This window comes from Haladaptatus sp. HS23 (assembly GCF_056892285.1).
Genome location: NZ_JBXGLH010000010.1, coordinates 1 through 55,788, shown reverse-complemented (window position 1 = coordinate 55,788; position 55,788 = coordinate 1). Strand labels below are relative to the sequence as shown.

Genomic DNA, 55,788 nt, shown 5'->3' with positions numbered 1-55,788 from the left:
GATTCCGTCAGACGACCCTGTCGCTGGTGTTGAATGACGATACTGCGAAGCAGGAATCGAACGAGGTCGCTCGTGCTCGAAAAACTCGTTCCATCGATAGTCTCGTCGACGCGGTCGGCGAGGTCCTTCGGAATCGAAACCGTCGTGTATTCGGTCATATCCCCCGGTTGGTCGCCCCATCGGTTATCGTTTGTGTCCCGTCTCCGTGAACCGTCCCGATGTTCCGAACGACGGACCGTGGATGGTTCTCCGACAGCGACCGTCACTCCATTCGTCACCGCGGTCGAGCAGTGCGCGATACGGTTTCCCCTGAATATCGACTCAGTCGATGAGGTCCTCGAACTCGGGCAGCACGTCGTCCGAGTCGTCCCCCGTTTCGTCGTCCGAATCTTCGGTGTCATCGCTGGCCTCGGCGTCGGTCTCCCCCTCGTCTTCCTCCTCGAGTATCTCGACATCGAGGACGGTAAGCGGGATGTTCTCCAACCGTTGGCCGATTTCCTTGCGAGCGATTCGGGACGCGTGTTCCTCTCGCTCGACGTTGAACACCGTCATCTCCAACTCCAAGGCGACGAGCGCCTCGTCGGCGGCGATGAACGCTGGTGGGAGGTCTTCCCCGGACGGCGACGTACGTGACCCCATGTTTATTTCGACGTAGTTCAGGTCGGGATTGAGCATCTCGCCAGTCTTCGAAATGGCGATACGCACCGCCTCATCCGGCGTTTTCACGTCGTATACCGGTATCGCGGCTTCGACGACAACTCTACAGTTCATACTCCCACGGGTAATTACAGGGCCAGCAGTATGAATTTTCGCCCTTTATAGCACGTTTGACACGTCACACCGCCACTTATGTCCGTTTCGGACACAGCAGTAGCAATGACGACTCCGCCAGTGGTGGACGGCCACAACGATACCCTTCTCCGGTTGTACGGAACCGACGACCCCGTGGCGACGTTCACCGGTGCAGTCGAGGAACCGACGACCCACCTCGACCTCCCACGCGCTCGGGAGGCGGGACTCGGCGTCGGCTTTTTCGCCACCTTCGTATTGGGAGACGACGACCACGAACTCCGGTGGACGGACGACGGCTACGAGTTTCACATTCCGGACGCGCTGACCCACGAGGAAGCCCGGGGAACCACCTATCGCATGCTCGAACTCCTCCACCGTCTCGCCGCCACCGTCGATGGCTTCCGTATCGTCCGCTCGGTGGACGACTTCGACGCCTGTCTCGACTCCGATAGTCTCGGTGCCGTCGCACACATCGAGGGCGCGGCCGGTGTCGCCCCCGACTGTTCGAACCTCGATTTTCTCTACGCCGCGGGCGTCCGTTCCATCGGTCCGGTGTGGAGCCGCCCGAACGCCTTCGGCGAGGGCGTCCCAACGAAGTATCCGAGCGGTCCCGACGTCGGCGACGGGCTGACCGATGCGGGTCGAGGCCTCGTCCGTGCTTGTAACGAGCGCGGAATCGTCGTCGACTGTGCACACCTGACCGAAACGGGGTTCTGGGACGTCGCCGAGACGAGTAGCGACCCCCTCGTCGCCTCCCACACGGGCGTCCACGGCCTCGCATCACATTCGCGGTGTCTGACCGACGAACAGATAGACGCCGTGGCCGATTCGGACGGCGTCGTCGGTATCGGTTTCCTCGAAGCGGTCCTCTCGAACGAACCCGACCCCGAGGCCGCCGCGAGTATGGCCGACCTCGCGGATCACATCGAGTACGTCGCCGACCGCGTCGGTGTTTCTCACGTCGTACTCGGTTCTGATTTCGACGGTGCGCGCGTGCCGGACGACGTGGGCGACGTGACCGGCCTCCCAGACGTCTTGGCCGCGCTTCGAGAGCGTGGGTTCACCGACGATGACCTCGCCAAAGTGGCTCACGAGAACTGGCGGCGCGTACTTTCTGCGACGTGGTGAATCGAAAGAGTTGCTTTCCCCCGATACCCATCCCCGAGCGATGGAAACCGGTTCGATACCCGTCGAAGACCTGCCGGGTGGGTTCGACCTGCAATCGACCGTCGAGAGCGGCCAAAGCTACCTCTGGCGACGCGAGGACGGACGGATGTACGAGACGACGCACGCCCACGGCGGGTCGGCGTGGTACTACACCGTCGTGGAGGGCGAAGTCGTTCGCGCCCGCCAGCGGGACGGCCTGTTGGAGTGGGAGGCGACGACGGACGCCGAATCGCTCCTCGTTTCCCTCCTCCGTCTCGACGACGACTTGGACGCGATAATCGACGCGACCCCCGCGGATTCGCTGGTCGAATCGGCCTACGACGAGTATCGTGGCATGCGAATCGTCCGCGACCCGTTCTTCCCGTGTCTCGTCTCGTTCATCTGCTCGGCCCAGATGCGCGTCAGTCGAATCTACGGCATGCAGACCGCCCTGGCCCGCCAGTTCGGAGACGCCGTCGAGTTCGACGGAAAGACCTACCACTCCTTCCCGACGCCGACGCAGTTGGCCGCGGCGGACGAGTCGGACCTCCGAGCGCTGAAACTCGGCTATCGAGCGCCGTATGTCAAGAAGTCCGCCGAACTACTCGCATCCGGCGAGGCGACGCCCGCGGACGTGTCGGGGTTGTCCTACGAGGACGCCCGCGACGCCATGCAGGCCTTCGTCGGCGTCGGCGACAAGGTGGCCGACTGCGTACTCCTCTTCGCGCTCGGCTATCTGGAAGCGGTACCGCTCGATACGTGGATTCAGAGCGCCATCGAGGACCATTATCCCCACTGCGAACAGGGGTCGTACCGGGACACCTCGCGGGCGATTCGGGAACAGTTCGGCGACGAGTACGCCGGGTACGCCCAGACCTACGTGTTTCACTACCTGCGGAGCTGAGTCGGGTATATCGCACTCCGGTCCTTCGTGTATCAAGTACTCGACCTCACGAAAGAAGGGATACGAACGGCGGTCAAACACCTCGCCTACGAGCGATTGCCGTCCGAGGAGTGACTGGCTTTGGATACGTCGTCCCAAACCGGAGCGGCCCCGACCGTTTTGTGCCTCGGATTCGAAATTCGGATATGGCAGACCGAACTCGCGCGCACGTGTTCGTCTCCGGGAAGGTACAGGGCGTCTACTACCGAGCGAACACCCGCGATACGGCCGAGAAGAGGGACATCGATGGCTGGGTGCGGAACCTCTCGGACGGACGCGTCGAAGCCGTCTTCGAGGGTCCCGAATCGGTGGTCGAGGAGATGGTCCAGTGGTGTCACACGGGCAGTCCGGCGGCAGACGTGGACGACGTGTCGGTCGAATACACCTCCCCCGAGGGCGAGGACGGATTCCGGATTCGGCGGTAGGACTGCGGCGAACGAGAACGAATGCTTTTAGGCCCGCTATTGGAAACAGTTCGATATGGCAATCAAACCCGACTACGTGAAGAAAACAGGGAACATCCTGTTGGAACGATACCCGACCGCGTTCACGAAGGACTTCGACCAGAACAAGGATAGCGTCGAACAGCTGACCAACATCGGTTCGAAGGGCGTCCGCAACCGTATCGCGGGATACGTCACGCGCAAAAAAGAGTAATTTTCGGTCGTTTCGGCGTCACTTTTCATTGACGACGGAGAGCACGGCGAGCTGTGTCAATCGTCCCCAACCAAGTCCCCCGAAACTCGTAAAAATTCGGTACAGCCACACTGCTCGCACTCGCCCGTGTCAGTCGGGAGAACGTACGTACCGTCGTCACGAACGCGGACGGAGTACGGGTGGCCACATCCCTCACAGGTGACAACCTCCCTATCCATACGACTTCAGAGGCTTCGTCCAGTATATGAGCATAGCGCTCGGTCGAATTCCGTGGCATGCAGCGACGTCGTTCGGAACGCCCGTCCGCGATTTGAAGAATGTCGTCCCCCACTCGCCTCACGGCAAACACCGACACCGTCGAAAGCTACTTGCACACTCCTGCTATCGAATCCCACATGAGTGTTAACGTTGGAATCCTCGGTGGGACCGGAGCGGTCGGACAGCGATTCATTCAACTGCTCGACGGGCACCCCGAGTTCGAACTGACGACGATAACCGCAAGCGACGACAGCGCCGGAAAGGCCTACCACGAAGCGGCGAAGTGGCGAATCGACTCCCCGATTCCGGACTACGTCGGCGACATCGAAGTACGCGCCACGGACCCGAGCGAGGTACCTGATGATGTGGACCTCCTCTTCTCCTCGCTTCCCTCCGGAGTCGCCGCGGACGTCGAACCGGAGTTCACCGAGGCGGGTTACGTCGTCTCCTCGAACTCTTCGAACAGCCGGATGGCCGAGGACGTTCCTCTCGTCATCCCGGAAGTCAACGCGGACCACCTGAACCTCATCGAGGTCCAGCGCGACGAACGCGGATGGGACGGCGCGCTCGTGAAGAACCCGAACTGCTCGACCATCACCATGGTCCCGACGCTCGCAGCCCTCGACACCTTCGGCTTGGAACGCGTTCACGTCTCCACCCTGCAAGCCGTCTCGGGTGCGGGCTACGACGGCGTGACGTCGATGGAGATAATCGACAACGTGATTCCCCATATCGGCGGCGAGGAGGAAAAGATGGTGAGCGAACCGAAGAAACTCCTCGGGTCGTTCGACGGGAGCGAAATCGTCCAGCACGACGTGGACGTGGCGGCCTCCTGTAACCGCGTCCCGACGCTCGACGGCCACCTCGAAAACGTGTGGGCGGAGACGGCCGAGGAAATCACGAAGGAGAGCGCCGAAGAGGCGTTCGGGGAGGCGACCACCCTCGACCTGCCGAGCGCACCCGACCCGCTCATCGAAGTGTTCGAGGACCCGGACCGTCCACAACCACGTCTCGACCGCACAATCGGCAACGGCATGCAGGTGGCCGTCGGGGGCGTGCAGGAAACGCCCGCCGGAATCCAGTACAACTGCCTCGCGCACAACACGATTCGAGGGGCCGCGGGTGCCAGCGTGCTGAACGGCGAACTCCTCGTCGAAGAAGGCTGGGTGTAGGGAAAAGCACGGTTCGTTTTTCGGAGTCAGGAAACCAGATAGCGGAGCAGAACCCCGTCGTCCACGCGCTCGACCGAATCGAGTTCGAGGTCCGGGAACGATTTTCGCTTGACGAAGCCGTCGCCATCCGCGAGCGTCGGCGCGTCGCGGCCGCCGATGACCAGCGACCCGACGTAGAGGCGGAGTTCGTCCACCAGTTCGCCGTCGAACAGCGAGAAGATGAGTTCGCCGCCGCCCTCGACCATCACCTGTCCAGTTCCCCTCGATTCGAGTTCGGAGAAGGCCTCCCTGAGCGTGACACGGCCGTTTCCGGCCACGACGACGTCAGCCCCGGCCTCCCGCAGCGCCCGGACGTTCCGGTTCGGCGCGCTCTCGGCGACGAAGACGAGCGTGTCCGCCCTGTCGTCCAGCACCTGCGCGTCGAGCGGCGTTCGCGCCCGCGAGTCCGCGACGACGCGCGTCGGGTTCGTCCCCTCGTCTGCGGTCAAGGACGGATCGTCCGCGAGGACGGTCCCGACGCCGATGACGATGGCGTCGCTTTCGACCCGCAGGTCGTCCACCCTGCCGAAGTCGTCCGCGCCGCTGATGGCGACTTGCTCGCGCTGGCGTGAGGAGAGCTTTCCGTCCGCGCTCATCGCGGCGTTGACGACCACGTGCATGAATCACCGTACGCTTCCCCGGTGAAAACCGCTTTCGGTGTTTCGGAAGCAGGGATGGTCGCTACGCGTCGTGTTTGGTAGCTCTGTGATTGCTACTGAGAGACAGGCCCCGAAAGCCCACGCCCACTCACTAAGAGAGAACGCCAGTTTTTCCGTGAGTACGACTACCGAGCCACAAACACCGCAACCGCCCGAACCACCTCGTTGGCGTGCGTCGCCCCGAGAGACGGGATTCACGATAACTGACCAGCCACGGTGGCGCGCGCGGCAGCAGGCCCGAGGTCATTTCGACCGAGGGTCTGACTGGCTTTCGTGCGAGGGATGACGAGCGGTAGTGAGGAATCGGTTGGGGAGGGGTGTGGGCTGTTGCGCTGGCGGTGCGGTTTCATTGCCGCTCGGTCGTTGCAATCGTGGTAACAACCGCAATCCATAGCGAGCGGAACTGTTCGAGGTGGTTGTCGGTCAGTAGCGTGCACGAAAACGTCGCACGTTGCTATCCGGTCCTCCGACCTCCCTCCCCGCTCACACTTCTAGCGACGACGAACACTTTTAATCCATCCCGTCCCAACTTCGGGTGATGAACGTCGACGACCATGCCGAGGCGCTCGCCTCCGACCTCGGTGTTGACAAAGAGGAGGTCAAAGCAGACCTGCAGAACCTCATCGAGTACAGCGTCCCGATAAACGAAGCCAAACAGAGCCTTCGCCGGAAGTACGGCGACGGGGGCGGCGGCAGTTCCGCGCCGTCCACCGCCGACATCGCGGACGTGACGACCGACATGGGCAACGTCACGATTACCGCGAAGGTGCTCACCGTGGGCAAGCGGTCGATTCGCTATCAGGGCAACGAACAGACCATCTTCGAGGGCGAACTCGCCGACGAGACGGGGAAGATTTCCTACACGGCGTGGAACGACTTCAGCCTCGACGCGGGGCAGGTCATCACCGCGGGCAACGCTGGCGTCCGCGAATGGGAAGGGAAACCCGAACTCAACCTCGGGGACAGTACCAACGTCGCGCGCGAGGGGACCGACCTCGACGTGCCATACGATGTCGGCGGCGACGCGACGCTGGCCGAGGTGACGCCCGGCGACCGCGGCGTTTCGCTGGAAGTGACCCTTCTCGAAGTCGAGAGCAAGGTCATCGACGGACGGGACGGCGAGACGGAGATAAAGAGCGGCGTCGTCGCCGACGAGTCCGCACGCCTCCCGTTCACCGACTGGGAAGCGCGCGAAGAGGTGACGGAAGGTGCGACGGTTCGCGTGGACAACGTCTACGTCCGCGAGTTCCGCGGCGTGCCGTCCATCAACTTCTCGGAGTTCACGGCCGTCGAACCGCTCGCGCGTGACGTGGACGTGAACGACAGCGCGACGCGCATGTCCGTCCGCGAGGCGGTCGAAACCGGCGGTGCGTTCGACGTGGAAGTCCTCGGCAACATCGTCGCGGTCCGCGACGGGTCGGGACTCATCCAGCGCTGTCCCGAGTGCGGCCGCGTCGTGCAGAAAGGACAGTGCCGAAGCCACGGCCAAGTGGACGGTCAAGACGACTTGCGCGTGAAGGCCATCGTGGACGATGGAACGGGCACCGTCACCGCGATTTTGGACGACGAACTCACTGCCGAGGTGTACGGTGGCGGCCTCGAGGAGGCCCGTCAGCAGGCGCGTGACGCGATGGACCAAGAGGTCGTCGCGGACAGCATCCGCGAGAAAATCGTCGGCCGCGAGTACCGCGTTCGGGGCAACCTCTCGGTGGACGACTACGGCGCGAACCTCGAAGCGAGCGAGTTCGCCGAGACGGACGACGACCCGGTCGACCGTGCCAAGGCCTTCCTCACGGAGGTGGACGCATGAGTTCGCAGGGCGGCGTCGGCCGTCGGGAAGTCGCGTGGCGAATCTTCGCCGCCGAGTACGATGATTCCTCGCTCGAACACTCGGACAGCGACGAGGAGCGCGCGCCGAACTACGTCGTCACGCCGACGGGCGCACGAATCAATCGGCTGTTCGTCGTCGGCGTGCTGACCGAGATAGAGCAGGTCGGCGACGACGTGCTTCGCGCCCGAATCGTCGACCCGACGGGTGGCTTCGTCGTCTACGCGGGCCAGTATCAACCGGACGCGCTCGCGTTCCTCGAACGCGCCGACCCGCCGATGTTCGTCGCCGTGACGGGGAAGGCGCGGACGTTCCAACCCGAGGATTCGGACCTCGTGTACACCTCGATTCGCCCCGAGAGCATGAACGCGGTGGACGCCGAAACGCGTGACCGCTGGGTCGTCCAGACGGCCGAACAGACCCTCTCGCGCGTCCGAACGTTCGCGGGCGCGCTCGATTCCGGCCAGTACGGCGAGGAACTTCAGCACGCTCTCGAAGCCACCGACGTGGACACGGGACTCGCGGCCGGAGTTCCGCTGGCGCTCGACCACTACCGAACGAACACGCCGTATCTCGCGGAACTGCAGGACGTCGCGCTCGACGCCACACGGGTCGTGGCGGGCGAACAGGACGAGGTCGGCTCCCTCGACGTGTCGCCGGACGAACCCGGAGACGCGACGCTCGACGTGGACGTCTCGCTCGAAACGCCCGCGGTCAAAACCGAAGCGGACGAAACTCCGACCGCCGAAACGGAATCGGAACCCGAGTTCGGCACCGAATTCGGGACCGACTCGGAGAGCGAGGCGGACTCGACCGAATTCGAATCGAACGAATCCGAGCAGAGCGACGCCGACCTGACCGACGCCGAACCGACGGAACCGGAATCGGCGGAAGCCGAATCGACGTTCGAGACGGAGTCCGAACCGGCGGAGGAGTCTGCCACGGAAACGACCGTCCCCGATTCGGAACCGGAACCGGACACGCCACCGGCCCAAGCCCGCGAACCGACGGAGACGGACGAACCGGTCGAACCGGAACCCGTCGGTGAAACCGGCGTCGAGGAGTTCGACACGGAACCGTCGGACGAGAGTCCCGGCGGTGCCGACGAATCCACGGACGACCTCGGCGATTTCGACACCGAAGCGTCGGACGACGACGACCTCGGTGACTTCGACGACCAACCGATGGGTGAGGACGTCAGCGGCGAGATGTACGAGTTCGACGATGGCGAGCGCGAAGAGATAGAGGAGGAGTTCGGCACCGAGTTCACCAGCGGCGCGGAAGTCGCCGACCCCGGCGAGGCCGACATCGAGACCCCGGAACCGGCTCAGGAGATGGCGACAGAGTCGGCGGCGGAACCGGACGACACCACCGCCGCCGAACCGGCCGAGGCGACCGGTCCGGACGCCGACGCGGCACAACCGGAACAGACCGAAGCCACCGAACCGGAACCGACGCCGAGCGAGGACAACGAACCCGAGGCGGCGGAACCGGAAGCCGAATCGGCGAGCGAGGGCGGCGAGAAGCCGGTTCCCGAGAACCTCGAAAACACGGTGATGGAGGTCATGCGTGGGATGAACGACGGTGACGGCGTGGAGCGTGACCGCCTGCTCGCCGGTGTCGTCGATTCCTACGATGTGACGCCCGCCGACGTCGAAGACGCACTACAAGACGCGCTGATGGCCGGGCGCTGTTACGAATCCGGCGAGGAGACCCTGAAACCCATCTGATGGCGCTGGTCGAACCAGTTCCCGGCAAACCCGCCGCAACCGCGACGCTCGGCGACGAACGGGCGCTCGTCGTGGCGGACTATCACGCCGGAATCGAGGCGGGGCTTCGATACGAACAGGGCATCTCCCTCGACAGCCGCGCCGGGGAGCGCCGCGACCGGATGGAATCGTTGGTCGAACGTACCGAATCGGACAGGGTCGTCGTCCTCGGGGACCTCATGCACTCCATCGCCGGGCCGGGCGGTGCGGAGCGCGGCGAAATCGAGGTGCTCCTCGAATCCATCGACCGGCCGGTCACGCTGGTCAAAGGGAACCACGACGGCGACATCGAATCGTGGGTGGATTGCACGGTGACGCCGGGCAACGGAATCCGTCTGGGCGACGTGGGGTTCGTCCACGGGCACACGTGGCCGAGCGAGGACGTGCTCTCCGCGGACGTGGTGTGCGTCGGCCACGAACATCCGTGCGTCCGGTTGGAGGATTCGGTCGGCGGCAGTCGAATCGAGCGCGTCTGGTTGCGGGGAAAGTTGAATCCGGACGCGTTCGAGGGGCAGTACGGTGAGGAGGGTACGACCGAGGTGGCGAACGACGGCAAACTGGTCGTCTTTCCCGCGTTCAACGACCTGACGGGCGGGACGTGGGTGAACGTCGCTGGACAGGACTTCCTCGCGCCGTTCCTGCCGGATGGGCTCGCCGACGGGGAGGCGTATCTGCTGGACGGTACGCGGTTGGGTCGGTACGACGCGATTTGAACGGCCGTGCGTGTTTTCATTCTGCACGGTGTTGGACGGTTTATGGACGCGAGTTTCGACTTCAGCGACAGTGTCGTCCTCGTCACGGGTGCGAGCGGGGCACTCGGAAGCGCGGTCTGTGCCGCCTTCGACGAGGCGGGGGCGACCGTCTGTGCGACGGACGTGGTCGAACCGGACGACGAAGACGCGCTTCTCGACGGCGAACGCGTCGATTTTTATCGGGCGGACTTCACGGACGAGTCAGAGGTGGAATCGGTCGTGTCGGACGTCGTTTCCGACCACGGCGGCATCGACGCGCTCGCCAACATCGCCGGGACGTGGAAAGGCGGGTCAAACATCGAAGAGACGGACGTGGGAACGTTCGACCTGCTGTTCGACGTGAACCTGAAGACGATGTTTCTCGCGTCGAAACACGCGCTCCCGCACTTACAGGAACGGGAGGGTACAATCGTGAGCGTCAGCGCGCGCTCCTCGCTGGAAGGCGGCGAAGGCGACGGGCCGTACCGCGCCTCGAAAGCGGGCGTCCGCCTCCTCACGGAGACGATAGCCGAGGAGAACACTGGCGTCGTCCGGGCGAACGCCGTGATGCCGAGCGTCATCGACACGCCCGCGAACCGAGAGATGATGCCCGACTCGGACCACGACAAGTGGGTCGACCCGGCGGACATCGCCGACGTGATGTGCTTCCTCTGTAGCGACGCCGCGGGCGCGACCAGCGGGGCCGCAGTTCCGGTGTACGGCGAGGCGTAGGTCGCTGGCGGAAAGACTGCTATTCTCTCCGACGTATATTCATTATTTCATCTTCAATGTAGGAAATATACATCGGGTCGTTTATAACTCTTAATTGGAAATGGCAAGCACACACATGGCACAACGAGAGACGTGGACGTCACGAATAGGATTCATCTTCGCCGCGGTCGGTAGCGCGGTCGGACTGGGGAACATCTGGTCGTTCCCATTCCAGACCGCGACGAACGGTGGTGCGGCGTTCCTCGTGGTCTATCTTCTGGCAGTGGCACTCATCGGCTTCCCGACGATGCTCATCGAGTTCGTCATCGGCCGTCGGGGGGAAAAGAACCCGGTCGAAGCGTTCCGACAAATCGGCCACGGGCAGTGGTCGTTCGTCGGGGGACTCGGTCTGTTCTCCTCGCTCTTGACGCTCGCGTTCTACAGCGTCGTCGGGGGCTGGGTCCTCAGTTACATCGTCGGTAGCGCCACGGGAAGCTACTTCGGCGACCCCGGAACCTATTTCGGTGCGGTGTCCGCCGGGCCGACCGCCGTCGCCGCCCACGCCGTTTTCATGGCGATCACCATCGGTATCGTCGCGCTCGGTGTCACGGGCGGAATCGAGCGAGCCACGACGTTCATGATCCCCGCCATTCTCGTCCTCCTCGTCGGACTGGGCGCTTGGGCGACGACGCTCGACGGTGCCACCGCGGGGTACAACTACTACCTTTCGCCGGACTTCAGCGTCATCGCAAACAATTTCGGTTCCATCGTCCCGCCCGCGATGGGGCAGGCGTTCTTCACGCTCTCGCTCGGGTTCAGCGTCATGATCGCGTACGCGTCGTACCTCGGCGAGGACGACAGCCTCCCGGCCGACGGGGGAGCCATCGTCGTCGTCAACACCATCGTCGCGCTTCTCGCCGGCTTCGTCGTCTTCCCCATCCTCTTCGCCACGGGTGGGGCGGAAGGCGCTGGCAGCGGCGGTGCCGGAACGGCGTTCGTGGCCCTCGCCGGCGCGTTCGGTAACCTTCCGGCGGGACAAATCATCGGATTCGTTTTCTTCGTCGTCCTTCTGTTCGCAGCCCTCTCCAGTTCCATCAGCCTCCTCGAAGTCCCGGTGTCCTACATCACCGAGCACTACGGCTACCGACGCTCGACGACCGCGGTCGCGGCCGGCGTCTTCATTTTCATCGTCGGCGTTCCCGCGACGTTCGGTACGTCCTGGCTCGGCTTCTACAACGACTTCGTGTTCAAGTTCCTCCTTCCCATCGCGGTACTCCTCCTCGCCGTCTTCATCGGTTGGTTCGCCGACACCGACGCGATGGACGAACTCGGGCGGGGGAGTTCGGTCGGCCGGTCGTTCAAGACGGTCTGGCTGTGGTGGGTACGTATCGTCGTCCCCATCGCTGTCGTCGTTACCCTCTACTTGGGTATCAAGGCGCTTTACACGGGACTCTCCTCGGGGGCCTACTTCGGCTAACGACGAATCGTAACGTATCGGTTAAATTTCCTTCCGATTCGGAATTGTAAATAGCAAGTCAGCTGCCCGAAAACCATGATTATCGTATTTTGACGGTTTTCAATCTCGAAAGTCTCATAACCGATGGACAAGCGAGTGCATAGCAATGGCACGTGAATCGTGGGCGAGTCGAGTCGGCTTCATCCTCGCGGCGGTGGGGAGCGCAGTCGGCCTCGGCAACGTCTGGCGCTTTCCGTGGATGACGGCGGAGTACGGGGGGAGCGCCTTCCTCGTCGTCTATCTGTGTATCGTCTTGCTCGTCGGCGTCCCCGGACTCCTCGCGGAGTTCGTCATCGGACGCCGCTCGAAACGAAACCCGGCCGGGGCGTTGGCTCGCCTCGCTCCCGGTACCAAATCGTGGGGCTACGTCGGCCTGTTCGGAGTCGTCACGGCGCTCGTCCTGCTGTCGTTTTACAGCGTCGTCGGCGGATGGATAGTTCGGTACTTCCTCGCTAGCTTCACCGGGTCGTACTTCTCCGCTCCCGGCAGCTACTTCACGAACATCAGCTTCGGGTGGGAAGCCGTCGCGTTCCACGCCGTTTTCCTCACCATGACGGCGCTGGTCGTCCTCGGTGGCGTTCGCGGCGGAATCGAGAAGGCGACGAAGCTGATGATGCCGGTTATCATCCTGTTGCTCGCAGCGCTAGCTGGCTGGGCAATCACGCAGTCTGGTGCGACCGATGGACTGTCCTTCTTCCTCGATTTCGACGTCGAAACGCTAAAACAGGCCGTCAAGCACGACCCTATCGGCCTGCTACAGGCGGCGGCCGGACAGGCCCTCTTTACCCTCTCGCTCGGCGTCGGGACGATGATAACCTACGCGTCCTACCTCGGCGAGGACAACAGCCTCCCGTTCGACGGAAGCGTCATCGCCGTGCTGAACACGGGAGTCGGCGTCCTCGCGGGACTCGTCGTGTTCCCGCTCCTGTTCGCGTTTCAGGGCGGTCTCAACGACACCTCCGCGGGCGGCGGCCCCGGCGCGCTTTTCGTCTCCATCGCCGGTGCGTTCACGCAGGTCCCCTACGGTAGGGTCATCGCCGTCGCGTTCTTCGCCGCAATCCTGTTCGCGGCGCTGTCGAGTTCCATCAGCATGCTCGAAATTCCGGTCGCGTACCTGGTGGACGAACAAGACGTATCGCGACGGAACGCGACTATCGGTCTCGCTGGCTTCGTACTACTCACTGGCGCGGTCTGTGCGGTCAGACCGTCCCTCTTCACGTTCGTCGCGGACACCCTCGTCAATTTGATGCTCACCGCCGGTCTCGCCGGATTCCTCGTCTTCGCCGGGTGGATTCTCGGCACGGACGCGCTCTCGGAGTTCGACTCCGGTGCGGGTGGACTCGCACGCTCGTTAGGTACACCGTGGCTCTGGAGCGTCAGGACGGTTCTCCCGCTGTTTCTCCTCGTCACCCTCGCGGTGAACCTCTACTCGTTGTTGTAGGCTGTCGAACCGTTCTCTGTCGAAGTACGGAAACCTTTTGCGCTCGCTCGTACTGCAAACCCGCAATGACAACGCGTCCGGGTGTTCAGCGATGACGATGGACGAGCGCATCGACGAACTACGCGAAAAGCGCCGCGAGGCGGAGAAGGGCGGCGGAGACGAGCGCATCGAGAAACAACACGAGCGGGGGAAGATGACGGCGCGCGAGCGCGTCGACTACTTCCTCGACGACGACACCTTCAACGAGTTCGACCAACTCCGAACCCACCGGAGCCACAACTTCGGCATGGAGGAAAAGCAGGTGCCCGGTGACGGCGTGGTGACGGGCTACGGCGAGGTCAACGGCCGCAAGGTGTTCGTCTTCGCCCACGACTTCACCGTCTTCGGCGGGTCGCTCGGTGAGGTGTTCGCCCAAAAGGTCTGCAAGGTGATGGACAAGGCGATGGACGTCGGCGCGCCGGTCATCGGCCTCAACGATTCGGCGGGCGCACGGATTCAGGAGGGCGTCGAATCGCTCGCAGGCTACGCGGACATCTTCCACCGCAACCAGCAGGCCTCCGGCGTCATCCCGCAGATTTCGGCCATCATGGGACCGTGCGCTGGCGGTGCGGTTTACTCCCCCGCCATCACCGACTTCATCTTCATGGTAAAGGACACGAGCCATATGTTCATCACCGGGCCGGACGTCATCGAGACGGTCACGGGCGAGGAGGTCTCGTTCGAGGAACTCGGCGGTGCGACGACCCACACCGACAAGAGCGGCGTCGCCCACTTCGCCGAGAACAGCGAGGAGGAAGCGCTGGACGACATCCGTCGCCTCCTCTCGTACCTGCCACAGAACAACGTGGAGGACCCGCCGCGCTTCGAACCGTGGGACGACCCCGAGCGCCGTGACGAGGAACTGAAATCCGTCGTGCCCGACCAACCGCGCAAGCCGTACGACATCGAGCGCGTCATCGAAGGCGTCATGGACGAGGATTCGTTCTTCGAGGTCCAGGAAGGCTACGCGAAGAACATCGTCGTCGGCTTCGGCCGCCTCGACGGCCGCTCGGTCGGCATCGTGGCGAACCAGCCCCGCGTCAACGCGGGCACCCTCGACATCGAGTCGTCGGAGAAAGGCTCGCGGTTCGTCCGCTTCTGTGACTCGTTCAACATCCCCATCGTGACGTTCGTGGACGTGCCCGGGTTCATGCCCGGCACGGACCAAGAACACGGCGGTATCATCCGCCACGGGGCGAAACTGCTGTACGCCTACTCCGAGGCAACGGTGCCGCTCATGACCGTCATCACCAGAAAAGCCTACGGCGGAGCGTACGACGTGATGGCTTCGAAGCACATCGGCGCGGACGTGAACTACGCGTGGCCGACCTCCGAAATCGCGGTGATGGGACCGCAGGGAGCGGTCAACGTCCTCTACAGTTCCGAACTCGCCGAGGCGGACGACCCCGATGCGCGCCGCGACGAACTTATCAACGAGTACCGCGAGCAGTTTGCCAACCCGTACACCGCCGCCGACCGCGGCTTCGTGGACGACGTCATCGAACCGCAGGACACCCGTCCGCGACTCATCGACGACCTCGAAATGCTGATGAGCAAGCGCACATCTCAACCCGAAAAGAAACATGGCAACATCCCACTCTGAGGACCTGAACCTCACGATACCGCCGGACGCCTCCGAGGAGGAAGCGGCCGCCATCGTCGCGGCCATCAACGTCCACCTCCGCGAACAGGAGGTGGCCGCCGCCGCAGAGGACGGGGAACCCGACTGGAACGGAAAGCGCTGGCAGTTCGCCGGACGGATGGCCGGGTTGCAGAACCGCGACGTTCGCGTCCCGACGAACGCGCCGACGGACGCGTGGAGCGCGGCGGGGCGGACGACGCGGTACTGATTTCACCGACCCTGTTCGCGGTCCATTAGGTCGACGACTCGTGATGCATTCGAAGAGTGAGTGCACCACTAGTTATTTGTCTATCCTTCTACTATTAGTCATTCGTGAGGAGCAACAACTATCTCGTAACTTCTTCAGGTTTCATCGTCCTCGCAGCAGTTGTTGCGCACGATTACGTTACAGGTGGGTCATCGCTCACGTTTGTGGCACTCTTGCTCGTCGCACTGATGTTGGGGGTTGTTGGCTCTGTACGCAAGTATTTCAGAGGAGATAGGGAAAGCGGGACGTAAGTCGTTAACAGTTCATAGGGTGTAGTACTCGTAGTTGGATTTCAGCGGTGTTGCCAATCCCACCGATACAGGAAGAACTGGCTGATTCAGCCAACGGTATTTTATCATCGTAGATTCAATCCAGTAGGCGTGAAATATACACTGTCTATACTGCAGGGCTGTAGGTATCGTCTAATCCCTTCTACCGGTCGCCGTGCGGGTAGTAACGAATGAAACAGAGATTCGCATCTCTCTATCACCGTTTTCGTCGCAGTTGGAGCCAAATTGGTGGATATCGATACCATCTCCATCGTCTCTACCGCTGGATGGAACAAACACCGAATTTCATACAGTTCTCGGTCCTCGTTTTCATACCCATCTTGTTTGGAATTGCGGCGTTTGTCGCGACGACGTATCCTCGTCTAATCTTTTTAGTATTCCCTCCACTCGTATCTGGGACCTACACCCTCTTTGCCGACCCAAAAGGGAGATACGCACAACCCAGCAAGTTCGTTGGTGGGCTTACGATTGGGGGTGTTTGTGGGTGGGGGTCGATCGAATTTGCTTCCTGGATAGCACTCCCCTTTGTTGAGGTCGAAATCGAGGTTTTCGGAGCGATGCTGGCAATATTATTGACGGGGATCAGTACGTGGGTTCTCGGAATGGAAGAACCGGCTGCCTACTCGACGGCGATATTGATTTTTCTCACCAAACGTACTCCGCTAACGTATATCGTCGTCATCGCGGTCTTTAGTATCTTTATCGCGGGTGCATTCATTCTCTGGCGAGACTATTTCTACAACCAGCGTGCGCGGTATATTTACCGGTCGACAAACGGTGATGACCATATTCTCGTCCCAATGCGGGGAAACAGAGCGCGCGAGACTGCACTGTTTGCTGCCCGCCTCGCAGCAGCTCATGACGTGAGTAAAATCATCCTGCTCAAATCCGTTGATGAGCGAGATAGCGATGAAACCACAGACCAACGGCCTGTGCAAACACAGGCAGAAGGTCATGAAGAGGCCGAACAACTGGAAGAATTTGCAGCACAAATCGAGGATGAAACAGGTGTGCCATGCCGGACAACCGTTGTCGTTGAAGACCAACCGCTCACACAGCTCGTAACCACAGTCGCTCACGATATGAATTGTGACCTCATCGTCACACCCTATGAAACGGCGGATGGGTCCCTCTCGTCGTTCATTCAAGGATTATTCAGGAACGAAATCGATGTCGTAGTCTATCGAGCTGTCGACGAAGGAAAATCGTGGCAACGGCTGCTTCTGTTGATCAAGGAACCGGGAGATCTTGCTCACAGCATGCTCGATTTCGCTCAGCGGCTTACAACGGAGTCCGGATTCGTGAGCGTTACTAAGTGTGTTTCAAGCAGTTCACAGCGACGGGAGGCTGAACGAATGTTAGAATCATTGGTTGAGGCATTCGATACGATTCACGAGACACGGGTTGCAACCACCTCTATCGATCAGTACCTCAATCAGAACGGGAAACACTATGATCTGATCCTCGTCGGAGCGTCTACCGACCGAAGTCCCGCATCGCGAGTACTGACACCTCCGACATTCGAAAAGATACAGAACGTCGATACAGATGTCGCAATCGTGCATGAAGGGCTCACTTGAGCCATAAGTAGATGGTATATCTATCTAAACAATCACGTGGATGAGCGATGTACCCTCGAAAACGTTGCAGAGACGCCTGTAATCGAGGATTTGAGAGAAATGGATGTTTAGCACTGTTTCGGATTCAAGCAGCTAGACTATGTGATCCCAACCGTGAACAGCCTGAACAAGGGGGGAAGAGTAAAACGCATAATAGCTGCTCCAAACCCAAGTCCAATAAACGCCGAAATGACCGCGACATCATCTCGGTAGCGGAATACCTGCCGTCCAATACATGTGAGGCTAATAACTGACAGGCAGAACAGGCAAATAAACCACCCAATGAGAGTTGCGAGAAGATCAAACACGAAATCGGAGCGCATCGACAAGAAATGATATGAGAAATGATACGATGTGAGTGACACTGCCGCTGCTCCTCCACACAGATAAAGAAAAAAGAAAACGGTGAGCACGATTGTCCCAGCGAACCCTACTTGAAAGGTCCGGTGGAGTGTCTGTTCAAATATCGTGGCCATGTCCGTACCACCTCACAGCCACCGTTGCAGATACGACTTGAGACCCTGATGCTGCTTTGCCATGATCGTCGTACTCTTCGATCTCCATCCGATTTGTTCGGGGATGACTCCGAAGACGAACTGCTGCAAGAGACCTTCCCGTGTAGCTCCGACAATTGTAAGGTCATGATCGCTGGTGCGTGCAACGATGGTATCGACGATATCGTCGCCTTCGAGTACCGTCGTTGAAACCTGGGCCTGCTCGCGGAACCGGCTTTCGGAATCGGCGAGCATCTCGCGTGCTTCCTGTTCGTTTGCACCCGGTTTGACAACGTGTACGAGTTCGATGTGCGCGCCCGTCGCAGCGGCGATGGTATCTGCGACATCAGCAGCGAAGTCGGAGTGGGGACCGCCTGCAATCGGGACAAGGATCGAATCGACTTTGCCAGCGTCGTCACCAATACGTTCGATGAGTACGTCACAAGACGCATTTTGTACGACATCATCCACGTTGCCCCCCAGTACGATATCGCGACGCTGGGTTTTGTGTTGACCTTTCCATCCCATTAGTACGACATCGCTGTCGTACTGCTCGATCGTGTTCAAGATCGCATCGCTGACATCGTGACCGATGCGAACCGTTCCGCTGACTGGGATGTCCGCCTCGTGAGCGATCTCCATCGCTTCTTCGAGGACTTCACGTTCGTCTCCGATGAATTCACGACCCTCGGATGTGGGCGTCTGTTGCGGGACGGTCACGACGCTCATGACGAGGATACCGCCGTCTGGATACGTTTCCTCGTCACGTGCCAAATCGACGGCTGTCCGCATCAGTTGTTGTGCATTTTCCGGGTTTGAGATCGGAACGACGATTTGATTCTCCGTTTCCCTGTGGGCCTTGTGTGAGACCACTGTCGGCGTCTCTTCTTCGATTTGTTTTGCTTCCTGCTGTTTCGAATAGCCGTAGTAGACACCCAGTCCAACCAGCATCCACGCAGCAGTAGCGATCAGCGCGATGAGACCGTGGTTACTCTCTCCGATACCGATGTATTCGAGTCCGAGGGTGTAGATGAGGAACGGCATCAAGAAGAACTGCAGAGCAATTCCGATGAGTGGTGGCCACGGCATATACGGGACCTTGAACGTGCGCGGCAGGTCGGGGTGGGTCTGGCGCATTCGAATGACGGTCCAGTTCACCTGGAGGAACAGCAGAATGAACATGATATCCGCCGACGCTGCGACTGCTTCGATGGGCAGGGTCACAGCCATCACGGCGATCAATATGCCCGAAATGAAAATCGCCCAGTGAGGAGTTCGCTTCTCCGAGTGGATCGAATCGAAAATACTCGGCAGTGCACGGTCCCGTCCCATCGCGAACGACACACGACTCGAGGAGTACACAGTTGCGTTGAGTGCACTCATTGTTGCGGCGAGTCCTGCAAACAGGAGCAATGGCGCGCCATACGGGACGAACTGTCCCGCTGCTTCGATAATCCCGAGTTCACCCATCTCACCGAGCGCTTTCCACGTGGGAAGAGAAGTACCCGCGGAGTTCGGGATACCGCCGGGTTGGCTGATCAGATGCTGGGTGATGTCGATGCCGCCGATTGCGGCGAATGAGACGAGAACGTAGATGGGAACGACGATAGCCATCGAGTAGAAGACGGCCTTGGGAACGTTCTTCCCAGGATCAACAACCTCTTCACCCGACTGGACGATGATCTCGTAGCCCTCGAAAGCGATATAGGTGAAACCCATTGCGCCAACAATGCCGATCCAGCCACCCGGTGCAAAGCTCGGACTGTCGAGGAATTTTGCCGTCCAATTTGGAGTTCTCACCGTTGCCCAGATACCGAAGGCAATGAAGAGGCCCAGAATGACGACCTTGATTCCCGTAACGATGACACCGGCTTTCCCAGTTTCTTCGGCCCCTCGGAAGTTGATATATGCAAACGCGGAGATCATCAGGACAGCGAGGAGTTTCTCCCAGAAACCAACGCCCAACCCGAACGCAGGAAACGTTGCAATCCCAAGGATTCGGAAGAACTCAACGAAGAAGGTCCCGAAGGTTACGGCGTACAACGAACACGCAACCGCGTGAGCGAACCAACTCATCCACCCAGCATAGAATCCGTTCGGGTCGACGAGCGCTTCTTTCACCCAGAGATATCCCCCTCCTGCTTCTGGGAATGCTGCACCGAGTTCCGCATAAGAGACGGCAGTGAACATTGCAACGGCCCCGTTGAGGATGAATGCAATCGTTAGTGCCGGTCCCGCGAGACCGGCGGCAAAACCAGTGAGGGCGAATACCCCTGCACCGATCATTGCTCCAACTCCGATGAAAGTAATATCGAAGAGGCTCATATCCCGCGATAATTCCGTTTCGACGTCGCCTTCACCGGCCGATTCGGCCGTGGAGACGTCTTCACTTGGCGAGTTTTCGGCCATGTGTAGAGTACTTCTTTACCCCACCATGAAAAAGGAATGGGTTTAATAGACCAGCATGGGATACCCAAATTGAATTTATATAGTATACGGCGATTCGAAAATCCCGCCGAGATTATACCGAGAGAGGGGATAAAACACAGTTCATTTCACGAACTTTCAGATAGGGAATTCAAATGTATATATTCATAATTTCATTCTTTTAATCAATCGTCTGAGCTTGTCCGTTAACAGTGAAGCTCTGAAGAATATTATCAGAAATGCCGCCTCTCGAGAAAACGGTGACAACATCGTTCGGCCGGATGAGCGTATCGCCCTTCGGTGTGAGGACAGTCTCATCGTGTTCGATTGCGATGACGAGAAGATCGTCCTGAATCAATCCTTCTTCGCCAGCCTCTCGTAAGGTCTTGTTAGCAACCGGTGCATCTGGATCGATTGCTACTTCGACAATATCGGCGTCTCCGGAGAGGCTTACAAGATCCGTCAATGAGATGTGATCCCCGGGTTCGTCAGGGCCAAATTCGTGGTAGGGGTGGAACCGTTCATTTTGTATTAGATCTTCGTCTTCTATCTCGAGACCACAGTCTGTGAGTTCATAGGCGATTCGAGAAAGGTCAGTAGTTCCATCACCGATTGCTTTTACCTGAACGTTCCCGCGACCGGTCATGAGTTCACGAATATTGATGACACCGGGAATTTCAAGGATTTGCTGGGCGAGTTTCTCTCCCATTGGGACTTGTATAGTGCAGGAAAACAAATTCGTCAGTCGGCCATCGGCCTCCTCAAAATCGATATTTGCGTGGAAGCCCGTAATAATGCCATTCCCTTGTAGTTGGGAAATACGATTACGGACCGTTCCTGCTGAAACGTTTACCTCATCAGCAATCGTTGGAGCGGACGTATCTCGAGCGTCTTTCATCAGATAGTAGATGATCCGTTTATCGATATTGTCGAGTCGATATGCCATAGCTGAGTCTATTCTGACCCATAGTAAACCATCTTTCGTCTATTCTTCGAACGTCTCGAGTGGAAATCACTCCGGTCTTGCCGTGACTGTTGGACATACACTTGCAAGAGAGCATAACGCATGGACAAATATTTTGCACATCATTCCACCCAATGTATCCTCGAGGAGACAAGCTCGTGCTGAGCAATATGTATCTGCAGCTGTTGATCAGCTTGACGGAGCGAAACCGGTCAATACGTGGATTTTAAAAGCCGATGATGCAATCGGAGCGATTGCCGAGCAGACGGATTACTATGACAGCACTGTTCTCGGGAGATCAGAGAAAAGTCGATTTAGTCGCTTGATTTTTGGCTCGAGTACCGCCGAGATATATTCGTCCAGCGCCAAACCGATCGCGACGACAAAACAGCGTGGTCGATGGCCAACAAAGTAGCGCTATCGTGGCATTCCTATGGTTCACGATGTGACGGTTCTATGCGACCCAAAAATACCCAATGGAGTGTCGATTCGTTATCGATAGCTGAATGTTCTTCTTTCATTCGATAGAGATAGGGGCCGTGTGGACAATCATCGCATCCGTCTACGCATTCGTGTGTTTTCGTGACCAGAGTATACCCATCCAGTTCCTCAATATGGATGATTTCTTCACCGGGTGCTGCTTCTATTTGAGTAGTTTGAGCGGCGCGTTTACGGAGCAATGTTTGCACAAATGAAATGACTTCTCGAAGTGATTCGTCCTCAAGCGTACGTAGGTCGTTGGCAAGCGATTCCGGAATCGCTCTGCTGGGGCCGGAATCAGGATGGGACATAGTGGTGGATCGATTCACAAGAATATAAATCGGGTGTGCGTTCAGTAGACACGACAAATAGTGGATAGAGGGTTCACGCTTATGTTATTCGGCTCACAAAAATAGAGAACGGAAGAAACGGAGCCGAATCTGGGTAAAAAATAGCCACTATGGTAAAAAATCTCGAACGCGATCTGGGCTTGTATGCGACGATCACGATCAGTATCGGAGCGATGATCGGAAGTGGTATCTTCGTCCTTCCGGGACTCGCAGCCACAAAAACAGGGCCAAGTGTAATATTGGCCTACTTGCTTGCGGGACTGATTGTCCTCCCTGCCGCCCTTTCGAAAGCTGAGATGGCCACAGCACTTCCTGAAGCGGGTGGGACCTATCTTTTCATTGATCGAGCGATGGGGCCGCTTCCGGGGACCATTGCCGGGATTGGTGCCTGGTTCTCGCTCGTGTTCAAAAGCGCGTTCGCTCTTGTCGGTCTGGGCGCGTATCTCCTGTTACTCGTCGATTTCTCGGCAGGCTTACTCACAGTTGTCGGGATCGGACTCGGTATTCTTCTGATCATCGTCAATATCATCGGCGTCAAGCAAACTGGACGATTACAGGCCGGGATCGTCAGTTTTGTTCTGCTCATCCTCGTGGGATTCGTGGCTGATGGGATGACATACGTCGACCACTCCCAATATCATCCGTTTTTGACGCATGGAGATACCGGGCTTCTTGCAGCAACCGGCTTCGTCTTCGTCTCCTATGCCGGTGTTACGAAAATCGCCAGTGTCGCCGAAGAAGTCGAAGATCCGGGGCGAAACATTCCCATCGCGATTCTCGTTTCGGTTCTCGTGATGATGTTGGTGTACACGTTGACCGTTTTCGTTATCGTTGGCGTTGTACCAGCCTCCGAACTACAGACGAAGCACAATTTGACGCCGATGGCCCAAGCGGCAGAAGCGTTCGCAGGGCCACTGGGCGGCCTCGTGCTTGCTATCGTCGCGGTTTTAGCATTAACGAGTATGGCGAATGCAGGTGTGTTGTCTTCATCACGTTATCCGCTCGCGATGAGCCGCGATTCGTTGGCCCCACCACAGTTCAGTGAAATAAGTGAACGATTCAAGACACCGATATACTCCATCGGATTCACTGGGTTGATTCTGCTCGTTCTGATTGCATTCGTACCGGTCGTTGATCTCGCGAAGTTGGCGAGTGCATTCCAGATTCTTGTGTTCGTCTTCATCAACGGTGCACTCATCGCGTTCCGCGAAAGTGACCTCGACTGGTACACACCCGAGTTTACAGCCCCTGGTTATCCCATAGTGCAGGGTATTGGAGCCCTCGGTGGGCTTCTTTTACTGACGCAAATGGGAATCGTTGCACTTGGAGGTGCACTGGGGATCATCCTGTTCGGTATTGCCTGGTATCGATTCTACGGTCACGAGCGGACAGAACGGGAGGGTGCAGCCCTCGATGCGATTCGGCGGTCCGAGAGTTCTCAAACGTTGATCGAGACGGAGCGAGCGGTTACTGATGGCGATGGTCACGTCCTCGTTGCAATGGATGCGGAGACATCTGTAGAACGGGAACAGACATTACTCCGCGTTGCGGCGAGCGTCGCACAGCAACAAGGCGGCACGGTTCACGCGATCCGATTTGAGGAAGTCCCAGACCAGCTTCCTCTATCCTCGGCGACTGAGCTGAGCTTGGATGACCGGGAATTCGAGACACAAACACGTGAGTTAGCTGAGGAACTTCCGGCTGTCATCGAGGCAAGTGAAGTCGTTAGCCACGATACAAAGAAAGCGGTCGTCAATTACGCGGAGAATCTCGGTGTCGAACTCATCCTTGGAGAATGGCGACCTGACCACTGGCACGCGGAACTACTCGGTAGTGACGTCGACTGGTTCATGAAACACGCTCCGTGTACGACCGTCTTCCTTCAGGATCGTGGATTACGAGCTGTTGACGAGATTGCTGTCCTTACCCAACGACGACCATACGAACCAACGAAAGTCGCGGTCGCTAATGCGATCGCTACTGTCTTCGGAGCGACTATCCGATTCGTGACCGCGGTTGACCCAAGTGCCTCGGAGGAACAGATCGGCGTAGCACGTGAATTCTTACATGAGCTTGAGGGACTCTGCTCCGTTGAAACGGAGAGCGAGGTGATCCAAGTGTCCGATACGGTTTCGGGGTTAGTCGCTGCTGCAGCAAGTGCCGACATAGCGATAGTGGGAACAGTTGCGCACTCACGTATACACGAAATGGTGCTTGGGGACCCTGCGAGCGAGATCAGTAGCCGATTAGAGTGTAGTGTACTCTTGGTTCACCCATCTAAATCCAGAGGAGCAACGCTTATCCAAGCAGTCATCGAACGAGTGGTGTACTGAGTCAATGCACAAAATAGTGTCATAACTAGATATCCCTTTCAAACGACAGGGAAGCAGACACACTTGAATCGATCAAATAGGGTTCTGTCAGCAGAACAATCATAGGTATCGATGCCGATTGATTCTCTTTAAATCCAGACGAATTTACAAACACGTGACGTTTGAGGAATCGAATGACTCGGGACTCCAGCAGTTGATTGCTGGAACAGTTGCTATCGACTATGTGGTTCGTATTATTTGAGTCATCGGTTCAAAACGACCATCTGGCCTTTCTACTGCCGCTTATACTGCCCACAGGAAGCCAATCGCCCAAAATCGGGAGAGTTCGAGGAATCGACCTCGCTACCGTCGAGCGTTCCACTTTGTCTACAGGATTAATCAGTCATCTCGAAACGGGGCGAAATCACAGAGATCGGACTTCTTTTCACCTAACTGTTCGGAACAATCGAATTCGCTTGTCGATTTCGATGAGCGTTGATACACTAAATAATACCCACGAACCGCGAATAGATTGATACGATATATTGGGGAGTCCATTTTCGCTTGTAGAATCAAACGGAGGTAACAAAGCACACCGCAGGACGAGAAAGGTTTCCAGATACTATACTCGACACACCGCCAGCATGTGCTCCGAGAAATCGACCGCCGCACGGTCTTCTCGAAGCATTCGAACGACCTCGCGCACGCTCTCGACGGCCTCGTCGCTCGCCTCCGCCAACTCCGGTTTCATCCGGTTGGCGACGCCCTCCAGACCGACCAGTTTCTCGACGGCGAAGCCCGCGTCCTGCAATTCCGACTCGAACTCCTCGGCACGGAAGAAGTGACACTCCGCCCAGCCCTCGCCGTCGGCGTGTTCGACGACGCGTTCCGCGGTGTACTTGCCGTCCTCGGCGATGGGGGCCAGTAAGCCGTGCGAGGATTCGAGGTCGAACTTCACGATGTCCCGGAGGGGCGCGAAGCGACTGATGACGGAGACGAAGACGGGCGCGTCGGGTGCGGCGACCCTGCGTAGTTCGCGCATGGCGGTGGCGCGCTCGTCGTCGTCCACGACGTGGCTCAGGGGGCCGCCGAGACAGCACACCGCGTCGAATTTTTCATCCCTGAATCGCAAATCGCGCACGTCACCCACTTCGGCGGTGATTCGGTCGGCGAGTCCGCGCTCCGCGGCGTTTTCACGGGCGAGTTCGACCTGCGTTTCGCTCACGTCCACGAGCCTCACGGTATAACCAGCGTCGGAATCCGTCGCTTCCGACGAGCAGTCGGACGTGGTCCGACGACCCCGCTCGGCGAGCCACACGGCATAGCGACCCGACGCACCGCCCACGTCGAGGACACGACCCGCGTCGGGGAGGTACTGGCCGAGGTAGTCGACCGTGTTCTCGAACTCCATGCGGGTGACGGGGTCACGCTCCAATCGCTCCCACTCGTGTTCGCCGAACTCGTCGTAGTAGGTCCGGGGGTCCATGTCGGTCATCGTCGCTCCTGGCCGGTGGTTCGTCGAACCGTCTCGTTAGTCGTCTGTTGCACTCGTTCGGTGGCGATACGGCGGGCTGACTGCCTGATTTCGTACATCGGTGTCTGATTTCGGGGTATCGTTCGATAGTGAGAACGCGAGTCGCCCGGTTTCACCCCGTCCCGCGTCAGCGGCCGAATCGGGACTCCACCCGGCGAAAAGCAGGTGCTGGCCCGTGGTTCGGGTGTCCAGCGGCGGGTGGAGTCGTTCGTTGCACGGTGTAGATGCCAAGATATATCATAAAAAACGTTTCGGGTCCCCTTCGAACGTCCGGGCCGCCTCGTCAACCAGTGTGGAAACGTCGCGTTGACGGCGTCGTCACCGGGGGAGAACCGACAGAATGAGGTGGCCTTCCCGAATAGCTTTCTGCAAGAATGTTCGATAAGGTTCTTGTCGCAAATCGCGGCGAAATCGCGGTTCGCGTGATGCGCGCCTGCGAGGAGCTCGGAATCGCCACCGTCGCCGTCTACAGCGACGCCGACCGAAATTCCGGCCACGTTCGCTACGCCGACGAAGCGTACAACGTCGGCCCGGCGCGCGCCGCCGACTCGTACCTCGACCAGGATGCAATCATCGACGCCGCAAAAAAGGCCGGTGCCGACGCGATTCACCCCGGCTACGGGTTCCTCGCGGAGAACGCCGACTTCGCCGCGAAGGTCGAAGCCACCGACGGCGTGATGTGGATCGGCCCGGAGAGCGAGTCGATGGAACAACTCGGCGAGAAGACGAAGGCCCGCAAGACGATGGATGCGGCCGGCGTGCCCATCGTTCCCGGGACGACTGACCCCGTCGAGGACCCTTCCGAGGTCACTGACTTCGGCGACGAATACGGCTACCCCGTCGCCATCAAAGCGGAAGGCGGCGGCGGCGGCCGCGGGATGAAGGTCGTTCGCGGTCCAGAGGAAGCCGAAGACCAACTCGAATCCGCCCAGCGCGAGGGGGAGGCGTACTTCGACAACGCCAACGTCTACCTCGAACGCTACCTCGAAAACCCGCGTCACATCGAGGTCCAGATAATCGCGGACCACCACGGCAACGTCCGCCACCTCGGCGAGCGCGACTGTTCGCTCCAGCGCCGCCACCAGAAGGTCATCGAGGAAGGCCCGTCCCCCGCGCTCTCGGACGAGTTGCGGGAAAAAATCGCGGAGTCGGCCCGCGACGGCGCGGACGCCGCCGGCTACTACAACGCCGGTACCTTCGAGTTCCTCGTCGAGGAGGACGAGACGCGCGGCGCCGACGAACTGCTCGGCGTGGACGCGAACTTCTACTTCCTCGAAGTCAACACCCGGATTCAGGTCGAACACTGCGTCACGGAGTGGTTGACCGACGTCGATATCGTGAAGTGGCAGATTCGAGTCGCGGCCGACGAACCGCTCGGCTTCGAACAGGACGACGTGGAACTCGAAGGTCACGCGATAGAGTTCCGCATCAACGCCGAGAACGCCGCGAACGACTTCGCTCCCGCGACGGGCGGCAAACTGACGACCTACGACCCGCCGGGCGGAATCGGCGTCCGGTTGGACGATGCGCTCCGACAGGGCGACGACCTCGTCACCGATTACGACTCGATGATTGCAAAGCTCATCGTCCACGCCGGCGACCGCGAGGAGTGTATCGCTCGCTCCCAGCGTGCGCTCGCGGAGTACGACATCGAGGGAATCCCGACCATCATCCCGTTCCACCGCTTGATGCTCGAAGACGAGGAGTTCGTCGCGGGGACGCACACGACGAAGTACCTCGACCACCACCTCGACCAGGACCGAATCGCGGACGCACAGGAGAAGTGGGGTTCGGAAACGTCGTCGAACGACGACGAAGAAGTCGTCGAACGCGAGTTCACGGTCGAAGTCAACGGCAAGCGCTTCGAGGTCAACCTCGAAGACCGCGGCGGCGTCGCGGCGGTCCCGACGAGTTCCAACGGCGGCGGCCAGAAGCCGAAACCGGCGGGTGGCAGCAGTGACAGCGGTAATCAGACCGTTGTGGACGCCGAAGGCGAGACGGTTTCGGCCGAGATGCAGGGTACCATCCTCGACGTGAAGGTCGCGGAGGGCGACGAGATCCAGTCCGGCGACGTGGTCTGTGTCCTCGAAGCCATGAAGATGGAAAACGACGTGGTCGCTTCCCGCAGTGGCACCGTCACCCAAGTCGCGGTCAGCGAGGGCGAGAGCGTCGATATGGGCGACGTGCTGGTCGTCGTTGACTGAACGAGGAAGCGAGCGGTCGATTTTTCGGCGTCTCATCGGCTCGTACGCAGTTGTAGCGTGCGAGGCACGTTCACAGGCGGTCGTTTCATATACTCTGGACCGGTAGGTATGGAAACATACCGACGAACCATGACAGAAATCGGCGACCACTACCGACCCGCCGGCGAGCCCTCCCAATCGAACGTCCACCGCGTCGTGGGACGGAGAGAGGAGGTGACGTTGTTGCGGGTAACCGACCCCGACGGGGACCGCGTCAACTCCGGCGAGATTCGTCGCTGTTCGACGGCGGAACTCGAAAGCCAGTTCGAACCGGCGAGAAACCCCGATTCGCGGTTGTCGCCCGTTTCGAGCGCGAAAAACATGCTATCGGGGCTGTACTGGAGTTTCCGGCGATTTCTGTAGTGGGTAGTCCTTCCCGATGAGGGTTCCGTCGGTGGCCCCTCAGGAGAACAAGGACAGACCGAGTCCGACGACGGAGAGGAGCGCGCCGCCGACGCCGACCCACGCGAGGCGGCCGGGTTCGAAGTCGTCCGGTCCACGGAGGGCGTTGAAGACGCTTCCGAGGAGGAAACAGACGCTCCCGATGGCCGCCAACCACGCGCCGACACCCGCGTCCTGTGTCACGAATTCGAGAGCGGCGCGGGCGATGAAACCGAGGCCGGCGAGGGCCATCGACGCGTGGTAGAGGAGGGTCCGGTTCACACGAGGAATCGGTCAGAAATTCAAATAAATATTCCGACGGTCCATTCTCGTCCGGGGAACTACCGATGGACGGTCGGTCACCTCGACGACGGCCTATCGTATCGAGTGGTCTGCGGAAGACGGATGTCGTACTGTACGCGTGGCACCTGCGGCCTTCTCCGCGTCGCTACCGTTGCACGGAAACCGTCGTGCTGGAGCGAATCCACGCTCGGTGGTTCTCCGGGTCGTAGAACATCGCCACGGTCCCGTACTCGTCCTCGTATTCGCTGTATTCTATCTCGTTGGTTCGTGATTCGGTCATTCTCTGTTATCGTTGTGTTCGCGTTCCTTCCACGCGTCTCGGCAGTCGGGCGTACAGAACGGATACAGGCGGAGCGTTCCCGTCCCGTCGGTTTCGGCGAGGACCGGATGCCACGATTCGATATCGATGGCGTCTCCGCAGACGGCACACACACGCTCGTCGGACGACGCTTCGTTTTCATCCATACGCTGTTCGCCCATCGTCACTCCGGAACGACTTCCACGATACCGTCACTGTGAACGCAGACGTCGTATCCTTCGAGCGAAAACTCGACGCGGCCGCCCCTCGTCCTGCTGTGAAAGAGCGAATCGAGGGCGTCCGGGTCGATGACGTCGTACAAGCACGTCGTGAACTCGGTCGCGTCGTCGTATCCCGCCGCGTCCATGACGGCGGAAAGTACATCCAGGCTGATTCGGTCACTATCGGCGCCCCGTTCGCCTCGTCGTTTTATATCCGTCTTCATACTTACGGGGAGGGTATACTATCTAAAGGCGTTTCCAGCTAGATTGAACGTGATAGTTTTCGACGGGGGCTATCTGTCTAGACGGATGGCTTCCGTCTTACGATTCGAAGAGACGGTGGAGGAGTTTTCGCTCCGCCGTCCGCAAGTGGTGTTGGAACGTCGGCTGTGAGATGTCGAGCGAGCGTCCCACCTCCTCGCCGGTACTCTTTCGCGGCGAGTCGAAGAAACCGCTGTAGTACGCCGTCTCCAACACCTCCCGTTGGCGGTCCGTGAGGGTCTCCGCGAGCGCCGTATCGATGTCCCCGGACACCACCGGTCGCTCTCGATGGCGGCGACTTCGCAGTTCCAACGCCGGGAACCGTTTCTGGAGCACCTCGACGAAGGTCCGAACGTCGGCGTTCGTCGAGAGTCGGACGACGACCGAACCCGGAAGCGGCCCGACGGTGACCGACTCCGGAATCGCGCCGTAGTCGAGGAGCGTCCCGACGAAACTCGAATCGGTCAGCGTCGCGGCGAACAGCGCGGACTCGTCCCGACTGCTCACTCGTTCGATGTCGACGACCTCCAAGGAGTGGGACGCGAGTCCGCACACGTCGTCCGACGGCGCGCCGTCCACGGTGAAAAACGCCGTCACCGTGGCGTCGTGTTTCGAGACGACGCCCATGAATTCGACGTGGCAGTCGAGCCGTTCCGCGATATCCACGAACACGACCGACGAATCCTCGATGTCGAACTCCAGTTCGACCATCTCGCTTCCGGTGAGGGCTTTCTTGCTCTCGACGGCGTTGATGGCGTAGGCGATGGTCTGACTCACGTCTTCGAGGACGGCCCGTTCCAGTTCGTCGAACGTCCGCGGTTCGTCGGAGTACACCGAAAGCACGCCGTACACAGCGTCACCGTAGCGAAGCGGGAGGGCACACGAGGAGCGATAGCCGCGTTTCAGCGCCTCGCTCTGCCACTGCTCGGAGAGCGGACCGCGGAGTACGTCCTGTGCGACCTGCGCCCGTTCGGTCCGAAGCGCGGTCCCTGCTAAGTCGCCCGTTTCGTCGTCGGTCTTTATCGTTACCGCGTCGAGGTAACCGCGCTCGATACCCGCCGACTCGTGCGGAACGACAGTCCCCGTTGCCGGGTCCTCCGCCCCGACCCACGCGAACCGGTACGGCCCCCCGCTCGCTAAACGGGAACAGACGGCCCTCTCTATCTCCTCGCGGGTTCGCGCCTCCACGAGCGCCCGGTCGATGCGCCGGATTCCCTCGTTCAGTTCGTTGAGGCGTTCGAGCGCCGCGTTCTGCCGACGAAGCCTCGCTTCCTGGTCGTGCAGTCGTCGTTGACGTTCGGCGCGTCCGAGGGCCGACTCGACGGCGGCCGCACAGAGTTCCGCGATGTCGAGGGTCGCCTCGCCGGACACCGAGGTGACGAACACGCCGTGCGTTCCGAGCGGAATGGAGACGGTTTCGCCGTCGAATCGGGCGTCGTTCTGGATGAACGATTCCCACGCGATGCCCTCCCCGTTCAGCAACTCCTCCGGCAGTTCGTCCACCTCCTCCGTCCTTGCGGTCGGTCGGAGCGCGCCGGTCGATTCGTCGTACAGCGCGATAATCGTCACGGGGAGGGACAGCCGGTCCGCCGCGTCCACCGTGGTGGAACACACCTCCTCCGCGGTTTCCGTCCCCAGCAACTCACGGGTAAGGTCGGACAACGAGGCGAGCGCCTCCTCGTGATGTTTTCGCCGGGTTACGTCGATGGCGACGCCGATGACGCGTTCCACGTTCCCGTCCGCGTCGAACACGGGTTGGAAGACGATATCGTATATCGTGCCGTGAAACTCCCTCGTCGTTCGAACCAAATCACCCGACAGGGAACGGAGACAGTCCTTGAGGATGTCCGGGTAGTCCTCGTACCGTTCGTAGATGGATTGACCGATGATTTCCCCGTCGGTCGCTCCCGTCGATTCCAACCCGCTTCCTTCCGCGAGTTGGAACGTCCCGTCCGTGTCGATGGAGAAAAATATCACCGGGACGTTGCGAACGATTAGCTCGTAGCGCTCGATTTCGGACTCCCGTTCGTGCCGCTCGGTGGCGTTCATGTGCGCGACGACGACGTACCGGTTTCCGTCGTCCGTTACTTCGGCGGCACGCATCACGAACCATCGTCGTTCGTCCGGGGAGTGACACGGATATTCGAGGCTGAACTCCGCCCGGTCGCCCGCCAGAATCCCGCGGATACCCGCGGCTACCTCGTCCGCCGTCAGGTCGTCAGCCACGTCGCAAACGTCGAGGTAGCTGACGCCGCACGTCGTGGCTGTCAACCCGTTTTCGCGCCCGAACTCCTCCCACGACTCGTTCGTTGCGACGATTATCCCGTTTTCGTCGAGTACCGCGACGTTTACCGGGAGTGAATCGAGCGCGAGTTGTTCGATATCGCTATGACTCACGAATCCCCCTACCCCCTAGTCATCAGGCCCGATTAGACTTCTGTGGGTAAAACGGTAGCGCTAATCGCGGTACTCCGTCACCAACTCGTCCAGCGACTCGTGGTGGTGTGTCGTGTGCGGAGCCGTCAGCGGGGAGACGCTGACCTTGCCTTCGTACACCGCACGACGGTCCGTTCCCTCCGCGTCCGGGAGCGTCTCGTCGTCCATCTGTTCCCACGTCAGGTCGTGCAGCGTGATGACGCCCCCTTCGTTGGTCGTATCCATGTCGTAGACGTGCGAGGGACGGGTGACTGCCATCGGCGTCGGCCCGTCGCTCGGCATCGGCGCGTTGACGTTCAGGTACTCCGCCTGCTCGAACACGCCCGCGTCGAGCGCGTGTTCGGTGAGATAGCTCGCCGCTCGCGCCGCTTCCTCGTACTCCTCGACGGTCGTGTCGTAGGGCCAGAGGTTGTTCGGAACGTGAAGCGAGACGGCGATGGCCGGAACGTCGAAGAACGCGGCTTCGACGGCGGCGCTGACCGTCCCGGAGCGCCCGAGCACGTACGCACCGAGGTTCGCGCCGTTGTTACAGCCGGAGACGACGATATCGGGGTACGGTCCGAGTTCGGTCAGTCCGGCGACGACGCAGTCGGTCGGGGTGCCCGTAATCGCATAGCCGAGTTCGTGGTCCTCGACTTCGACTTCGTAGGACATCGCACGGCCGACCGCGCTCTGGTCCGTCGCTGGCGCGACAGTGGTCACGTTGCCGACTTCTTTGAGACTCTCGTACAGTGCGCGGATACCGGGGCTATCGATGCCGTCGTCGTTCGTCAGAAGAATTTCGAGCGAATCGCCCATGAACAGGGGTTGGAACGGGAACGCAAAAGTACTCCGCTCGGTGTTCGTGAGCAGGCCACAACCGACGTCGGACGGTCCGACGAAAACGGTCGATACCGACTACTGTGCGAGTGACCGGAGCGGGCGACAATCACTAGTGGAAACGACCCGAACGAGTGAGACGAAACGAGGAATGACAGCGAAAAATCAGGACAGCGAGACGAGCCGACACACGGACTGCCGCGATGAAACGCCTCGATGGCCCGTCTTCGTCCCGTTTCGGACTGGGTCGGGATTGGGAACAGTATGTACTCTCGCTGTTGTAATCCAGCATTGATAATCAATGAATCACTGGGATTTAAGCTGTGAGGCTCACATTATGCGAACGGACATGGCGGAGGGAAATGTCACAGACGCTCACACACTCGAACTCAACTACGAATACGCCCAGCGTAACGTAGACATCCTGTCCATCTGGTTCGAGTGCGAGCCAAAGAAGACGGTCGAACTGCTCGCGGAGAACAAAATACCGCTGTCACCGAACGACGAAGGGAAGTTCGGTTCGTACTACAACTTCGTCCGGGAGTGCGTCGAGGCGAACTAGCGGCGGTCTACGACCGTCCGCTCGTCCACGACGAGGTTGTACGCTTTTTCGTCCTCGTTCCAGAGCACGAGTACGTCCTCGAACGAGAGGAGGCTTCCGTAGGCCGCCTCGCGAAGCGTGCGGTTGAGTGACGTTTCCTTCGTCAGGACCGCGAAGTTCCCCACCGCCTCGCTGCCGTCACTGATTTTGAACACGGCGTTTTCACCCTCCTCCGACAGCGAGTGACTGAGTTTCACTGCGACGAGGTTCACCCGCTCGGTCACGTGCCGCTCCATCTCCGCCATCTTCGCGGATTCGGCCGGATTGGCGGTGAACTCCCGTCGACGGGTCCCGTCGGTGCGGAGGATGACGTGCGAGAACTGCACGTCGACGTTGACGAACTCGCCGTCGCCCTCGATGTCGTCCAGCGTCACCAACTCCCGCGGTTCGTCCGTCTCGGGGTCGTGTGTGCTCGCATCAGCACCACCCGCATCGAGTCCACGCCCGGACGCGTCGCTACCGTCGTCGCTGTCGCCGTATTCGCTCGCGTCGGTTCGGTACTGACTCGCGTCGATTCTGTCCTGACTCGCGTCGATGCCCTGCGTCCCCGTCCCCTCATCGTCGTTCGAATCGAACTCGTAGTTGCTGGCGTCGATACCTCGGTGTTCCACCTGACCCGTGGACTCCTCGGAGCGTCCACCCGTTTCGCGTTCGGCGGACCCATCGCCACCCTCGCCGTCTCCGCTCTCCCCGGCGTCCAATCGGCGCTGGAACGGCGGCACGGCCAACTCGGGTTTCACGTCGAACGACCAGCAGTCGTCGGTCGGTTCCTCGTCGGGCCAGAGGCGAAGCGTCGGCGAGAACACCGCCGTTCGGTCTGCGACGCTCCGTTCGACCTCCCGAAGACCGATGCTGGCGTTCTTGTCCGCCGGGGAGATGGCGACCATCGACCCCGTCGGCGCGAGGAAGTAGAGATACTTTCGAACGACTGCCTCCGGGTCGGCCAGTTCGCTCAACACGTTGCCGAACAGGATGAGGTCGTACTTCGTGCCGCCCTCGGGTTCGAAGGCTTCCGCGGTGTCGCGGTGGACCGTCGGGTAGAAGTTCTCACCCGTCTCCTCCAGCATCGCGGCGAGGACGTCGGCGGCGTCGCTCGGTTCGACGGCGTGATACTCCACGAACGTCTCTGCCGGAACGAAATCGTGGAGACCGAGGGCGGGGCCGCCGACTCCCGCTCCGACGTCGAGGACGCGGAGTTTTCCGGGCAGCAGGCCGCGTTCCGCGAGTTCCGAGAGCACGTACTGGACCACGGCGTAGTAGTCGGGCAGGTGGTAGACGGCGTAGCCGAGCGCGACGCGATAGTCGTACTCGACGGAGTTCTGGGCGAAGTAGTCCTCCTTGAGGCGTCGAATCGTCCGGCGGAGTTCGTCGCCCGACGCGCCGTCCGGCCACCCCGCGCCGAACTCCGCGACGAGCAGGTCTTCGAGTTTTCGTCCGTACTTCTCGGGGAACGAATCGACGCCGCGGAACTCGGGGCGAACGGGGTCGTCCGAGGCGGGTTCGAAGGTGCCGTCCTCGCGCTCCACGAAGCCGAGCGACCCCGCTTCCTCGCGAAGGACCTGCCGAACGACCGCCGGGTGGGGTCCCCCCTCGACGTACTCCGAAATCTCCTCGGGGTCCACGGGTCGCACGTCTTGGAGGTACTTCGCGTTCGACAGCACCTGCTCGCGCTGCTCCGCGTTCATTCGTCCACCTCGTGTGCGTCCGCGGCCTCGCGATACAACCGTTCGAAGTCGGCCGGGTCGGCGTCGGCCAGTCGCTTCGCCGCTTCCGCCACGCCCGTCGCGCCGTCGAAGGTGGCCTGAATGTCGGCGTACACGCGCGGTTCGCCGTCGGTCACGTGGTCCGCGAGGTCGGCCAACTCATCGTAGACGGGAGTTCGAAGCCCCTCGGGGACGGAGTTCGCCGCCAGCGCGAAGGCGAGTACCGCGGCGTGCGTCCCGGCTTGCACCGTCGTCATTGCGTCGTCGTGTTCCGCCGCCGTCGTCTCGACCAGCGTGTTCCCGCGGGCCTCGATTGCGGCGAGTAGTTCGTCCGTCACCGGGCCGGGTTGGTCCGTGACGACCGCCACGTTCCCCGGGGCGGTGTCCGACCCGAACAGCGGATGCAGGCTTACGCGTTCGACGTTCGGTGCGTGTTCCGCCATCGCTTCGACCGGTCCGGCCATGACGCCGCTCACGTCGACCATCGCACGGTCGGCCTTCGGCGCGTGTTCCTCGATTGCCGCTTGGGTTGCGGGAATCGGGACGGCGAGACAGACCACGTCGAATGATTCGTCGGACTCCAGCGCGACCGCTCGCCCGCTGACCGTTCGAGCGGCCTCCTCCGCAACCCCCGGTTCCGCGTCGGCAAACGCGATGTCGCCCGGTATCACCTCGGCGAACCAGCGACCCATCGCGCCCGCCCCGACGACGAGTACGTTCATTGTCTTCGCGTTGGTGTGGTCCGCCCAAAAGAGGTTCGTTTGTGCGGGTCGGTCAGTCCGTCGGTTCCGATTCCGTCGGCGGTTCGACGGCACCGATCTGTTCGAACAGTCCCAGCGCGTCGTCGTTGACGTACCGTTCCGCGAGTTTGCCGCCTTTCAGATGGTCGATGACGATTCCAGTGACCTCTATTTTCGTTTCCGTCGGCGCGATGCCCATGAGCTCACCGTCGTGGGTGGCCCGCGTCGTATATCGCGTCACCACCACGTCGTCCACGGCGTACATTCCGTCCACTTCGTGTTCCATGTCGGAGAAGGAGTCGTGAAACGCCTCGACTAATTTCCGATACCCGTCCGGTCCACGCGCCGGCTCGTCGAGCATCGGATTGTGAAAAACGAAGTCTTCGGCGACGAGGTCGGGAATCACGTCGAAGTCCCCTCCGTCCCATACGTCACGAATCTCCCGGTGGACGACCGCTTCGTTGTCGGCTGTCTCGATACTCACAGTGTCCCCCGCGAGTCTCGAACGCTCAGTGAGTGCATAAACGGAACTCATCGTTCATCCGGTAACGGGCGTAGACAGCGGTGAAACGGCCGCATTTCTCCGTTCCGAACCTCCGTCTCGCCGGTTCCGGAGACGAGGGTTCCAAAAAAGCGGTTCGACGCGTCCACCCGCTTACTCCTCGAACTCCCGCATCTCCGGCGGCAGTTCGACCACGCCGAGTTGGACGAGCATGCCGAGTTCGTCGGCGTTCTCGTATCGCTCGCGTATCTTCCCGTCCTCCAGTCGGTCGATGATGATACCCGTCATCTCGATTCGTTCGTTGGTCGGTTCCTTGCCCATCATCTCGCCGGTGTTCGTGCCCCGCATGGTGTACCGAACGACCACCTCGTCGTCCGACGAGAGGAGGTCCTCGACCTCCATCTCGAAATCGGAGAACATCTTCCGGGTTTCCTCGGCCATCTCCCTGTACTCGTCCCGGCCGTTGATGTCCATCATCGATGTATGATAGACGAAGTCGTCCGTCACGGTGTCGTCGATGGTGCCCAAGTCGCCGTCGCTGCTCCATACCTCTTCGATATCGCGGCGGACGACCGTCTCGTTGTCAGTTGTTCCGATACTCATGGTGTTTTCCCCGCAGTCGAAGTAGGTCACGTACGGCGATAAACGACGCTATCGTTCACCCGGAAACGGGCGTGAGACGTCGGGAAATGCGGGATGGTTCGACCGACAGCACCGATTTCCGTGTCCACCCCCGGCCGATTTCATCGCCTCGCCGGATGGTCGGCAGCGAGGTGCTGCCGACCGAACACGTTCTCCCGAAGCGTTTCACCCGCGTACTCCTCGCGGACGAGGCCCCGTTCTCGGAGTTCGGGCACGACCAATTCCACGAAGTCCCGGAGCGTGCCGGGGCGGACGATTTCCTTGAGGTTGAACCCCGAAATCCCCGTCTCCGCGTGCCAGCGTTCGAGTTCGTCGGCGACCGTTTCGGGCGACCCGACGACGACGGGCGAGGTGGAACCGAGTCCGCAGAACTCCGCCACGTCGCGTACCGTCCAGTCCCGCTCCGGCGCGTGTTTGGTGAGGGCGTCCACCGCGCCCTGAATCGCCTCGGTTTCGATGTGTTCGACGGGTTGGTCCGGCGCGAGTTCCGAGAAGTCCAAATCCATGAACCCGCCGAGCAACGTGAGCGTGGCCTCCGTATCGACGTTCTCGCGGTACTTGTCGTACTTCGCCTGTGCGACTTCCTCCGTCTCACCCACTATCGGCGCGATTCCGGCGAAGAAGGCGAGGTCGTCGCCGTTTCGTCCCGCCTCCTCGGCGCGCGCTCGAACGTCCTCGACGTAGCTTTTCACGGCCGCTTCGGTGGGTTGGCTGACGAACAACGCCTCCGCGTTCGTCGCCGCAAACTCCCGCCCGCGCTCCGACGAACCGGCTTGGTAGAGGACCGGCGTCCGCTGCGGCGACGGTTCGCAGGAGTGCGGGCCGGGAACCGAGAAGTGCTCGCCCTCGTAGTCGATGGCGTGAACCTTTTCGGGGTCGGTGTACCGCCCCGCCTCGACGTCCCGAACCACCGCGTCGTCCTCCCAACTGTCCTCCCAAAGGCGATAGCAGACGTGCATGAACTCCTCGGCCCGGTCGTAGCGCGCGTCGTGTTCCATTCGCCCCTCCAGTCCGAGATTTTCCGCCGCGCTTTCGAGGTAGGAGGTGACGACGTTGAACGCGATTCGCCCGTCCGTGAGGTGGTCCAGCGTCGAAAGTTCGCGGGCGAGTTGATACGGATGGACGTACGTCGTGGAGCGCGTGACCGCGAAGCCGAGGTCGTCCGTGACGCTTGCCATCGCCGGAATCACCAGTTCCGGATCGTTCGCGGGCGTTTGAATGGCCTTCTCGATGGCCACGGTTCGGTCCCCGCCGTACACGTCGTAGATGCCCCGAACGTCGGCGAAGAACACGGCGTCGAAGCCGCCCTTCTCCGCGAGTCGCGCGACTTCCTGCCAGTACGCCATGTCCGTGTAGCGGTGGGACTGGTCGCCCGGCGTGCGCCAGTTGCCCGCCGTCACGTGTTCCACCGAGTTCATGGTGAACAGGTTGAAGTGGATGGTTTCGTCGCTCATTGTGATTCGTTGGTCGTACTCCGGAGCGACGGAGCAAATGTGAGGGGGACGCGGCGACGTTCTCCGTCATCTCGGATACGATGAGGGCGACGGAGATAGCGGGAGTTGGGAGGTACTGTGGTTGCAACTGTTGAAGTGACGACTCGGAAAGCCCCCGACCGTTCGCGACGAGGTAGTGTTGGTTTGTCCATGACTGCAAATACAGACGTCAATGAAACCGCAACCACACCGTGCCACTCCCTCCCCAGCCGATTCCTCCCGTCGTCGCTAAAGCTCCTCCGGTCGTCATCCCTCGCGCGGAAGCCAGTCAGGCCCTCGGACGTGAAGTCCTCGGGCCTGCCGGCCACGCGCGCCGTGGCAGTTGGTCAGTACTGCGTACCCTGTCTGTTCCCCATGGCGCGCGCTGGCGGGGCGGGTCGGCCAGTAATCGGCCGACCCGACTCGCCGACAGCGTGCGAGGTCTTCGTGAGTGACAAAGGAACGAACGAATGGCTCGTCAGAGCAAAGCTCTGACGGTGGATGACGAAGGGAGCGGTAGCGACCGAAGGAGTCGGTTGGGGAGGGTGTGGCTCGCAATCCGGTTGCGTGGCGGGGTGAAATGAAAGGGGGCCGCGACCAGGCGGGGGCTTTCGCAATCCACTTCCCTGTAACAGTAGTCCCAAAGGGAACAAAATCCCTCCGACGAAGCGAGTGGGCAGAGGCTTTCAGGAAAAAACCGCGATACATCCCAAACCCTTAGATTCGCCCTAGCAGGAACAGTAGTAGTCGGCGGTTCCGAACTCGGTTTTCATGAGCCGACGGATTGGTCCGACGTCGCTCGGCCGATACACACCCGTCGTCAACTCGTCCGAGCCCTCGAACCCGCCGGACAGCAGGGACTCCCACTGCCCCGCCGAAAGAGCGTCCGAGAAACCGGAACCGTTTGCCAGCAGTTTCAGATAATCGGCGAGGTATACCCACATGGCCGAGTGCGCCTCGCCGGAATCGAACTCCTCGCCGACCGCTTCGGCGTAGGCGGCCCCCGGCAGGTCGGCACCGGCCTGGACGGGCAGCGAAATCCACTTCCACGGACGGGTGTTGATGTCGAGAAGGACGTACTCCTCCCGGCTTTGGTCGTAAACGAACTCGGCTTCGCTGATGCCGTAGTACCCCGCTTCATCCAGCACTTTCAGCGCGCGCGCCTCGATTTCGGGCTGGTCCGCCTTCCGAACCAGACACGAGGTACCGAACGCCTGCGGGTAGCGAACCCGGGCGTTGCCGACGAACGTCACGGGGTCGCCGGATTGGGGGACGTACGAGGCGAGCGAGCAGTCCCGTCCGACGGCGATGTCCACTTTCTCCTGTGCCATGACGTTGATACCGGCGTCCGCGGCCATGGCGGCCACGTCGGCCAACTCCTCGCGGTCGGCGACTTCGATGACGTTGGTTCCGACGGCCTCCTCGAACTCGCGTTTGAGCGCGGGTTTGACGACTAACGGGAAGCCGAGCGCGTCGGCCGCATCGTCCGGGTCCGTCTCCGAGAGGCGGTACGTCTCGGGGTAGGGAACGCCCAACTCCTCGGCCTTCGCGTAGAGCGACTCCTTGTCGAGGACGGCGTCGATGGTCTCCCGGCCGGCGAACGGCAGGCGGACGCCCTCGGGTTCCGTCCCGGCGAAGGCGTGGACCCACTCGTCCATGCACGGGAACGCGACGGGGTCGTGGTCCAGTTCTGCGGCGAGCGCTTCCACGTCGTCGCGGAATCCGTCGGAGTCGTCGAGCGGGAACGTCACCCGTCCGGCGAAATCCACGGCGTCGGAGTACGGCGCGACGCCCTTGCCGTTTCGGTCGATGGCGATGACGGGAACGTCGTGGGCGGAGAGCGCGCGGGCGACGCTCAATCCGGTGACGTGTGCGTTGCAGACTATCGCCGGTGGTTTGTCGAACGTCGCCTCGGTGAGCGCGCGCCGAAGCCCCTCGAAGGAACGAAATTCGTCGGCCATAGGTTCGATTTTCGGAGTGGAGCCTAAAGGCTGTCCGACCGGGAGAAAGCCGCCGCTATCTCGGAAGCGGAAACGAATCGAAAAAGAACGAAAGGGAGGACGAATCGAAAACCGGTCGGCCTACTCCTCGTCCACGACGAGTCGAATCGGGTAATCGGTGAAGTTCTCGTAGCCGTCCTCGGTGACGACGGCGATGTCCTCGATGCGGACGCCGCCGACTTCGGGGTCGTACAGGCCGGGTTCGATGGTGACGACGTGGCCGGGTTCCAACTCGCCGCCGCTGGGGCTGAGTCGGGGGTCCTCGTGGACGTCCAGTCCGACGCCGTGGCCCGTGCTGTGGATGAATCCCGTCTCGGCGTTCGGGTTGTTCCGAAGCGTGTCGTAGCCAGCCTCCTCGTACACGTCGCACACCGCGTCGTGTACCTCTTCGCCCGTTGCACCCGGTTCGAGGGCGTCGAACGCCGCGTCGAACGCCTCGTGCGTGAGTTCGTAGCGTTCGCGTATCTCCTCGGAGGGTTCGCCGCGCACGAAGGTTCGGGTCATGTCGGCGTGGTACTTCGAAGTTTTGTCGCGGGGGAAGATGTCGATGATGATGGCCTCGTTCGCCGCGATCGGGCCACTGCCGCGGTTGTGCGGGTCTGCACCCGCCGCACCGCAGGCCACGATGGTCTCGTCCAGCGCGGCCCCGTGACGGAGGAGCGTCACCTCTATCTCCTCTTTCACGCGCTCGCTGGTCAGCGGTTCGCCGTCGTAGTGAAGCAGGCCGTCCCGAATCGTCGCCGCCGCGAGGAGGTCCTCGGCGGCGTGCATGGACGCTTCGTTCGCCCTCTGTGCGACGCGGACGTGTTCTATCTCCTCGTCCGTCTTCGTCGCGCGAATCCGCACGAGGACCGAGGAGTTGTCAGGCTGAACGGTCACGCCAGCCTCGCGCAGTCCGTCCGCGGTGCCGACGGGGAACCGGGCGGGGACCGCCACCGACTCGACGCCGCGGTCGGCGAGGAACTCGGCGATGATGTGGTTCTTCGCCGCTTCCGGGCCGTGTTCGGCTATCTTCTCGTAGTAGTCGTACTCCGACAGTCGGGAGACGGTTTCCGCGTCGCTTTCCTTTTTCGCCCGTCCGTATTCGAGACTGGAGACGAGGAGGTGAACGCCGTCGGCGTACAGCGTCGTGAAGGCGTCCGGCGCGTCGAAACCCGAGAGATACAGCTGGTCCGAATCCGTCGAATCGGCGTCGATGAGGAAGCCGTCCACACCCATCGAATCGAGGATGGAATCCAATGCCGAGAGGTCCTGTGCCATGTCGTTCGACACAGAGGCGACAACTAAAACGATGTCGGAGGGCGGGCGTGGTCTCGGCAACATCGACCGGAAAGAGCCGATTCCCACCGACTCGAACTCCCCACCCCCGCCGAAATCCACATCCGCCTCCACGACCAACTAGCACCCGTTATGGGGGGATATCTGGTCGCGCTCGATGGCTCGCCGTCGAGTACGGACGCACTGAACTACGCCATCGACCTCGCGGAGGACACGGACGCCCCGATTACGGCGATTCACGTCGTCGTCCCGACCGAGGTGTTCACGGGAGGCGACGCGCCGCCGACGAGTTTCGCCGAGGCCGACCGCGAACTCCTCTTGACGAGCGTCGAAGACGCGGAGACCCGCGGGCAGGACCTGCTCGACGACGCGGCGGCGAGCGCCGAACGTCGGGGAACGGAAATCGAGACGGGGATGCTGTACGGCGAACCGGTCGAACGAATCACGGAGTTCGCGGAGGACAACGACTTCGACGCCGTCTTCGTCGGCCATCGCGGCGCGTCCGAGCGCTACGAGACGCTGTTCGGAAGCGTCGCAAAGCAGGTCACGGGACGCGCGACGATTCCGGTTACGGTCGTCCGGTGAAGCGTCTCGGAGTCGAGACGTTTCCGACCGGCACGAGAGATTGTCTCCGACTGAGGAGATGTCTCGAACAGGATGGATGTCTCCGACCGGCGATATTTTCCGGAGGGCGGTAGTCTGATACCCGTTCGGATAGACGGGTCGCACATGGATGTCGAAATCTCTCGGTCGAGACTCTCCGGGACGGCGCGGGCACCGCCGTCGAAAAGCTACACACATCGTGCGATTCTCGCGGCCGGTTATTCCGGCGGGGCGCTCGTGTTCGACCCGCTCATCAGCGCCGACACGAAGGCGACGATGCGGGCCGTCGATGCCTTCGGCGGCGACGTGACCGATACCGGCGAGGCCATCGAAATCGACGGCTTCGGCGGCGAACCGACCACCCCGGCGGACGTGCTCGACTGCGGAAACAGCGGGACGACGATGCGACTGGTCTCCGGGACGACGGCACTCGTGGACGGCATCACCGTCCTGACTGGTGACGCGTCCCTCCGCTCGCGCCCCCAGGGACCGATGCTCTCGGCCATCGAGCAACTCGACGGCAGGGCCGAAAGCAGCCGCGGCAACGGCAAAGCCCCGATCGTCATCAAGGGGCCGATTTCGGGCGGAACGGCCTCGATTCCGGGCGACGTCTCCTCGCAGTACGTTTCGGCGCTGCTGATGGCAGGTGCACTGACCGACGACGGCGTGACCATCGACCTCGAAACGGAACTCAAGTCGGCACCATACGTGGACATCACGTTGGAGTTGTTGGACGACTTCGGCGTCACCGCGAAGGAAGTGGACGGGGGCTATCACGTCGCGGGCGGGCAGTTCTACGAACCGAGCGACGGCGAGTACCACGTTCCGGGCGACTTCTCCTCGATTTCCTACCTCCTCGCAGCGGGCGCGGTGGCGGCCGACGACGGCGAGAGCATTCAAATCGAAGGCGCGTATCCGAGCGCCCAAGGTGACACGTTCATCGTCGACGTCCTGAAGCAGATGGGCGGGGACGTCCACTGGAACCGCAACGACGGCGTGCTGACGGTTCGACGTTCCTCGCTCTCCGGCGTCACGGTCGACGTCGGCGACACGCCGGACCTCCTCCCGACCATCGCCGCCCTCGGTGCCGTCGCGGACGGCGAGACGCGCATCGAGAACTGCGAACACGTTCGGTACAAGGAAACCGACCGCGTGGCGGTGATGTCGAAGGAACTCTCCAAACTCGGTGCGAGCGTCGAAGAGGAAGAAGACGCCCTCACCGTCCACGGCGACGAGTCGGACCTCGTCGGGTCCGTAGTGGACGGCCACGGCGACCACCGAATCGTGATGGCCCTCGCGGTTGCCGGACTCGCGGCCGACGGAACGACGATGGTCGCCGGTTCGGAACACGTGGACGTGTCGTTCCCCGACTTCTTCGAGGTCCTGTACGACCTCGGCGGCGACGTACAGCGATAACTCAGTTCGTCTCCGTCCCTGTCGTGGTTCCCGTTTCCGTTGCGGTTCCCGTTTTCGTCGTCGTTTCCGATTTCGTCGCGGTTCCCGTCTCCGATGTAGTTTCTGTTCCCGCCGCCGTTCCAGTTTTCGTTGTGGTTTCCGTTTCTGTCGTGGTCTCTGCTTCCGTCGCGGTTCCCGTCTCCGTCATCTCCTCCTGACACGTCGAGGTGACACCGATTCCGTCGGGGCCGACGTCGACTAAAATGACGTTCGTTTCACAGCCGCTCATCTTCCACTCCACGGTGCGCCACATGTCGTTGTCGAGTTCCACGTTCACCTCGTAGGTGTCCGCTTTAAGGATGTTTCGCCGGTTCTCTATCCATCCCGGAAAGAGGTAGAACTTCGATTTGTAGTGGTCTCCCGTACGGGTGCCCTTGATGGAGACAGTGACGACTCGTCGCTTCTCGAAGAAGTTTCGAACGCGCAGGCTCACCGGTTCCGCGTCGTCGTCGGCGCTATCCGTCGGAAGTCGGCCGACACAGCCCGCGGAACTCCCTATGAGACCAAGCAGGGCGGCGAATCGTCGCCGATTCATCGCCTGCGTGTTGGTGTCCTGGCTATAAATTTTCTTTCGGCCACCGGTGGCGAAACGTTCCGGGGTCTGCAACCTCTAAATGCCCCCGCCGCACAGGAACGGGTAATGAACGGAAATCGATTCGGACGCCTCTTTCAGGTGACGACCTATGGCGAGAGTCACGGGGAGGCCATGGGCGTCACGATAAGCGGCTGTCCGGCAGGGCTGGAACTCACGACCGACGACGTACAGGGCGACTTGGACCGGCGAAAACCCGGTCAGTCGATGATATCGACCAGTCGGGACGAACCCGACGCCGTGACCATCAACAGCGGGATTCAGGACGGCTACACCACTGGCACGCCCATCGGGATGGTCATCCAGAACAAGGACGCCCGGTCGGGCAAGTACGAGCCGTTCATCACCGCACCGCGGCCGAGCCACGGGGATTTCACCTACTCGGCGAAGTTCGGGACGCGAAACTGGGGCGGCGGCGGTCGGTCGTCGGCGCGCGAGACGGTGAACTGGGTCGCCGCGGGAGCCGTCGCCAAGAAGATACTCGCGTCGGAAGGGGTCGAACTGAAGGCGCACGTCAATCAGATCGGCGACGTTCGCGCCGACGACGTTAGCTTCGAGGAGATGGTGGAACACAGCGAGGAGAACGAGGTCAGGTGCGCCGACCCGGACGTCGCCGCGGAGATGCGGGAGTTGATAGACGAGTATCAGGAGAAGGGTGACTCCATCGGCGGGTCGATTTACTTCGAAGCGCGCGGCGTCCCGCGTGGATTGGGCGCCCCGCGCTTCGATTCCGTCGAGGCGCGACTCGGGCAGGCGATGATGTCGGTGCCGGCCACCACCGCGTTCGAGTTCGGCCTCGGCCGAAACGCGCGCGAGTGGGCGGGGCACGACCGAAACGACGAATGGGAGTTCGACTCGAACGACGACCCGAAACCCGTGACGAACCGCCACGGCGGCCTTCAGGGCGGTATCACGACGGGCGAACCGATTTACGGGGAGGTGACGCTACACGCGCCGACCTCGATTCCGAAGACCCAGACGACGGTCGATTGGGAAACCGGCGAGGAAAAGGAAGTGCAGGTCATCGGCCGTCACGACCCCGTGCTTCCGCCCCGCGGCGTCCCCGTGGTCGAGGCCATGCTCGCGCTCACGCTCGTGGACTTCATGCTGCTCGGCGGGCGCATCAATCCCGACCGATTGGATGGACAACCGGGAGAGTACGACACGGAGTATCATCCTAACCGACCGGAGACGTAATTTTATACCGCATCGGGGGTGAATCATCGACGATACATCGATAAACCGACAAAACGTCGACACCGATGAGGAGGATGAGGGGAGCGGTCCGACGCTCGTTGCGTCCAGTCCGCGGACGTACCACACGCACCGTGATACGACGTCGTTTGGAACCCTGAGCGAGACCGTCATCGAAGCTGTCGCGGCGATTCGGGGCATAGACCCGACCGAAACTATGACTCCGCTGGTGGACGTTCTCGACCCGGACGCCCTCGATGCGCTCTTTACCCGTGCCCCTCGAGAACATCGAACCACGGGGCATATCACGTTCGCCATCGACGGTCTGACCGTGTTCGCCCACTCGAACGGACACGTGATACTCCGCGAGTGCCCCCGCTGCGGACGAACGGAGCGTTCGCTACGGCCCGCGATGTCAATGATATGAAATCACCACAGCGGGCGCACGTGATTCTTGTTCACGAACAAATTTATTACGAATAGATGCGTATAGCGCCCTAGACGGCAGCGGTTGGAGTGTGGTGCTCGAATCGCACGCCATAATCAAACCAGTATACGTCTCAGCGGCCAGAACGTTTCGAAAGGGATCGCTGACGTGAGGAACCGTGTCGCCCATACGCCGAGATAACACAGTAGCCGAATCAATGAAACCAATCAGACGGACCCTCCAGTGGTTATCGAACGGAAGAAACGATTGCCGGAGTCAACCCCCATGACGAGCGCGAACCTCGACTTCGAGACCGGCAGTAGCGTCCTCGTCACTGCGCCGCGAGGAGCAAACGGCCGAGCGGGGAGTCATCCCCTCACGTACGTTCCGCACGACGATACCAACGCGTTGGTGGCCGTGACGTTCGACCGATCTGCGGGTTCGTTCCTCGATCTCTGGCGTCAGCACGTCGGTCCGCTTCCCGACGCGGTCCGCGTCATCGAGGTCGGCGCGTCGATGCGTGTTACGGAATCTTCCGCCGACCAGTCGGTACGGGCGACCGTCGATACCGTCCATCGACCCGACGACCTAGACGGGATTCGGGCGGCCATCACGTCCGCCCTCGCGGCGTTCGATGACGAGAAGACGCTCCTCTTCGACTCGCTCACGACTCCGCTCGAACACGTTTCCGTCCATCGGATGGTCTCCTTTTTCGACGGCGTTTCCAAGCTCCTCGCCGACATGAACGCCGTCGGGTACTTCCGATACGACGGATACACCGATGACTCGGAGGTCGCTCCGTTTCGAATGCTCGCCGACGAGACGGTCGATTTTTTCCACGACGCCGACCGTCCCATCCGGTCGTCCACGGCGGGGTCGAGCGGCGGTCCGTCGCTCGATAGCATGTTCGAAGCCCTCAGTTCGAGGAAACGGCGCGACGCGCTTCGCTATCTCCTCGACACCGACGAGACGGTCGAAATAGACGAGTTAGCGAGGGCGGTCGCCCGACGCGATGTCGTCGGAAAGGAGGTGACGCCGGACCAGCATCGCCAGTGCTACGCGACGCTGTACCAGCTCCACCTCCCGAAGCTCGACTCCGCGGGACTCATCGACCACAACGAGCGAGAACACCGCGTTTCGGTTCGGGAGAACGCGCGATGGGCGGCGTCGTTTCTCGCGCTCGCCGAGGAGTAGCCCCTTTTACGCTCGCGGCTCAATCACGGTGTATGAACGCGAAACAGGAGGAGCGCTCGAATCCCTTCGGAATGGACGAGGAGTGTACGAACTGTGATTTATGTAAACGCCGCGAACGAGTCGTTCACGGCTACGGCGACGTGGACGCGGATTTCCTGTTCGTCGGCGAGATGCCGAGCGCGGGCGCGGACGGAACCGGTGTCCCGTTCACCGGGGACGAGGCTGGCGAACGGCTACAGGCGGTTCTCGGCCGACTCGGTCTGAGCGACTCGCCGGCAGACGCCGACGAACCCGAAATCGAGAACGCGTTTCTCACCTACCTGACGCGCTGTCACCACCCGGAACGGCCGCCGAACGACGGTGAAATCATGACCTGCGAGCCATATCTGAACGCCGAGATTCGGATGATAAACCCCGAAATCCTCGTTCCGGTCGGGGAGGGTGCACTCACCGAAATCGCCACCGAATACACCACGACACCGGCGTCTGACATCGACATCGCGGAGGACCACGCGACGACGATTCGTGGACGCGGGTTCGAACTCGTTCCGATGATACATCCCGGAGAACCGACCGAAGAACAGACGGAGGCGTTCGTCGAGCACTTCGCCGAGTTGATGGGGACGGATTACCGGCAGACGAAAGGCAGACAGGGCCGATAACGGCCGACGAATACCGACGGAGCCGATAAAACCGGCGAACCCCGACAGGGAGATTTAGCGCCCCGATTCGTTCACCAGTAGGGGTTCTGCCGCCACCGCTTCGAGCGTCCGCCGACGTGTGCCAGTCCGGCGACGGCGACGACCAGCAGTGCGATGGAAGCGACGCTGGCGGTGACAGCGTCGCCGGTGAGCGTTTGCGTGACGAAAACGAAGAGCGCGCCGAGCGTCAGGGCTGCCAGAACGGCGACGCCGAGGAGGCCGAGGGGTTTCGTCCAGTGCATGGTCGAAATTGGAAGGTGGAGGGCATAAAATGGTGGCTTTCAAGGCGCTTCCGCCCCGACAGGCGGGTATGACCACTATCGCCGTACTGGCCGACCCGCCGCGCGAAGGGTTCGTCCTGCCGGAACTCCCCGAAACGTCGCCGCTCTCCACGATAGAGGCGACCGAACTGTACGCCGCCATGTTGAAAGACACGTTCCTCGCGGCGGCGAACAGCGGCGGGGAACTGCTCGTCAACTATCGCCCCGACGAGGCGATTCCGGACGAGTACGAAGGGGGTGGCAGTTCCGAAGAGGAACTCCGCGCGCTGGCGGAGGAAGCGCTCGACGACGTGAGCGACGTGCGCTTCGAGGTGCAGGTCGGCGAGACGTTCTCGGGGCGCGCCGGAAACACGGCGACTCACCTGCTCCAAGAGGAGGGCGTGGCCTCCGTCGCCATCGTGGACGGCACCGCGCCGATGCTGACGCGAAAGGAGATCGACAGCGCGGCGATGAAACTCCGCCGGAGCGAAGTCGTCCTCGGCCCTGCCGACGACGGGCGACTGTATTACCTCGGCGCGACGGACACCATCGACTTCGCGGACGTGTACACCGCACCGGAGATAGAGACGGCGACGCACCGCGCCGTCGACGCCGGCCGCGACGTGGATTACCTGCCCGCGATGACGAGCGTGGCGACGGGCGAGGACTTGCGCTCGCTGATTCCGCTGTTGAACGCCCGCATCGCCGCGGAACGAATCGTCCCGGTCAACACGGCGTCGTACCTCCACGAACTCGGCGTGCGCGTCGAAGAACGGGACGGAAAACGGGAACTGGTTCGGTAGTCGGCTCTTCGTTTGTCGCTCAGTCGTCCGTCAGTCGGCGGACGCGACTGTACCCTGCTTCTCCGACGAATCGGCCGCGATTCCCCGTCCAGTGGCAGCCATCGCGAACAGGATTATCGGCGAGAGGAAGCCGAAGAGGTAGTACGGCGCGTAGGAAAGTGTCGAGACGCCGAGCGCCCCCGCCATGTAGATGGCACCCGCGTGCCACGGAATGAGCGCGCCGGTCGGGGTTCCGGCGGACTCGACGGCCTGCGAGAGGTTGCTGCTGTCGAGTCCGTACTCGTCGTAGAGGTTACGGAGCGTCATGCCGGGGACGACGATACTCATGTACTGCTGGGCCGTGAGTGCGTTCGTCAGCATGGCGGCCGCACCCGTTCCGGCGACCAACCCGCCCACGCTGCTGACCGATTGGGAGAGGCGGTGTGCGAGGACGGCGAGGACGCCCGTCGTTTCGAGCAGTCCACCGAGGGTGAGGGCGGCGATGACGACGCTGATAGTCCACGCAGAGCCTTCGATACCGCCGCTCTGGAGCAGTCCGTTGACGAGGTCCATTCCAGTCTTCGGGGCCGTTCCTGCGAGCACGACGTCCCACGCGGCCGTGAACGACATCCCTTGGACGAGGATGGCCGTTCCGACGCCCGAGAAGATACCCGCGACGAGCGACGGCAGCGCGGGATAACCGCGGAGCGCGAGGCCGAACGTCACGACGAGCGGGATAAACACCAACGGCGAGATGTGGTAAGTTCCGAGCAGCGCGTGCTGGATGTCGCCGACGCGCCCACCTTGGGCGCTACCGCTCGCCCGCAACCCGAGAATCGCGTAGCCGACGACCGCGAGACCGAACGCCAGAACCGTCCCGTTCCGCATCGCGCGGATGTGGTCGTACAGTTTGGTGTTCGTCACCGCCGCCGCGAGGTTAGTGGTGTCCGAGAGCGGCGATTGTTTGTCCCCCGCGTACGCGCCCGAGAGAATCGCCCCGGCGGTCATCGGCGCGGGAATCCCGAGTCCCGACCCGATGCCGATGAAGGCGACGCCGAGCGTCCCCACCGTGGTCCACGAAGACCCGATGGAGAAGGCGACGAGTCCCGACAGTATCGCCGTCACGGGCAGGAAGACGGTCGGCGACAGCAGTTTCAGCCCGTAGTACATCAGGCCGGGAATCGTCCCGGAGCTGATCCACGTCGCGATGAGGGCGTAGATGGCGAACAGGATGAACACGGCCTGTAGCCCCATCAACAGGCTGTCCGCGATTCCGTCGTACAAGTCCTCCCACGAGAGGCCGAGGAGGTAGTAGCCGACGAGGCCGGTGAACACGATGGCCCACAGCAGCGGCATGTGGGGGTCCATCCCCAGCCACGCCGACCCGACCGCGAGGAACAGGATCGTCGCGAGAACGGGCAAGAGCGCTTGTCCGAACGACGGTCGCCGGTCCTCCGGCAACTCCGCGTACGTCAACGGTTCGAAGTTCAGTGATGGCATCGTGGCCGAGGAAATGCACCATAGGAATTAAACGATTATGGTTCAATGTCTAACGATAATATTTCAGTCGGCTCATTAGTTTGAGCCGATACGTTGCTGCCCCTAGACCGACAGTTCTTAAACCTGGTACCGAGTACACCCGGCCGTGGTGGGATGGCAGAGCGGCCTATTGCGCCTGCCTTGAAAGCAGGTGGCGTCATGCCTCTTGGGTTCAAATCCCAATCCCACCGTCTTCGGTGTGAGTAATCGCCGAGCACCGCGTAGCGTGTGCTCGGCAGTCACGAACAGCGAAAACGGCGTTTGGATTTGAGGGACGGAAGAGGCAGTCTCACGAGCGAAGCGAGTGAGGAAGCGTCTTCAGGTGGTTCAAATCCCAATCCCACCGTTCTCAACGCGAACAACTCGTGAGCGTTGAGCAAGGCGTCTGGGTTTGAATTGGACCGAGGTTCTGCGCCGTGCGCAGGTACTCGGGCGTTGTTCAAATCCCAATCCCATCGAGCAAAAGATTCGAATAGGATCATGATATGGAATCGCGAGCATTCAGATCAATCGCTCCGAGACCAACGATACTGGTTCCCTATGTCATGCCGATATGCGTCCAGCTTTTCGGAATTTCGAAAGGTGGGGAGAAGGATGACGCTCCCCAGATGTCAAATGGGGATGACAGAGCCAATTATGGAAACAGGCCGAACCAAGCCTGACCGTTGCCCCCACGGCAAGGGCGTTTGGAGCAACGCAGTATTTACTTGTGTCTCTTTATATTTTGATGAAGTTCGCGTATATATGTCTACAGAGCCCCCGATGGCGAGAAAACTGAACACCTAGCCGAACAACTCGTGCCACTGGTCAATAACGAGGGTCGGAAGGACCGCGGTCGATGCCCCCGGCGGGACGGTCGGCCACGGGGATGTCCAACACCAACAAGGAGATGGCGATGGCCAAGATGCCGTCGCTGAACGTAACAAGTCGCTCCGTTTCCGCCGTCTCCCGCCGAAAAACGATGCCCATACGATAACTATTGGCCACGCATGCGCGCTTCTTCTTGCCTCGGAAGAAGTGAGCCGATAGCGAACCCGTTACGTCGCTTCGATTCCCGAATCCGTGGCTACCGCGAGAAGGGGTTGCTCAACTGTCGCACTGGACCACGACCGGTCGTCGGTTCCGTCCGAGTCGCCGCGGTCCTTGTTCACGTTACCCTCGTTTACGCGGACGATTTCGATACCCGAGAGCATCGGGTCCTCCTTGCCGTGTAGGAACTTCACGTTGAGGACGCCGTCGCGGACGGTGACGGTGTACGACTTCATCGTTCCCCGGTCGTGACCGAGTTCCCGATACATGTCGTAGTTGTGGAGGACGCGCTTTCCTTCGACTTGCACGTCGAACTTCCGTGGTCCCTCCTTCTGGTAGTCGTTCCATCCCGAGTCGTCGAAGTACGATTCGACGAAGTAGAGTCTGACCTCGTACGTACCGCTCTGCACCGGGAATCGGTACTGCATCTCGGCGTCGTCGCTGTGGTCGTTCTTCACGTCGGCGTCGTAACGTCGGCTTTGGAACACCGCCTCGGGCGTCCCCTTCGGGACGGCGGGGGTCATCGCCATCGGATCGTTGGTTTGGTTCGTGTGACTGCCGCTGATGCGTGCGTTCCCGAACCGAATGGGGTTGTTTTCACCGTCCGCCAACCAGTCCGGACCGCCGTTCGCCGCCGGAAGGCGGCGACCACCGACGTTGACGCGGTATCGAACCGTTTTGCTCGGAGCGCTGGTTTGCGTCGTGGTCGTTGTCGTGGTTGTCGTGGTTGTCGGCGTCGGTGTCGTCGATGCGGTCGTCTCAGTCGTCTCGGTCGTTTTCGTCGGCTGTGTCGTCGTGGTCGTCGTTGCTGTCGGCGTTGCTGTCGGCGTGTTTTCCGTGGTCCGTGTCGTTCCCGCCGGAGTAGTACCATTACCTGCGCCACCCGCCGCCGGTCCCAGGATTCCACCCGGTATCCCCGCCACTATCAATAGTCCCGCAACGAAGAAAACGACGCCACCGCCGATGAGTATTCCGTGGATGAATCCACCGGATGAAGAGCCTGACATGTTTCTCATCTTCCTCGCATGTGCCGCGCCATATGCCGAAGTTCGGAAGCCCATCCAGTTAATTATACACCGGCTAAAGTGCAATCGAGACGAAAATAAGGGGGTGATTTTCCGTTCGATATTTAAACAGGCATGAATCAGCAAGCAGAACAGCGAATTGGGTACTGTTTGTTGTAACTCGTGTGAGTACGATTGCTGAAATCGCACTCCCGACGAGCGAATTTGCCCTTCACGAGACGTTTTCGCGGATGCCAGAGGCGAGATTCGAAGTCGTGGGAGTGGTTGCGCACAACGTAGAACACGTGATGCCGCAGTTGCGGGTCATGGCGTCCGACATATCGGCTGTAGAGCGGGCGTTCATGGACGATAACACGGTCACGAACGCGACGTTACTGACGAGGCTGAAGGACAGGGGGTTGTTTTCGATACAGTGGGACCGAACCGTTCACCGGACTCTCTCTCTGATCGCGATGGACGATACGGCCGTCCTCACCGCGCAGGCCGCGGACGGCAAATGGACCTTCCGTATCCAATGTACGGACCGCGAGATTCTCTCGGAGATATACGGAACCTGCCACGAAAACGACGTCCCCGTTGAAGTTCAAAACGTTCAGGAACGGACAACGATGGTGGACGACCCGCACGAACTCACTCAACAACAGCACGAAACGCTACGGAGCGCCATGAAGCGGGGATATTACGAGATTCCACGGAAGGTGACGACCACGGACCTCGCCGAAGAACTGGGTGTTTCACATCAGGCCGTCTCCGAGCGGTTGCGGCGAGGTCACCGGAGTTTGGTGGAAAACTCCCTCTCGCTGTCCCGATAGTGAGACAGAAAGCAACCCTTTTGCTCCCCCAAACAGAGATGCGAACATGGACTGGCCTCACGACCCGGATGGTGAAGAAGGGAGCGAGGGTGGACGCAAGTACGGACTCGCTATCCTCGCGAAGAAACTGGACGAGGACGAGGACTTCCCGCTCGAACGCGACGAGTTCGTCGAGGAACACGCCGACGAGCCGATTCGAATCAACTACAAAAAGGTCGTCAGCGTCGACGACATCTTCGAACACGTCGAACCGACCGAGTTCGAGACGATAACCGATTTCCACAAGGGTGTCGGCAACGCGATGCGGGCCGGTGGCTTCTGGGACTACCATCCGGTCGGCGAGAATCCCGAGAAGAAACGAGCCTGACTACTCCGACTTTTCCGACGACCACCGCTCACCGCCACCGTTGGGTGTCGGGGCTGGCGCTTCTTTCCGCTCGGTACCCTCGTCCGTCGGGATTCGAATCTCCTCCTCGACGTCCCACGAGTGTTCCGTGCGCGTCTCCGCGCGCACCTTCTCCTCGAGGAGGTTGACCGCGACCCGGTTTGCGCCCTCGGGGATGATGAGGTCGGCGTGCTTTTTCGTCGGTTCGACGAACTGCTCGTGCATCGGCTTGACCGTCGAGAGATACTGGTCCATGACGCCTTCGAGGTCCCGTCCGCGGTCCACGACGTCGCGCTCGATTCGGCGGAGGATTCGAACGTCGGCGTCGGTTTCGACGTAGACTTGCAGGTCGAGCATCTCGTTGACCTCGGAATCGTACAGCGCGAGAATCCCTTCGAGAACGACGACGTCCGTGGGTTCGACCGTGACGCGTTCGTCCTTGCGGTTGTGAACGTTGAAATCGTACTGTGGCATCTGGATAGTCTGTCCCGAAAGCAACGAATCGAGGTGGTCGCGGAGGAGGTCCCACTCGAACGCCGAGGGGTGGTCGTAGTTTATCTCGGTTCGCTCCTCGAAATCGAGGTGCGAGAGGTCCTTGTAGTAGTTGTCCATCGGAATTCGAGTGATGGAGTCACTGCGCGTTTCCGTTATCTCGCGGGCCACTGTCGTTTTCCCCGCGCCAGTGCCCCCCGCGATGCCGATGACGAAAGACGGGATACTCATTGTGGGGTGCAGGTGGAACGGAGATTTGAATCCCTCGGAATGGAACTCGTCCGAAAACTGACGTTCCGCGTCCGCTTCCTCGGCACTCCCGAGAACCCACTGCCACCCGTTTCGTTTTGCGTTCCATTTCTGGGACGTGGAACACGATTAGGACCGCTTATACGATAGTGCCTCAAAGTCAGGACCAACAGTGACGAACGCCCAGATAACGTTGATTCAGATCGACAACTACGGGCCGTGGACCGTGACGCCCGAACCGCGCCGGGAAGTGGACCTCCAAACGCTGCAATCACGGTTGTACGCCGACCTCTCGCAGCTCATCGGTAACCGGGAGGGCTACGTCTTCTTCACGCGGTTCGACAACATGGTGGCCGTGACGAACGGCCTCTCGCTCTCCGACCACGCGCTCGTACAGGAATCGGTCGGCAATCGCTATCCCGTGACCGTCAGTTTGAGCGTCGCCACGGGGACGAGTCCGGTGCAGGCGCTCCACGACGCCACGGAACTGCTACAGGACGCCGGAAGCGCACAGGACGGCTCGCGCCGCGAAATCCTCGACGGACGAACGATAGACGAGGAATTCCGAACGGACGACGACGTCCAGATAGCCCACTTCGACGTGAACGACATGACCGGCAACTACACCGACGAGGTGAACGCCTTCGACTCGTTCATCCACATCGAACAGGGGTACGCCGAACTGATGCGCTACATGCGCCGGGCACACGACTCGCTCTCGTTTTTCGTCGGCGGGGACAACGTCATCGCCGTCTGCCCGAATCTGGACGAGGAAGCGTACGAGGACGCGATTCAGCACGTCGAGGAGACGGTGGAAGTCGAACTGAAAGTCGGCGTGGGACAGGGACGGGTGCCACAGGACGCCGGGATGGACGCGAAACACGCGCTGGAAACCTGTCGTGCGACCGGAAGCAGAATCGAATTCGAGTAGCTATCTCCGAACGACTCACCGGGAGCGGTTTCCAACCGTTTACAACGGCACCGAATCGTTCACGCCGACGGAAAAACGTAGCTATAGTAGCCGTTAGAAATTTCTGCCCGGATAACGTTGAGTGTTCTAATGGACCATCTTGACGATATTTCCGTCGA

58 protein-coding genes and 1 tRNA gene (1 of these 59 only partly in view) are annotated in these 55,788 nt (G+C 60.9%); 32 read left to right on the top strand and 27 right to left on the bottom strand.

The genetic code is table 11. The features are described from left to right. Positions 1-158, bottom strand: partial view of a ribbon-helix-helix domain-containing protein gene (locus AC1XDK_RS22550; protein ID WP_231182880.1) — the 5' portion only. The gene continues 52 nt to the left of window position 1, outside the view; 158 of the gene's 210 nt are visible here — the first part of the coding sequence; it begins with the start codon at positions 156-158; its stop codon lies off the left edge, out of view. Between the two features lie 163 nt (positions 159-321). Then, positions 322-771 carry a DUF555 domain-containing protein gene (locus AC1XDK_RS22545; RefSeq protein ID WP_483352225.1) on the bottom strand — a complete coding sequence of 150 codons (450 nt, stop codon included), beginning with the start codon at positions 769-771 and terminating at the stop codon, positions 322-324. A gap of 105 nt (positions 772-876) precedes the next feature. Here AC1XDK_RS22545 and AC1XDK_RS22540 point away from each other — a divergent pair, with 105 nt between their 5' ends. The 4 genes from AC1XDK_RS22540 to AC1XDK_RS22525 all read left to right on the top strand — a co-directional run bounded on the left by AC1XDK_RS22540 (position 877) and on the right by AC1XDK_RS22525 (position 3,538). Further along, a complete protein-coding gene (locus AC1XDK_RS22540; protein ID WP_483352224.1) occupies positions 877-1,920 on the top strand; it encodes a dipeptidase in 1,044 nt (347 codons plus the stop codon). A gap of 40 nt (positions 1,921-1,960) precedes the next feature. After that, complete coding sequence (locus AC1XDK_RS22535) at positions 1,961-2,842, top strand: DNA-3-methyladenine glycosylase family protein (RefSeq protein WP_483352390.1); 882 nt, start codon at positions 1,961-1,963, stop codon at positions 2,840-2,842. A gap of 185 nt (positions 2,843-3,027) precedes the next feature. After that, entirely contained in the window at positions 3,028-3,306 is a 279-nt protein-coding gene (locus tag AC1XDK_RS22530) for an acylphosphatase (RefSeq protein ID WP_483352223.1), read from the top strand. A 55-nt stretch (positions 3,307-3,361) separates the two neighbouring features. Next, entirely contained in the window at positions 3,362-3,538 is a 177-nt protein-coding gene (locus AC1XDK_RS22525) for a 30S ribosomal protein S17e (protein WP_395282898.1), read from the top strand. Positions 3,539-3,594: 56 nt separating this feature from the next. Here the strand turns inward: AC1XDK_RS22525 and AC1XDK_RS22520 are convergent, their stop codons facing one another. Further along, positions 3,595-3,756, bottom strand: coding sequence for a hypothetical protein (locus AC1XDK_RS22520; protein WP_483352222.1), 162 nt, complete (start codon positions 3,754-3,756; stop codon positions 3,595-3,597). 177 nt (positions 3,757-3,933) lie between these two features. Here AC1XDK_RS22520 and asd point away from each other — a divergent pair, with 177 nt between their 5' ends. Beyond that, positions 3,934-4,968 carry an aspartate-semialdehyde dehydrogenase gene (asd, locus tag AC1XDK_RS22515; protein WP_483352221.1) on the top strand — a complete coding sequence of 345 codons (1,035 nt, stop codon included), beginning with the start codon at positions 3,934-3,936 and terminating at the stop codon, positions 4,966-4,968. 26 nt (positions 4,969-4,994) lie between these two features. On the opposite strand, the gene AC1XDK_RS22510 is transcribed toward asd, so the two are convergent. Then, the gene (locus AC1XDK_RS22510) at positions 4,995-5,627 is read right to left on the bottom strand and encodes a 2,5-diamino-6-(ribosylamino)-4(3H)-pyrimidinone 5'-phosphate reductase (protein ID WP_483352220.1); all 633 of its coding nucleotides are present in this window, start codon (positions 5,625-5,627) and stop codon (positions 4,995-4,997) included. 577 nt (positions 5,628-6,204) lie between these two features. Here AC1XDK_RS22510 and AC1XDK_RS22505 point away from each other — a divergent pair. The 9 genes from AC1XDK_RS22505 (at position 6,205) to AC1XDK_RS22465 (ending at position 17,460) form a co-directional block, all read left to right on the top strand. Further along, a complete protein-coding gene (locus AC1XDK_RS22505; RefSeq protein WP_483352219.1) occupies positions 6,205-7,476 on the top strand; it encodes a Single-stranded DNA binding protein in 1,272 nt (423 codons plus the stop codon). Beyond that, positions 7,473-9,224, top strand: a complete 1,752-nt coding sequence (locus tag AC1XDK_RS22500; protein WP_483352218.1) for a hypothetical protein — start codon at positions 7,473-7,475, stop codon at positions 9,222-9,224. Before AC1XDK_RS22505 ends, AC1XDK_RS22500 begins: the two co-directional genes overlap by 4 nt. Further along, on the top strand, positions 9,224-9,976 hold the full coding sequence (locus AC1XDK_RS22495) for a metallophosphoesterase (protein WP_483352217.1): 753 nt from the start codon (positions 9,224-9,226) through the stop codon (positions 9,974-9,976). The genes AC1XDK_RS22500 and AC1XDK_RS22495 overlap by 1 nt, the downstream gene beginning before the upstream one ends. A 42-nt stretch (positions 9,977-10,018) precedes the next feature. After that, positions 10,019-10,726, top strand: coding sequence for an SDR family oxidoreductase (locus tag AC1XDK_RS22490; protein ID WP_483352216.1), 708 nt, complete (start codon positions 10,019-10,021; stop codon positions 10,724-10,726). Between the two features lie 115 nt (positions 10,727-10,841). Then, a complete protein-coding gene (locus AC1XDK_RS22485) occupies positions 10,842-12,182 on the top strand; it encodes a sodium-dependent transporter (protein ID WP_483352215.1) in 1,341 nt (446 codons plus the stop codon). Positions 12,183-12,327: 145 nt separating this feature from the next. Beyond that, positions 12,328-13,662: a sodium-dependent transporter gene (locus AC1XDK_RS22480; protein ID WP_483352214.1), complete on the top strand. Its 1,335-nt coding sequence runs from the start codon at positions 12,328-12,330 to the stop codon at positions 13,660-13,662. 97 nt (positions 13,663-13,759) lie between these two features. Continuing rightward, positions 13,760-15,304: an acyl-CoA carboxylase subunit beta gene (locus AC1XDK_RS22475; protein ID WP_483352388.1), complete on the top strand. Its 1,545-nt coding sequence runs from the start codon at positions 13,760-13,762 to the stop codon at positions 15,302-15,304. Next, positions 15,285-15,551, top strand: a complete 267-nt coding sequence (locus AC1XDK_RS22470) for a DUF8022 family protein (protein ID WP_483352212.1) — start codon at positions 15,285-15,287, stop codon at positions 15,549-15,551. The genes AC1XDK_RS22475 and AC1XDK_RS22470 overlap by 20 nt, the downstream gene beginning before the upstream one ends. 595 nt (positions 15,552-16,146) lie before the next feature. Beyond that, positions 16,147-17,460, top strand: coding sequence for a universal stress protein (locus AC1XDK_RS22465; protein WP_483352211.1), 1,314 nt, complete (start codon positions 16,147-16,149; stop codon positions 17,458-17,460). Positions 17,461-17,987: 527 nt separating this feature from the next. Here AC1XDK_RS22465 and AC1XDK_RS22460 read toward each other — a convergent pair. Then, the gene (locus AC1XDK_RS22460) at positions 17,988-20,402 is read right to left on the bottom strand and encodes an amino acid permease (protein ID WP_483352210.1); all 2,415 of its coding nucleotides are present in this window, start codon (positions 20,400-20,402) and stop codon (positions 17,988-17,990) included. A 199-nt stretch (positions 20,403-20,601) separates the two neighbouring features. Beyond that, the gene (locus tag AC1XDK_RS22455; RefSeq protein ID WP_483352209.1) at positions 20,602-21,366 is read right to left on the bottom strand and encodes an Lrp/AsnC family transcriptional regulator; all 765 of its coding nucleotides are present in this window, start codon (positions 21,364-21,366) and stop codon (positions 20,602-20,604) included. 958 nt (positions 21,367-22,324) lie between these two features. Between AC1XDK_RS22455 and AC1XDK_RS22450 the strand changes: the two genes are divergently transcribed. Further along, complete coding sequence (locus AC1XDK_RS22450; protein ID WP_483352208.1) at positions 22,325-24,547, top strand: amino acid permease; 2,223 nt, start codon at positions 22,325-22,327, stop codon at positions 24,545-24,547. Positions 24,548-25,148: 601 nt separating this feature from the next. On the opposite strand, the gene AC1XDK_RS22445 is transcribed toward AC1XDK_RS22450, so the two are convergent. Further along, complete coding sequence (locus tag AC1XDK_RS22445; RefSeq protein ID WP_483352207.1) at positions 25,149-26,021, bottom strand: class I SAM-dependent methyltransferase; 873 nt, start codon at positions 26,019-26,021, stop codon at positions 25,149-25,151. Between the two features lie 36 nt (positions 26,022-26,057). Continuing rightward, entirely contained in the window at positions 26,058-26,291 is a 234-nt protein-coding gene (locus AC1XDK_RS22440; protein WP_483352206.1) for a hypothetical protein, read from the bottom strand. Between the two features lie 143 nt (positions 26,292-26,434). On the opposite strand from AC1XDK_RS22440, the gene AC1XDK_RS22435 reads away from it, so the two are divergent. Together AC1XDK_RS22435 and AC1XDK_RS22430 are read left to right on the top strand one after the other, a co-directional pair. After that, positions 26,435-28,264, top strand: a complete 1,830-nt coding sequence (locus AC1XDK_RS22435) for an acetyl-CoA carboxylase biotin carboxylase subunit (RefSeq protein ID WP_483352205.1) — start codon at positions 26,435-26,437, stop codon at positions 28,262-28,264. Between the two features lie 129 nt (positions 28,265-28,393). After that, positions 28,394-28,666, top strand: coding sequence for a hypothetical protein (locus AC1XDK_RS22430; RefSeq protein WP_483352204.1), 273 nt, complete (start codon positions 28,394-28,396; stop codon positions 28,664-28,666). A gap of 39 nt (positions 28,667-28,705) precedes the next feature. Here the strand turns inward: AC1XDK_RS22430 and AC1XDK_RS22425 are convergent, their stop codons facing one another. The 6 genes from AC1XDK_RS22425 to surE form a co-directional block, all read right to left on the bottom strand. Beyond that, a complete protein-coding gene (locus tag AC1XDK_RS22425) occupies positions 28,706-28,966 on the bottom strand; it encodes a hypothetical protein (RefSeq protein WP_483352203.1) in 261 nt (86 codons plus the stop codon). A 166-nt stretch (positions 28,967-29,132) separates the two neighbouring features. Then, on the bottom strand, positions 29,133-29,267 hold the full coding sequence (locus AC1XDK_RS22420; RefSeq protein WP_483352202.1) for a DUF7331 family protein: 135 nt from the start codon (positions 29,265-29,267) through the stop codon (positions 29,133-29,135). Beyond that, positions 29,264-29,452: a DUF7576 family protein gene (locus tag AC1XDK_RS22415; protein ID WP_483352201.1), complete on the bottom strand. Its 189-nt coding sequence runs from the start codon at positions 29,450-29,452 to the stop codon at positions 29,264-29,266. Before AC1XDK_RS22415 ends, AC1XDK_RS22420 begins: the two co-directional genes overlap by 4 nt. Before the next feature lie 17 nt (positions 29,453-29,469). Next, a complete protein-coding gene (locus AC1XDK_RS22410) occupies positions 29,470-29,730 on the bottom strand; it encodes a HalOD1 output domain-containing protein (RefSeq protein WP_483352200.1) in 261 nt (86 codons plus the stop codon). A 97-nt stretch (positions 29,731-29,827) separates the two neighbouring features. After that, positions 29,828-32,164, bottom strand: coding sequence for a bacterio-opsin activator domain-containing protein (locus AC1XDK_RS22405; RefSeq protein ID WP_483352199.1), 2,337 nt, complete (start codon positions 32,162-32,164; stop codon positions 29,828-29,830). A gap of 60 nt (positions 32,165-32,224) precedes the next feature. Continuing rightward, positions 32,225-33,001, bottom strand: a complete 777-nt coding sequence (surE, locus tag AC1XDK_RS22400; RefSeq protein ID WP_483352198.1) for a 5'/3'-nucleotidase SurE — start codon at positions 32,999-33,001, stop codon at positions 32,225-32,227. Between surE and AC1XDK_RS22395 the strand changes: the two genes are divergently transcribed. Both AC1XDK_RS22395 and AC1XDK_RS22390 read left to right on the top strand, forming a co-directional pair. Further along, a complete protein-coding gene (locus AC1XDK_RS22395) occupies positions 33,000-33,317 on the top strand; it encodes a hypothetical protein (protein ID WP_483352197.1) in 318 nt (105 codons plus the stop codon). The genes surE and AC1XDK_RS22395 overlap by 2 nt on opposite strands. 54 nt (positions 33,318-33,371) lie before the next feature. Next, on the top strand, positions 33,372-33,584 hold the full coding sequence (locus AC1XDK_RS22390) for a hypothetical protein (protein ID WP_231182834.1): 213 nt from the start codon (positions 33,372-33,374) through the stop codon (positions 33,582-33,584). Here AC1XDK_RS22390 and AC1XDK_RS22385 read toward each other — a convergent pair. The 5 genes from AC1XDK_RS22385 to AC1XDK_RS22365 form a co-directional block, all read right to left on the bottom strand. Next, positions 33,581-35,308, bottom strand: a complete 1,728-nt coding sequence (locus AC1XDK_RS22385; protein WP_483352196.1) for a small ribosomal subunit Rsm22 family protein — start codon at positions 35,306-35,308, stop codon at positions 33,581-33,583. The two genes, AC1XDK_RS22390 and AC1XDK_RS22385, sit on opposite strands and share 4 nt — an antisense overlap. Next, positions 35,305-36,048: a prephenate dehydrogenase/arogenate dehydrogenase family protein gene (locus AC1XDK_RS22380; RefSeq protein ID WP_483352195.1), complete on the bottom strand. Its 744-nt coding sequence runs from the start codon at positions 36,046-36,048 to the stop codon at positions 35,305-35,307. Before AC1XDK_RS22380 ends, AC1XDK_RS22385 begins: the two co-directional genes overlap by 4 nt. Positions 36,049-36,100: 52 nt before the next feature. Beyond that, positions 36,101-36,550, bottom strand: coding sequence for an ester cyclase (locus tag AC1XDK_RS22375; protein ID WP_483352194.1), 450 nt, complete (start codon positions 36,548-36,550; stop codon positions 36,101-36,103). Between the two features lie 171 nt (positions 36,551-36,721). After that, positions 36,722-37,171: an ester cyclase gene (locus tag AC1XDK_RS22370; protein WP_483352192.1), complete on the bottom strand. Its 450-nt coding sequence runs from the start codon at positions 37,169-37,171 to the stop codon at positions 36,722-36,724. Between the two features lie 140 nt (positions 37,172-37,311). Beyond that, on the bottom strand, positions 37,312-38,664 hold the full coding sequence (locus AC1XDK_RS22365; RefSeq protein WP_483352190.1) for an LLM class flavin-dependent oxidoreductase: 1,353 nt from the start codon (positions 38,662-38,664) through the stop codon (positions 37,312-37,314). A gap of 189 nt (positions 38,665-38,853) precedes the next feature. On the opposite strand from AC1XDK_RS22365, the gene AC1XDK_RS22360 reads away from it, so the two are divergent. Next, positions 38,854-39,177: a hypothetical protein gene (locus AC1XDK_RS22360; RefSeq protein ID WP_483352189.1), complete on the top strand. Its 324-nt coding sequence runs from the start codon at positions 38,854-38,856 to the stop codon at positions 39,175-39,177. 233 nt (positions 39,178-39,410) lie between these two features. On the opposite strand, the gene AC1XDK_RS22355 is transcribed toward AC1XDK_RS22360, so the two are convergent. After that, positions 39,411-40,643 (bottom strand): carboxylate--amine ligase, encoded by a 1,233-nt coding sequence (locus tag AC1XDK_RS22355; RefSeq protein WP_483352188.1) that lies wholly within the window; start codon positions 40,641-40,643, stop codon positions 39,411-39,413. Positions 40,644-40,763: 120 nt separating this feature from the next. Then, entirely contained in the window at positions 40,764-41,942 is a 1,179-nt protein-coding gene (locus AC1XDK_RS22350; RefSeq protein WP_483352187.1) for a M24 family metallopeptidase, read from the bottom strand. Between AC1XDK_RS22350 and AC1XDK_RS22345 the strand changes: the two genes are divergently transcribed. The 3 genes from AC1XDK_RS22345 (at position 41,941) to aroA (ending at position 43,979) form a co-directional block, all read left to right on the top strand. Further along, positions 41,941-42,084 carry a hypothetical protein gene (locus AC1XDK_RS22345; RefSeq protein WP_483352186.1) on the top strand — a complete coding sequence of 48 codons (144 nt, stop codon included), beginning with the start codon at positions 41,941-41,943 and terminating at the stop codon, positions 42,082-42,084. The genes AC1XDK_RS22350 and AC1XDK_RS22345 overlap by 2 nt on opposite strands. A gap of 8 nt (positions 42,085-42,092) precedes the next feature. After that, a complete protein-coding gene (locus AC1XDK_RS22340) occupies positions 42,093-42,545 on the top strand; it encodes a universal stress protein (protein WP_483352185.1) in 453 nt (150 codons plus the stop codon). 144 nt (positions 42,546-42,689) lie between these two features. Beyond that, positions 42,690-43,979: a 3-phosphoshikimate 1-carboxyvinyltransferase gene (aroA, locus tag AC1XDK_RS22335; protein ID WP_483352184.1), complete on the top strand. Its 1,290-nt coding sequence runs from the start codon at positions 42,690-42,692 to the stop codon at positions 43,977-43,979. Between the two features lies 1 nt (position 43,980). Here the strand turns inward: aroA and AC1XDK_RS22330 are convergent, their stop codons facing one another. Beyond that, positions 43,981-44,553: an Ig-like domain-containing protein gene (locus AC1XDK_RS22330; RefSeq protein WP_483352183.1), complete on the bottom strand. Its 573-nt coding sequence runs from the start codon at positions 44,551-44,553 to the stop codon at positions 43,981-43,983. A 105-nt stretch (positions 44,554-44,658) separates the two neighbouring features. On the opposite strand from AC1XDK_RS22330, the gene aroC reads away from it, so the two are divergent. The 4 genes from aroC to AC1XDK_RS22310 all read left to right on the top strand — a co-directional run bounded on the left by aroC (position 44,659) and on the right by AC1XDK_RS22310 (position 48,087). Next, the gene (aroC, locus tag AC1XDK_RS22325; RefSeq protein WP_483352182.1) at positions 44,659-45,807 is read left to right on the top strand and encodes a chorismate synthase; all 1,149 of its coding nucleotides are present in this window, start codon (positions 44,659-44,661) and stop codon (positions 45,805-45,807) included. Between the two features lie 22 nt (positions 45,808-45,829). Then, entirely contained in the window at positions 45,830-46,231 is a 402-nt protein-coding gene (locus tag AC1XDK_RS22320; protein WP_483352387.1) for a HalOD1 output domain-containing protein, read from the top strand. 285 nt (positions 46,232-46,516) lie between these two features. Next, positions 46,517-47,425: a DUF7504 family protein gene (locus tag AC1XDK_RS22315; RefSeq protein WP_483352181.1), complete on the top strand. Its 909-nt coding sequence runs from the start codon at positions 46,517-46,519 to the stop codon at positions 47,423-47,425. Positions 47,426-47,457: 32 nt separating this feature from the next. Next, positions 47,458-48,087 carry a uracil-DNA glycosylase gene (locus AC1XDK_RS22310; protein ID WP_483352180.1) on the top strand — a complete coding sequence of 210 codons (630 nt, stop codon included), beginning with the start codon at positions 47,458-47,460 and terminating at the stop codon, positions 48,085-48,087. Positions 48,088-48,158: 71 nt separating this feature from the next. Here the strand turns inward: AC1XDK_RS22310 and AC1XDK_RS22305 are convergent, their stop codons facing one another. Then, positions 48,159-48,368: a hypothetical protein gene (locus AC1XDK_RS22305; protein ID WP_483352179.1), complete on the bottom strand. Its 210-nt coding sequence runs from the start codon at positions 48,366-48,368 to the stop codon at positions 48,159-48,161. 68 nt (positions 48,369-48,436) lie between these two features. On the opposite strand from AC1XDK_RS22305, the gene AC1XDK_RS22300 reads away from it, so the two are divergent. Then, positions 48,437-49,189 carry a TIGR04282 family arsenosugar biosynthesis glycosyltransferase gene (locus tag AC1XDK_RS22300; protein WP_483352385.1) on the top strand — a complete coding sequence of 251 codons (753 nt, stop codon included), beginning with the start codon at positions 48,437-48,439 and terminating at the stop codon, positions 49,187-49,189. Between the two features lie 30 nt (positions 49,190-49,219). Here AC1XDK_RS22300 and arcD read toward each other — a convergent pair whose 3' ends face one another. Then, positions 49,220-50,668, bottom strand: coding sequence for an arginine/ornithine antiporter ArcD (arcD, locus tag AC1XDK_RS22295; protein ID WP_483352178.1), 1,449 nt, complete (start codon positions 50,666-50,668; stop codon positions 49,220-49,222). Positions 50,669-50,815: 147 nt separating this feature from the next. Between arcD and AC1XDK_RS22290 the strand changes: the two genes are divergently transcribed. Beyond that, positions 50,816-50,898, top strand: a tRNA-Ser gene (locus tag AC1XDK_RS22290). 616 nt (positions 50,899-51,514) lie between these two features. Here the strand turns inward: AC1XDK_RS22290 and AC1XDK_RS22285 are convergent. Both AC1XDK_RS22285 and AC1XDK_RS22280 read right to left on the bottom strand, forming a co-directional pair. Then, positions 51,515-51,676, bottom strand: coding sequence for a TMEM175 family protein (locus AC1XDK_RS22285; protein ID WP_483352177.1), 162 nt, complete (start codon positions 51,674-51,676; stop codon positions 51,515-51,517). A 68-nt stretch (positions 51,677-51,744) separates the two neighbouring features. After that, positions 51,745-52,743 (bottom strand): malectin domain-containing carbohydrate-binding protein, encoded by a 999-nt coding sequence (locus tag AC1XDK_RS22280; RefSeq protein WP_483352176.1) that lies wholly within the window; start codon positions 52,741-52,743, stop codon positions 51,745-51,747. A gap of 182 nt (positions 52,744-52,925) precedes the next feature. On the opposite strand from AC1XDK_RS22280, the gene AC1XDK_RS22275 reads away from it, so the two are divergent. After that, positions 52,926-53,573, top strand: coding sequence for a helix-turn-helix domain-containing protein (locus tag AC1XDK_RS22275; protein WP_483352175.1), 648 nt, complete (start codon positions 52,926-52,928; stop codon positions 53,571-53,573). 46 nt (positions 53,574-53,619) lie between these two features. Further along, positions 53,620-53,940 (top strand): DUF5785 family protein, encoded by a 321-nt coding sequence (locus AC1XDK_RS22270; RefSeq protein WP_483352174.1) that lies wholly within the window; start codon positions 53,620-53,622, stop codon positions 53,938-53,940. Here the strand turns inward: AC1XDK_RS22270 and udk are convergent, their stop codons facing one another. Then, on the bottom strand, positions 53,941-54,681 hold the full coding sequence (udk, locus tag AC1XDK_RS22265; RefSeq protein WP_483352173.1) for a uridine kinase: 741 nt from the start codon (positions 54,679-54,681) through the stop codon (positions 53,941-53,943). It abuts the gene before it with no gap. A gap of 190 nt (positions 54,682-54,871) precedes the next feature. Here udk and AC1XDK_RS22260 point away from each other — a divergent pair, with 190 nt between their 5' ends. Then, entirely contained in the window at positions 54,872-55,630 is a 759-nt protein-coding gene (locus tag AC1XDK_RS22260) for a GTP cyclohydrolase III (protein ID WP_483352172.1), read from the top strand. The last annotated feature ends 158 nt before the right edge of the window (positions 55,631-55,788 follow it).

Coding starts and splice junctions, on each gene's coding strand:
- surE (WP_483352198.1), bottom strand. CDS start 33,001: ATGGGCGATTCGCTCGAAATTCTTCTGACGAACGACGACGGCATCGAT.
- AC1XDK_RS22500 (WP_483352218.1), top strand. CDS start 7,473: ATGAGTTCGCAGGGCGGCGTCGGCCGTCGGGAAGTCGCGTGGCGAATC.
- AC1XDK_RS22380 (WP_483352195.1), bottom strand. CDS start 36,048: ATGAACGTACTCGTCGTCGGGGCGGGCGCGATGGGTCGCTGGTTCGCC.
- AC1XDK_RS22385 (WP_483352196.1), bottom strand. CDS start 35,308: ATGAACGCGGAGCAGCGCGAGCAGGTGCTGTCGAACGCGAAGTACCTC.
- AC1XDK_RS22535 (WP_483352390.1), top strand. CDS start 1,961: ATGGAAACCGGTTCGATACCCGTCGAAGACCTGCCGGGTGGGTTCGAC.
- AC1XDK_RS22505 (WP_483352219.1), top strand. CDS start 6,205: ATGAACGTCGACGACCATGCCGAGGCGCTCGCCTCCGACCTCGGTGTT.
- AC1XDK_RS22270 (WP_483352174.1), top strand. CDS start 53,620: ATGGACTGGCCTCACGACCCGGATGGTGAAGAAGGGAGCGAGGGTGGA.
- AC1XDK_RS22465 (WP_483352211.1), top strand. CDS start 16,147: ATGGAACAAACACCGAATTTCATACAGTTCTCGGTCCTCGTTTTCATA.
- udk (WP_483352173.1), bottom strand. CDS start 54,681: ATGAGTATCCCGTCTTTCGTCATCGGCATCGCGGGGGGCACTGGCGCG.
- AC1XDK_RS22350 (WP_483352187.1), bottom strand. CDS start 41,942: ATGGCACAGGACCTCTCGGCATTGGATTCCATCCTCGATTCGATGGGT.
- AC1XDK_RS22370 (WP_483352192.1), bottom strand. CDS start 37,171: ATGAGTATCGGAACAACTGACAACGAGACGGTCGTCCGCCGCGATATC.
- AC1XDK_RS22480 (WP_483352214.1), top strand. CDS start 12,328: ATGGCACGTGAATCGTGGGCGAGTCGAGTCGGCTTCATCCTCGCGGCG.
- AC1XDK_RS22395 (WP_483352197.1), top strand. CDS start 33,000: ATGAACAGGGGTTGGAACGGGAACGCAAAAGTACTCCGCTCGGTGTTC.
- AC1XDK_RS22300 (WP_483352385.1), top strand. CDS start 48,437: ATGACCACTATCGCCGTACTGGCCGACCCGCCGCGCGAAGGGTTCGTC.
- AC1XDK_RS22280 (WP_483352176.1), bottom strand. CDS start 52,743: ATGTCAGGCTCTTCATCCGGTGGATTCATCCACGGAATACTCATCGGC.
- AC1XDK_RS22420 (WP_483352202.1), bottom strand. CDS start 29,267: ATGACCGAATCACGAACCAACGAGATAGAATACAGCGAATACGAGGAC.
- AC1XDK_RS22345 (WP_483352186.1), top strand. CDS start 41,941: ATGTCGTTCGACACAGAGGCGACAACTAAAACGATGTCGGAGGGCGGG.
- AC1XDK_RS22285 (WP_483352177.1), bottom strand. CDS start 51,676: ATGGGCATCGTTTTTCGGCGGGAGACGGCGGAAACGGAGCGACTTGTT.
- AC1XDK_RS22525 (WP_395282898.1), top strand. CDS start 3,362: ATGGCAATCAAACCCGACTACGTGAAGAAAACAGGGAACATCCTGTTG.
- AC1XDK_RS22490 (WP_483352216.1), top strand. CDS start 10,019: ATGGACGCGAGTTTCGACTTCAGCGACAGTGTCGTCCTCGTCACGGGT.
- AC1XDK_RS22330 (WP_483352183.1), bottom strand. CDS start 44,553: ATGAATCGGCGACGATTCGCCGCCCTGCTTGGTCTCATAGGGAGTTCC.
- aroC (WP_483352182.1), top strand. CDS start 44,659: ATGAACGGAAATCGATTCGGACGCCTCTTTCAGGTGACGACCTATGGC.
- AC1XDK_RS22530 (WP_483352223.1), top strand. CDS start 3,028: ATGGCAGACCGAACTCGCGCGCACGTGTTCGTCTCCGGGAAGGTACAG.
- AC1XDK_RS22310 (WP_483352180.1), top strand. CDS start 47,458: ATGAACGCGAAACAGGAGGAGCGCTCGAATCCCTTCGGAATGGACGAG.
- AC1XDK_RS22340 (WP_483352185.1), top strand. CDS start 42,093: ATGGGGGGATATCTGGTCGCGCTCGATGGCTCGCCGTCGAGTACGGAC.
- arcD (WP_483352178.1), bottom strand. CDS start 50,668: ATGCCATCACTGAACTTCGAACCGTTGACGTACGCGGAGTTGCCGGAG.
- AC1XDK_RS22445 (WP_483352207.1), bottom strand. CDS start 26,021: ATGACCGACATGGACCCCCGGACCTACTACGACGAGTTCGGCGAACAC.
- AC1XDK_RS22315 (WP_483352181.1), top strand. CDS start 46,517: ATGACGAGCGCGAACCTCGACTTCGAGACCGGCAGTAGCGTCCTCGTC.
- AC1XDK_RS22365 (WP_483352190.1), bottom strand. CDS start 38,664: ATGAGCGACGAAACCATCCACTTCAACCTGTTCACCATGAACTCGGTG.
- AC1XDK_RS22415 (WP_483352201.1), bottom strand. CDS start 29,452: ATGGATGAAAACGAAGCGTCGTCCGACGAGCGTGTGTGTGCCGTCTGC.
- AC1XDK_RS22545 (WP_483352225.1), bottom strand. CDS start 771: ATGAACTGTAGAGTTGTCGTCGAAGCCGCGATACCGGTATACGACGTG.
- AC1XDK_RS22460 (WP_483352210.1), bottom strand. CDS start 20,402: ATGGCCGAAAACTCGCCAAGTGAAGACGTCTCCACGGCCGAATCGGCC.
- AC1XDK_RS22435 (WP_483352205.1), top strand. CDS start 26,435: ATGTTCGATAAGGTTCTTGTCGCAAATCGCGGCGAAATCGCGGTTCGC.
- AC1XDK_RS22450 (WP_483352208.1), top strand. CDS start 22,325: ATGGTAAAAAATCTCGAACGCGATCTGGGCTTGTATGCGACGATCACG.
- AC1XDK_RS22510 (WP_483352220.1), bottom strand. CDS start 5,627: ATGCACGTGGTCGTCAACGCCGCGATGAGCGCGGACGGAAAGCTCTCC.
- AC1XDK_RS22360 (WP_483352189.1), top strand. CDS start 38,854: ATGACTGCAAATACAGACGTCAATGAAACCGCAACCACACCGTGCCAC.
- AC1XDK_RS22410 (WP_483352200.1), bottom strand. CDS start 29,730: ATGAAGACGGATATAAAACGACGAGGCGAACGGGGCGCCGATAGTGAC.
- asd (WP_483352221.1), top strand. CDS start 3,934: ATGAGTGTTAACGTTGGAATCCTCGGTGGGACCGGAGCGGTCGGACAG.
- AC1XDK_RS22470 (WP_483352212.1), top strand. CDS start 15,285: ATGGCAACATCCCACTCTGAGGACCTGAACCTCACGATACCGCCGGAC.
- aroA (WP_483352184.1), top strand. CDS start 42,690: ATGGATGTCGAAATCTCTCGGTCGAGACTCTCCGGGACGGCGCGGGCA.
- AC1XDK_RS22355 (WP_483352188.1), bottom strand. CDS start 40,643: ATGGCCGACGAATTTCGTTCCTTCGAGGGGCTTCGGCGCGCGCTCACC.
- AC1XDK_RS22485 (WP_483352215.1), top strand. CDS start 10,842: ATGGCACAACGAGAGACGTGGACGTCACGAATAGGATTCATCTTCGCC.
- AC1XDK_RS22390 (WP_231182834.1), top strand. CDS start 33,372: ATGGCGGAGGGAAATGTCACAGACGCTCACACACTCGAACTCAACTAC.
- AC1XDK_RS22495 (WP_483352217.1), top strand. CDS start 9,224: ATGGCGCTGGTCGAACCAGTTCCCGGCAAACCCGCCGCAACCGCGACG.
- AC1XDK_RS22475 (WP_483352388.1), top strand. CDS start 13,760: ATGGACGAGCGCATCGACGAACTACGCGAAAAGCGCCGCGAGGCGGAG.
- AC1XDK_RS22430 (WP_483352204.1), top strand. CDS start 28,394: ATGACAGAAATCGGCGACCACTACCGACCCGCCGGCGAGCCCTCCCAA.
- AC1XDK_RS22305 (WP_483352179.1), bottom strand. CDS start 48,368: ATGCACTGGACGAAACCCCTCGGCCTCCTCGGCGTCGCCGTTCTGGCA.
- AC1XDK_RS22520 (WP_483352222.1), bottom strand. CDS start 3,756: ATGGATAGGGAGGTTGTCACCTGTGAGGGATGTGGCCACCCGTACTCC.
- AC1XDK_RS22540 (WP_483352224.1), top strand. CDS start 877: ATGACGACTCCGCCAGTGGTGGACGGCCACAACGATACCCTTCTCCGG.
- AC1XDK_RS22455 (WP_483352209.1), bottom strand. CDS start 21,366: ATGGCATATCGACTCGACAATATCGATAAACGGATCATCTACTATCTG.